The sequence below is a fragment of the Bradyrhizobium sp. Leaf396 genome (assembly GCF_001424605.1).
Classification (GTDB): Bacteria; Pseudomonadota; Alphaproteobacteria; order Rhizobiales; family Xanthobacteraceae; genus Bradyrhizobium; species Bradyrhizobium japonicum_C.
Window position 1 is genome coordinate 114,301 of the sequence record NZ_LMQJ01000004.1, and the last position, 53,837, is coordinate 168,137.

Sequence of the window (53,837 nt, forward strand, 5' to 3'; positions counted from 1 at the left end):
TCCGAAATCCCGGAGCGGCGGGCCAACTCGCGGCGGGACAGGTCGCAGCGCATGCGGGAGGACCGTAAGCGATCGCCCAACTCGGTCAGAAACGCGGCCTCGGAATAAGGCGGTACGGCGCAGCTCCCCGGCAGCACTTCGCCCGCGAAATCCATGACTTGATTCAGCATTGCTCTTTCCACGTTCGCCTTCGGAAAGGCCATCCTACTCTTCGAACGCCCTGTCTCATTGACGCGGATCAAATTCGTGAGCGATCGGCGGCTGCCGTGGAACGGCCGCGGGCGCGATGCTACAATTTGGAATTCTTCGAGGCAGGGTTTTTCGGGACATGATGCGCAATTTGGGCCGCGGGATTGCGGCTGCGGTGCTGTGGGCTGCATTCACCTCCATGGCCGGCGCCGAGACGCTGGCCGCGACCCTCAAGCAATGGGGCCTGCTCGGCTCGTGGGCCGTCGATTGCGGCGTCCGGCCGGATCGCGAAAAGGGCGCGCTGCTGACCTACGAGATCAGGAAGGATGGCCGGGTGATGTACCGGCGCAATTTCGGCGACGCCAAGGACGAGAACGAGGTGGTGTCAGCCACGGTCAACGGCGAGGGTCTGCTCAAGGTGATGGTGTTCTTTCCCTCGCTGCGTCAGACGCGCGAGTTCGGACTCCTCTTGCTGAAAGACGGCAGCCTGCGCGCGATATACAATCGCAACGAGCGCGGCGAATACACAATCAAGGACGGCAAATACGTTGCGAGCGGCGCGCCGACACCGGTGCAGCAACGCTGCGATTGATCCTTACCTTGCATTCCTGTCGGAAACCATCACGCTCAGCTGAACATCCGTTCAGAATTCTCCTCCCGTTCCTCCGGAACGTTCGCATGCAGGTGCGGTTAGATGTGCATTCGTTTGGAGGAGGACTTCATGAAAAAGCTTGGTTATGTGGCTGCAGCTCTGGGTATGCTCGTCGTTGCGGGGCCAACGCTGGCAAGCGCAGAGACCGTGGTGATCAAGCGCGGGCATCATCACCATCACGGCCCCTACGGCGCTCGCGCCGAATACCGCATGCATCAACATGATCGCAGTTGGCACCGCCACCATCGCGGTGACCGAGTGGTCGTGATCAAGCGCAGCCACCGGCGCCACCATCACCACCACTGATGCGCAATGGAAATGGCCCCTCACGGGGCCGTTTCTTGCCTGTCCGAGGCCAGCCCCAGCCTCGCGCAAAGTCGGTTGAGGCATTTGGCACCCGCGGCGCAGGGCTCTCGGAATCGCAGCGAGACCGTATTGCTTCGAGCCGCCGATACTCAGGAATGTTTCGCCACCACAGCGGGGCGCATCTGCAGTTGCGGCAGAAGGTCGACCGACCAGAGGTCGCGGTTGTCGACGTCTTTAAGGGTGACCGTCATCACCCCGGTCGTTCCATCGATGTCGACCCGTCCGAAAAACTGCAGGCCGAAACACGGCGCGAGGTTCTCGCCCTGCTCAGCGCTGCAGCCATGCTGGTACATCGGGACCGGGCCAAACGTGTCGTCGAGCTCGCCAGGACTCCAACTGCCGGCATGAAGCGGACCGGAGACGAACTCCCAGAACGGCTCGAAATCCTGAAATTGCGCCTTGTTCGGATCGTAATAGTGCGCGGCAGTGTAGTGCATGTCGGCGGTAAGCCAGACGATGTTGCGGATTCCGGCACGTTTGATGGAGGATAGCAGATCGGCGATCTCGTGCTCACGCCGGTCGGGCGGCCCGTCGCCGAGCGCGACCGCGTCCAAGCTGATCAGCCCGATCGGCAGATCGGCTGCGATCACTCTCCAGGTCGCGCCCGAAGCTGAGAGCTCCCGCTTCAGCCACGCCAGCTGCTCGGCGCCGAGGATCCAGCCGCGATGGTCATCTCCCTTGTTCCAGGTGTCATCGCGATAGCTGCGCATGTCGATGATGAACACATCCAGCAGCGGGCCGTAGGCGATCTTGCGGTAGACCCGGCCCTGCCGCGAGCCGATGTCGCGGATCGGCATGAAGTCGAAGAAGGCGCGGCGAGCTCGCGCGACCAGCCGGGGGGTGCCGTCGTCGTCATAGCCGGTGCCGTCGTAGCTGCCAGTCGGCGACCAGTCGTTGGTGACCTCGTGATCATCCCATTGTGCGAACATCGGTACCTCCGCATGGAAGGCGCGGAAATGCTCGTCGAGATGGTTGTATTTGTAGTTGCCACGAAACTGCGCCAGCGTTTGCGCGACTTCCGATTTCTCCTCGGTGACGATGTTGCGCCAGATCTCGCCGTTCGGCAGCTTTTGTTCGGGAAGAATTGCGCAGTCCGCGTAGATGTGGTCGCCGGAGTGGACGAAGAAATCCGGGCGATTGTCGAGCATGGTGCGATAGCTGCGATAGCCGCCGCGCGAGGCATCTATGCCCCAGCCCTGCCCCGCGGTATCGCCGGACCACAGGAACGAGATCGACTGGCTAGCTGCCGGCGCGGTGCGGAAGTGTCCGATGCGGCTTTCACCGCCGAGACCCGTGGCAATGTCGTCGAAGCGCAGGCGGTAGAAGATATCCTGGCCCGGTGGCAAATCCGTCAGCAGCAGCTTTGAGGTGAAATCAGCGTCGGGCAGCGCATCACCGGAGGCTGACGCGATGATCGACTTGAAGCTCTCGACGGTCGACCATTCCACCTGCATCCGCGCCGGCCGGCCGGCACGCCCCCAGATCACAGCGGAGCCGTCAGAGACATCGCCGGACTGGATGCCGCCCAGGATCTGCGGGCGATCAGCAGCGCGGCTGATCGAAGGCGTCGCAAGCGAGGCGATAGGGAGGCTGAAGGCGGAGCGGACCAGGAACTGCCGCCGGGTCCAGGCGCGCGAGGCGCGAGGTGATGCCATTCAGAAGACCTTCGTCGAATTCCGACGGAAGGTGCCTGCGCTGCTTGACTTCCAGCTTACGGTTTCTTGACTCCGCGCCTACGTTTTTACGACGCGGGGATGACGGCTTGGCCGTCGCCGCCTAGCGCTTCCAGTTGCAGATGCCGCCGGAGCGGCAGGGCCAGGTCTGGATCCGGGTATCCATTGCCTGCGCGTCGAGCGGATTGCCGTGGCGCCGTGCAAGCTTCGCCCGGGCCGCGCCGCGTGCCTGTCCGCCCCTGGCTTGGGTGGCCTTCGGCTCGGCCACACGGACGCGCTCGGCCGCAACCTTCTTCGGCACGCCGACGGGCTCAGCGCGAGCCTGTGCTTCGTTGCCGTCGCGCGCTTCTAGCGCGACCGGCGCGAAGCGGGTCTCCGGCCCGAGCCGTTTCGGCGAAAGCACGGCCTTGGAGAGATCGAGGCCGAGATATTCCTCAGGCTTGTAGCCGTCAGCGCGCGCGATGCCGCCCCCTGTGATCACGAGGGCAAAAGCAATTGCAGCAAGAACGCTTTTCAGGACCACGGACGCCTCCTGAAACTGTTGTTAATAGGGTAATTTACCCTTATTTAGGAGGCGTCGCGCGCAATTCCAGCGGCCAGATGCGGCCGTGGTTAAGAAGTTGGCGGTGTCAGGCGACCTTTCGCGCCGCTCCCGTCCCGTCCAGAAACCCCATCAGGCGGCTGCGGATGATGGTTTCCGCCTCGCTCATGATTCGATCGATGAGTTCCTTGCAGGATGGGATATCGTGGATCAGGCCGGCGACCATGCCGCAGCTCCATGCGCCGGCGTCCATCTGCCCGTCCAGCATGATCTTGGGATAGACACCCGCAACCTGGTCGTGGATGTCGTCGATCGTGAGCTTGTCGCCCTTCTCGCGCTCGATCTCGATGAGGCGGTCGACGTTGGCGTTCTTCATGACGCGCTCGGTATTGCGCAAGCTCCGCATGATCAGCCGAGTGTCGAGCTCGGTCGCCGCGACGAGCGCATTCTTCACGTTCTGATGCACCGGCGCTTCCTTGGTGGCGATGAAGCGTGTGCCCATGTTCATCCCGGCGGCACCCAGCGACAGGGCCGCGACCAGGCTGCGTCCGTCGGCCATGCCGCCGGAGGCGACGAACGGGATCTTCAACTCTTCCGCCGCGCGCGGCAGCAGGATCATGTTGGGAATGTCGTCCTCGCCGGGATGGCCGCCGCACTCGAAGCCATCGACGCTGACGGCGTCGCAGCCGATGCGCTCCGCCTTCAGCGAGTGCCGCACCGAGGTGCACTTGTGGATGACCTTGATGCCGGCCGCCTTTAGCGCCGGCATGTATTGTTCAGGACTGCGGCCTGCGGTTTCGACCGCCTTGATGCCACCTTCCACGATGGCCGCGATGTATTCGGGATAGGGCGGCGCCGAGAAGGTCGGCAGGAAGGTGAGGTTCACGCCGAACGGCTTGTCGGTCATGTCGCGGCAGCGTGCGATCTCCTTCGCGAGCAATTCCGGCGTCTTCTGGGTTAGACCGGTGATGATGCCGAGCCCGCCGGCATTGGAGACGGCGGCGGCCAACTCGGCAAAGCCGACGAAATGCATGCCGCCCTGGATGATCGGGTGCTCGATGCCGAACAGTTCGGTGATCGCGGTCTTCACTTAAGTACCTCCCTGGATTTTACCTGGCGTTAGGATCAGTCTAATCGCAGTTATCCACCGCGGTCACCATTTCTCTCCGAACGGACGAATCTCCATCTCGAAGGTCCAGGCACTCTTCGGCTGCTGGTAGAGCTGCCAATAGGCGTCTGCAACGGACGAGGGCGGCATTAGCAGGTCGGGATTATCGAGCGCATTGGGCCCGAGCGCTTCGAGCCGGCGCTGGCGCACCCATTCGGTGTCGACCCCAGAATCGATGATGAGATGGGCGACGTGAATGTTTTTCGGCCCGAGTTCGCGCGCCATCGCTTGCGCCACCGCGCGAAGCCCGAACTTGGCGCTCGCAAAGGCGGCAAAGCCGCTGCCGCCGCGCAAGGAGGCGGTGGCGCCGGTGAAGAAGATATTGCCGCCGCCGCGCGGCAGCATCAGCCGTGCCGCCTCGCGTCCTGCCAGGAAGCCGGAATAGCAGGCCATCTCCCAGACTTTCCGGAAAACGCGCTCGGTGGTGTCGAGGATTGGAAAATTGACGTTGGCGCCGACGTTGAAGATGCAGACGTCCAGCGGTGCGCGCTGATCGGCGTCGTTAAGGAACGCGGTGATCTCCTCCTCCTTTCGCGCATCAAGCGAGCGCGCGTGGATTTCACCGCCGGCAGCTTCGATCGCCTTGACCAGCGGCGCGAGCTTGTCGCCGTTGCGACGCCCCGCATAGATCGAGAAGCCCTCGGCGGCGAATTTCTTGGCGATCTCGGAGCCGATGAAGTCGCCGGCCCCGATCACGGCGGCAGTCGCGTTTCGCTTGGGCAAGGTCGCCTCCCCCGATGAGTCGCGCCGCGGGCGCGCCGCGCGCAGTGTGCCGGAGGCTATAGTTCTAAAATAGAACTGTCAAACTGGTGGGAGCGCTGGTAGCTTCCAAACAGAATTGCGATGGCTGTTCAAGCAGTTCCATTTTTAGACTGACTGCAAGTTTAGACTCACTGCAAGTGGAGACCGCTCGTGAGATGGGACACGCTGGAAGAGGAAACCTGCTCACTCGCCCGCACCGTCGCCGTGATCGGGGACCGCTGGACCCTGCTGATCCTGCGCGAGTGCTTCTTGCGCGTGCGGCGCTTCGAAGCGTTCCAGTCCTCGCTCCAGATCACCCGGCACCTGCTCTCGGAGCGACTCAAGAAGCTTGTCCGCTTCGGCATCCTGCGCCGCGTACCCTATTCCGACGCGCCGAAGCGCTACGAATACATCCTCACGCAGAAAGGGCTCGACCTCTACCCGATCATCATGGCGATGGTGCATTGGGGCGACGCTCATATGGGCGACGAGCGTGGCCGTCCGCTGCTGCACGAGCACAAGACCTGCGGCAAGCTGTTCGATCCGGTGATGGTGTGTTCGGAATGCGGCGAGGCGCTTCACGCGAAGCAGGTGCATGTGCATGCGGGGCCGGCGCGGAGGGAAGCAGGCCGTTGAGGGATCGCGCGCCCTCCAGTCCATCAGGCGCAGCATGGCCACGCCACGGGAGCGCCGTCAGCCCGCCACGGTTGCGACCGGATGCGGATCCCGGTGGTCAGCTATCGGTCCGGCTGTGTGAACCTGGCCGTCCGGCTGCGGGGTCGTGCTACGCGAAGGGCACCCCGTAGTAGGTGTTGATACCTCGCACGGCAGCGTCATCGCCCCAGTTCCATTCGGCCTTCTCGCCATATTTTGGGGCGCTTTCCAGATCCTTGGCGGTGATCGCGGTAATATAGCCGCCAAGCTCTGTATCGTATTTGAGCGATTGCCAGGGCAATGGGTAGTGATCGTTGCCCATTCCCAGGAACCCCCCGAAGCTCAGCACGGCATAAGACACCTTGCCGGTGATCTTGTCGATCATCACGCGTTCGATCGAACCGATCCGGTTGCGATCGGCGCCGTAGACCGACGTTCCTTCGACCTTGTCGCTGCCGATCAAACGTCCTGTCTCGCTGCGATCTAGCTCGTCTTGGTTCAACATCGCAATTCTCCACTCAGCCACGTGCAAAACCAACCGGATCGGCGAGCGATCGTTCCGGCGCACGTCCACTGAGCAGGTCAGGAACATCGCGCCAAGCGAGCGGTTCTCTGGGTCTCACACGCCGCCGACCGAGAGCCGCCGCAATGTCTCAGACCGTCTCGGACTTCATCGTTCAACGCCTGCATCAGTGGGGCGTGCGACACATCTTTGGCTATCCCGGAGACGGCATCAACGGCGTGTTCGGCGCGATGAACCGGGCGGACGGCAAGCTCAATTTTGTGCAGGCGCGTCACGAGGAGATGGCGGCATTCATGGCGACCGCTTACGCCAAATTCTCGGGGGAGATCGGTGTCTGCATCGCGACATCCGGTCCCGGCGCCTCGCATCTCGTCACCGGGCTGTATGACGCGCTGCTCGATCACCAGCCGGTGCTCGCAATAGTCGGCCAGCAATCGCGCAACGCCCTCGGCGGACACTATCAGCAGGAGATCGATCTTCTCTCGATGTTCAAGGACGTCGCCGGCGCCTATGTCATGCAGGCATCCTCACCTGCACAAGTGCGACACCTGATCGATCGTGCGGTGCGGATTGCGCTGGCGCGGCGGGCCCCGACCGTGATCATTCTGCCCAACGACCTTCAGGAAGAGCCTTACGAGGATCCGCCCCGTGCACACGGAACGCTGCATTCCGGTATCGGCTACAGCGCGCCTAGCGTCATGCCCCGCGAGGCCGATCTCGACCGCGCGGCGGATATCCTCAACGGCGGCAAGAAAGTTGCGATGCTCGTGGGTGCAGGCGCGCTTGGCGCCACCGACGAAGTCATCGCGGTGGCCGATCGGCTGTCGGCCGGCTGCGCCAAGGCGCTGCTCGGCAAGGCCGCGCTGCCCGACGATCTGCCATGGGTCACCGGCTCGATCGGCCTGCTGGGTACCGAGCCCAGCTACGACATGATGATGGAGTGCGACACGCTGCTGGTGGTGGGCTCGGCCTTTCCCTACGCCGAGTTCCTGCCAAAGGAAGGCAGCGCGCGGGGCGTGCAGATCGACATCGACGCCAGCATGATGTCGATCCGCTTTCCCATGGAGGTCGGCCTGGTCGGGGACGCCGCCGAAACGCTGCGCGCATTGTTGCCGCGGCTCGAGCCCAAGAGCGACGGGGCCTGGCGCCAACGGATCGAGAACGACGTCGCGAAATGGTGGACGACCCTCGACGACCGCGCGCATCAGCCTGCGACGCCCGTCAATCCGCAGCTCGTCACCTGGGAACTGTCCCCGCGCCTACCCGACCGCGCCATCATCACCAGCGATTCCGGCTCCTGCGCCAACTGGTTCGCGCGCGATCTAAAGATGCGGCGCGGCATGACGGCATCGCTCTCCGGTGGGCTCGCTTCGATGGGCGCCGCAGTGCCTTACGCACTCGCGGCCAAATACGCCCACCCGGAACGGCCGGTGATCGCGCTGGTCGGCGACGGTGCCATGCAGATGAACAACATGGCCGAGCTGATCACGGCTGCGAAGTACTGGCGCTCGTGGCGGGACCCGCGCTTCATCGTTTGCGTCTTCAACAACGAAGACTTGAACCAGGTCACCTGGGAGCAGCGCATCATCAACGGAGATCCGAAATTCGAGGCCTCGCAGCGCATCCCGGATGTCTCCTACTCCCGCTTCGCGGAGCTGGTCGGCCTGCGCGGCATCTTCGTTGACGACCCGCAGCAGATCGGCTCGGCCTGGGACCAGGCTCTGGCGAGCGACATGCCCGTCGTGCTGGAAGTGAAGACCGATCCTGAGGTTCCGCCGCTGCCGCCGCACATCACCCTGCAGCAGGCGAAGAATTTTTCGCTCGCCGTGCTGAAGGGCGATCCGAACGAAAGCGCGATGATCAAGGGCGCGGCGCGGCAGGTCCTCGAGTCGATCCTGCCCGGAAAGCAATGAGGTGAACCATGAGTGATTTCCGCGATATCCAGCACGGCGTGAACGATCCGGTCGGGGGCTTGGACGTCAAGCGCCAGGTTAACGACAATCGCACTCCACATGAGCGGGCGCAGCATCATGCCGACGTCCGCGCCGACGCGACCCCCACACCGACCGAGCCATTCCTTCCCGAACGACTCCGGCGAAAGGCAACTGATCCGATCAACCCCCGAAGCGGCAGGAAGCCGACCGACTGACCGGTTTGGAACCTCGGCCCCGGCCGCGTGTTGGTCGGCGCAAACGTCGCCGGCAGGCGCCGCGCGACTCATCGAAGGGATCTATCATGAAACGCACTATCATCGCCCTTGCCTGCATGATTCTTGCGGGGCCAGCACTTGCCCAATCGCTGGGTGAGAAGACCGGCGTAAACTCCGCGCTGGGCGTCGCGCCAAGCACCCCCGATTTCGTCAAGCAGGTGGCCATCAGCGACATGTTCGAGATCGAGTCGAGCAAGCTCGCCGAGCAGAAGGGCAACGCGCAGGAGAAGAGCTTCGCGAAGCAGATGGTGACTGATCACACCAAGACCAGCACCGAACTCAAGGGCCTCGTCAGCGATGGCAAGGTACAGGCAACCCTGCCGACCACGCTCGACAGCGCGCACCAGAGCAAGCTCGACAAGCTCAAGAACGCGACGGGCAAGGACTTCAGCTCGGACTACGATTCCTACCAGGTCAGCGCCCATGAGGACGCCGTCTCCCTGTTCGAGCGCTACGCCAACGGTGGCGACAATGCCGCGCTGAAGGGCTGGGCGGGCAAGACCCTGCCTGCGCTCAAGCACCATCTCGAGATGGCCAAGGAGCTCGGCAAGGCGCCGAGCGTCGGTCAGTCCAAATAGCCTCAGTCCAGGTAGCGTCAGCCCAAGTCACGCATTGCTGAAGGACGCCGGTACACCCGGCGTCCCCACTCTAGCAACGACGACCGTCTCCGCGCATTGAGTCTCGATCCTCGCGGAGAGCATGATGTCGAACTCCAGCAAAACTTCCTTGTCCCGCCGGCATGTCGTCCACGCCGCGAGCGCAACGCTCGCGGCGGCTTCGCTGGCATCGACAGCGAAAGGAAACACCCCCATGTCCGAGCAGGCCTTGATCGATCCGGTAAGCCGCTTTCCAAAGCCGCCGTTCAAGAAGCAGTCGCAGCCCTGGCCGGGTCTCGCCGGCAAGATGGAGCCGCGGCCGGATCATGGCGAGACCACCTACAAGGGCTCCGGCCGGCTCGCCGGCCGCAAGGCCTTGATCACCGGCGGCGATTCCGGCATGGGCCGCGCTGCCGCGATCGCCTATGCGCGCGAAGGTGCCGATGTCGCCATCAACTATCTGTCCGCAGAAGAACCGGATGCGCAGGAGGTGATCGCACTGATCAAAAAGGAACGGCGCACCGGGCTCGCCATCCCCGGCGACCTGACAGACGAAGCCTTCTGCAAGCAATTGGTCGACCAGGCCGTGCAGGGCCTCGGCGGGATCGACATCGTCGTGTGCAACGCCGCGCGACAACAAGCGCGCGCTTCCATCCTCGACGTCTCGTCAGAGGATTTCGATGCAACCATGAAGACGAATATCTACGCGCCGTTCTGGATCATCAAAGCGGCACTGCCGCACCTCAAGCCTGGCTCCTGCATCATCGGCACGACGTCGGAGCAGGCTTATGATCCCTCACCGGACCTCTACGATTATGCGCAGACCAAGGCGGCGACGATGAACTACGTGAAGTCGCTGGCGAAGCAGCTCGCCTCCAAGGGCATCCGCGTCAATGGCGTTGCGCCGGGGCCGATCTGGACGCCGCTCCAGGTCTCCGGCGGCGCTACCATGGAGAAGCTCGAGAAATTCGGCGGCATGACCCCGCTGGGCCGTCCCGGCCAACCGGTCGAGCTGGCCTCGATCTACGTGCAGCTTGCCGCGGCGGACGCCAGCTATGCGACGGGTCAGGTGTACGGCTCCGCTGGCGGATCCGGGCAACCCTAGTCACGCCGCAGCCGACGAATGTCAGCGCCGGAACTGCTGGGCAGCATTGGCCTTGCCGCCTTGTCGGCCTGTCGGCTCGGGCAGCTTGCGCCCGTCGGAGGTTGCGCCTCCGACTGCCTACAATCGCTTGTTTCGGAATCCGTCTTCAATGCCGGGTGCGACGATACGCATGGAACTCTTCCCAAGTTGGCAGGTTGAGTAATCTACTCAACTTACTCAAATTGCGTGATCACCATGAACGACGTACGGGCCGAGCGCCTTCAGGTCATGCTCTCGCCGGAAGAATTGGCCGCTATTGATGATTTCCGGTTCAGGCACCGCATGCCGACGCGGGCGGCCGCCGTCCGCGAACTGCTCAACCTCGGACTTGCGGCTGTGGGCGTCGATGCCAGCGCCGGCGTGAAGTCAAGCAACTTCGGCGTGCTGGGCCGCGGACCAGACGGACATACCCACAGAGATCCGGAAGACGCAGCGGACTGACCGCAACGGACGCCCTCTGCCAGGCAAACGGCCCTGGCACGGTGGGTGCCAGGGCCGTCCTTGGAGATTGCTTCCGGCGCACCGGGGGCATGACAACCGGAAGCAATCCTTCGACTCCTCGCGCGGGAATTGGTTCCCGTGCGAAATCTAGCCTGTCGCATCGCTCGAGCCGTCCGGCATTGCGCCGGAGCCCGGCGTCTTGCTGTCGTCGCTTAGCTTGGGATCGCGCGTCGCTTCGCGCGAGGGCGAACCTTTCGGATCCGTCTTGTGCACAGATTGTGCACGCTCCTTGTCGCGCGGCTGTTCCTCCCCGCGCTTGTCCTTGACGATACCTTGATCGGAATGGGCCATGGTGGGCTCTCGCTTCTCCTGATGTCTCGGAGCGCCTACGCAATACGGCCAGGAATGTTCCGCCACCGCTAACTTCGCACCGGATGCACCTCCTCGCCAGATGCGTTTTCGAGATGCACCTGCCGCACCGTCGTTACAGTGGCGAACGCGACTGAGACGCCAAAGGCGAGCATGAGGGAAAGAAGCACCAGACGTGGAGCCATCGCCAAACCTCCTTCTGCAACCGGAAACCGAGGCGATCGAATACTCCTGAATGATCCCGGATCTGTTGCTTGTCCTCTGTGAGCGGTCTCACAGCGGATCTACATATCCCGGTTCGGAGCAGGAGCGTGGGCCGGAACGGGCGGGATTTCGCCATCGAGCCAATCCTGCTCGTTGGCGAGCGCCGCCCAGGCATCGGCCATGCGCGAGTAGCGCTTATGGGCAGGTTGTCCGTCCGCTCGCTCGGCAAGCTGAAGACAATTGTCGGCGTTGTCTCTGAAGATGTCAGACTGTTTCATACACAACACGTAAGGGCGGAACTCTCGCGTCGCAACCCACTCACCGGATCGTAACCTGGGGAACTTCGTACGCATTCCGTCATTGATATCGATGCGAGTCCTTGCCGCGATTATCCTGGCATTCATCCACACTGCGACTCTTGCCGAGAGCACCGGCGAGCGAAAGCCTGGCGATCGGCCACCAACCGCGATCGAAGTCATCAGCGGGCTCTACAGCTTCAGCCGATTTCAACAGGGTCTTCTTGAGAACACCGACCTCAAGGGCAATGCGGAGGTCAAGAACCTGGCCGCCCTGCGCGCCGAGGAAGCGGTCAAGCGCGACAAGAGACTGAAAGGCGTCCAGGAGGCGATTGGCGCAGAACTGCACGTCGGCAAGGTAGAGTCGCCGACTGCTAGTCTCGTCGAACCCGAAATGTCGGATGGTCCGACTTACGTCAGAAGCTTCTATGCCGCGCAGATTCCCGAATACGAGTCGATCATCATTCTGCTCGAGCGTTATCTGAAGGCGCCCGACCATGCAGCGCTCGCGGCGTTTGCGCGCGAGCAGCTCCCGATTTTGCGCGTGCAGGCCAGGGACGCCGAGCGTACCATGGCGGACAGGTAGGCGCCGCCTCTACTTGTCGTTCGGATGTCGCTGCGGTTGCGCGGTGCGGTCGCCCTCCAACATCTTGTCCCTGCCGGCATCGCCATTGTCGTCCTTACCACCTGAAGACGAGGTCCCGCTGCCGCTCGGGTTTGATCGGGTCGCCGTGCCGGTGGTTGGGGTATCCGCCCGGGGATTGGCGGAGCTCGCGGCGGGGTCGCCGGTCACGGCCCCACGGCCGCTGGGGCCGCCGCCCTGTGCCAAGGCCGAACCGGCGGCGAACACCATCATAGCCATAGCGGGGAGTCCTGCTTTCATGTTCGTTCTCCTCTCTTCACGGGCTAACAGTCGGGCTCGTGGCTCCGTTCCGCGAGCCGGACGCCAGGTACGGAGAGCAGAGCGCGGGAGCCCGATGGCATTTCTTCCGATTTTGGGCGGAACCAATTCGGCTGATCATCGTTAGTTGGATCGGGCTGAGCAAAGCAGGTTCCATTCCCGCGCCGCACCGTTGGCGCTTGATTTCGAATTTGGCTGACGCTCTATTTTGACCAAACGCGCCACGCCTAGGATTCGGGCGACGCCTGCGGGGGAATCAGTATGAGCGACCTCGATCCCGGAAGTGCATCACGCTCCGGTCGTCGCGGCCCAAAACCGAAAAACAACGGTTCGTCGGAGCAGGATTCCCGGGCTGAATTGCTGCTTGCATTGCAGGCAATGCGCAGTGGCGATTTCTCAGTGCGGATGAGCGGTGACTATCTTGGCATCGACGGCAAGATCGCCGACACTTTTAATGAGATCATCGCGGCCAATCAGCGCATGGCACAGCAGCTCGAGCTGGTCGGCCAGGTGGTGGGCCGCGAGGGCAAGACCCGGCAACGCGTGAAGTTCGGCCTCGCCTCGGGCTCCTGGGCCGACATGGAAGGCTCCGTCAACACGCTGATCGACGATTTGTTGTGGCCGACCCGCGAGGTTACGCGTGCGGTCGCGGCGGTGGCGCAAGGCGACCTGCTCCAGACCGTCAAGCTCGACGTCGACGGTCGGCCGCTGCGCGGCGAATTCCTGCAGTCGGCGAACATCGTCAACACCATGATCAAGCAGCTCGGCGTGTTCACCTCCGAGGTGACGCGCGTCGCGCGCGAGGTCGGCACCGAGGGCAAGCTCGGCGGCCAAGCCCAGGTGCCCGAGGTGACCGGCGTCTGGAAGGACCTCACTGAAAGCGTCAACTCGATGGCGAACAACCTGACCAACCAGGTTCGCAACATCGCGGAGGTGACGATCGCGGTCGCCAATGGCGACCTCTCCAAGAAGATCACGGTCGACGTCCGCGGCGAGATCCTCCAGCTCAAGGAAGCCATCAACACGATGGTGGACCAGCTCCGCTCCTTCGCCTCGGAAGTGACGCGCGTGGCGCGCGAGGTCGGCACCGACGGCAAGCTCGGCGGCCAGGCGATCGTGCCGGGCGTGGCCGGCACCTGGAAGGATTTGACCGACTCCGTCAACGCGATGTGCGGCAATTTGACCGCGCAGGTACGAAATATCGCGAACGTCACCACGGCCGTGGCGCGCGGCGACCTCTCGCGCAAGATCACCGTGGACGTGCGCGGCGAGATCCTGGAGCTGAAGGACACCATCAACACCATGGTGGACCAGCTCAACTCGTTCGCCTCGGAAGTGACGCGCGTGGCGCGCGAGGTCGGCACCGAAGGCAAGCTCGGTGGCCAGGCCCAGGTGCCCGGCGTGGCCGGCACATGGAAGGATCTCACCGACAACGTCAACTTCATGGCCTCGAACCTGACCGCGCAGGTTCGCAACATTGCCGACGTCGCTACCGCCATCGCGAGCGGCGACCTCTCGAAGAAGATCACGGTGAACGTCTCGGGCGAGATCCTTCAGCTGAAGGAGACGCTCAACACCATGGTCGACCAGCTCAACGCCTTCGCCGGCGAAGTCACGCGGGTCGCGCGCGAAGTCGGCACCGAGGGGCGGCTGGGCGGTCAGGCCAACGTGCTCGGCGTTGCCGGCACCTGGAAAGACCTGACCGAGAGCGTCAACTCGATGGCTTCCAACCTGACCGCGCAGGTGCGCAACATCGCGGAGGTGACGACGGCGGTCGCCGGCGGCGACCTCTCGAAGAAGATCACCGTGGACGTGCGCGGCGAGATCCTGGAGCTGAAGGACACCATCAACACCATGGTCGACCAGCTCAACGCCTTCGCCGGCGAAGTCACGCGCGTGGCGCGCGAGGTCGGCACCGAAGGCAAGCTCGGCGGCCAGGCCGTGGTGCGCGGCGTCGGCGGCACGTGGAAAGACTTGACCGACAGCGTCAATTCGATGGCCTCGAACCTGACCGGGCAGGTCCGCAACATCGCAGAGGTCGCGACCGCCGTGGCGAAGGGCGACCTGTCCAAGAAGATCACTGTGAACGTGTCGGGCGAAATCCTTCAGCTGAAGGAAACGCTCAACACCATGGTCGACCAGCTCAACGCCTTCGCCGGCGAGGTCACGCGCGTCGCGCGCGAGGTCGGCACCGACGGCAAGCTTGGCGGCCAGGCCGGCGTGCCCGGCGTTGCCGGCACCTGGAAGGATTTGACCGACTCCGTGAACTCGATGGCGGGCAACCTCACGGCCCAGGTCCGCAACATCGCGGAAGTCGCGACTGCGATCGCTGGCGGCGACCTCTCCCGCAAGATCACCGTGGATGTGCGCGGCGAGATCCTTCAGCTCAAGGATACGCTGAACACGATGGTCGACCAGCTCAACCGGTTCGCCGGCGAGGTGACGCGCGTCGCGCGCGAGGTCGGCACCGAAGGACGCCTCGGCGGCCAGGCCAACGTGCCCGGCGTTGCCGGCACCTGGAAGGATCTCACCGACTCCGTGAACTCGATGGCGGGCAACCTCACGGCCCAGGTCCGCAACATCGCCGAAGTGACGACCGCCGTTGCGCGCGGCGACCTCTCCCGCAAGATCACCGTCGACGTGAAAGGCGAAATCCTCGAGCTCAAGAACACCATCAACACCATGGTGGACCAGCTCAACTCGGCGGACAGGCCGAAGTGCCCGGCGTCGCCGGCACCTGGAAGGACCTCACCGACAACGTCAACTTCATGGCTTCGAATCTGACGGCCCAGGTCCGCAACATCGCCGAGGTCGCAACCGCCATTGCCGGCGGCGACCTTTCGAAGAAGATCACGGTCGACGTGCGCGGCGAGATCCTTCTCTTGAAGGACACCCTGAACACCATGGTCGAGCAGCTCCGCTCCTTCGCCGCCGAAGTGACGCGCGTCGCGCGCGAGGTCGGCACCGAAGGCCGGCTCGGCGGTCAGGCCGTCGTGCCCGGCGTCGGTGGCACGTGGAAGGATCTCACCGACAACGTCAACCTCCTGGCCGCGAACCTGACGACGCAGGTCCGCAACATCGCCGAAGTCACCACGGCGGTTGCGCGCGGCGACCTCTCCCGCAAGATCACCGTCGACGTGAAAGGCGAAATCCTCGAGCTCAAGAACACCATCAACACCATGGTGGACCAGCTCAAGGCACCGAGGGCAAGCTCGGTGGCCAGGCCCAGGTGCCCGGGGTTGCCGGCACATGGAAGGACCTCACCGACACGGTGAACCTCATGGCCGCGAACCTGACCGAGCAGGTGCGCGGCATCGTCAAGGTGGTGACCGCGGTCGCCAACGGCGATCTCAAGCAGAACTTGACGATGAAATCGCGCGGCGAGGTCGCCGCTCTCGCCGACACCATCAACAACATGACCGAGACGCTGGCGACCTTCGCCGACCAGGTAACGTCGGTGGCGCGCGAGGTCGGCGTCGAAGGTCGGCTCGGCGGCCAGGCCAACGTGCCGGGCGCTGCCGGCACCTGGAAGGACCTCACCGGCAACGTGAATCTTCTGGCTGCCAACCTCACCTCGCAGGTGCGCGCGATCGCCGAGGTCGCGACCGCGGTGACAAAGGGCGACCTGACGCGATCGATCCAGGTCGACGCCCGCGGCGAAGTCGCGGAGCTGAAGGACAACATCAACACGATGATCACGAACCTCCGTCTGACGACGGATGTGAACACCGAGCAGGACTGGCTGAAGACCAACCTCGCCAAGTTCACCAACATGCTCCAGGGACAGCGCGATCTCACCACGGTCGGCCGGATGCTGCTCACCGAATTGTCGCCGCTGGTGAACGCCCATACCGGCGTGATCTACCAGGTAGAGAACGAGAACGACCCGCAGCTGCTGTTGCTCGCCTCTTATGCCAGCGACGGCGTCTATCCCTATCAACCCGTGCTGCAGTTCGGCGAAGGCCTGATCGGCCAATGCGCGCTCGACAAGCGGCCGCGCGTCGTCTCCGACATTCCGGCCGACGTGGTGCCGATCAACTCGGCGCTGTTCCGCGTCGCGCCGAAGAACCTCGTGGTGCTGCCGGTCCTGTTCGAAGGCCAGGTCAAGGCCGTGATCGAACTCGCCTCGCTGGTCTCCTTCACGACCTCGCAGATGACGTTCCTGGAGCAGCTCACCGACTCCATCGGAATCGTGCTCAATTCGATCGAGGCGACGATGCAGACCGAAGGCCTGCTCAAACAGTCGCAACAGCTCGCCGGCGAGCTGCAGACCCAACAGCGCGAGCTGCAGCAGACCAACGACCAGCTCGAGCAGAAGGCGCAGCAGCTGGCCGAGCGTAACGTCGAGGTCGAGCGCAAGAATCAGGAAATCGAGCAGGCTCGCCGCGCGCTTGAGGAAAAGGCCACCGAGCTCGCTCTGACCTCGAAGTACAAGTCCGAATTCCTCGCCAATATGAGCCACGAGCTCCGTACGCCGCTGAATTCGATCCTGATCCTGGGTCAGCAGCTCACAGACAACCCGGACGGCAACCTCTCGGCCAAGCAGGTCGAATTCGCCCGCACCATCCACGGCGCGGGCACCGACCTGCTCAATCTTATCAGCGACATTCTCGATCTCTCCAAGATCGAGTCCGGCACGGTGACGGTCGACGCCGAGGAAATTCTCACCGCGAACCTGCTGGAGACCGTGGGCCGGCCGTTCCGGCACGAGGCGGACAACCGCAACCTGTCGTTCAAGATCGACGTCGATCCGAACCTGCCACGCAGCATCGTCACCGACTCCAAGCGCCTGCAGCAGGTCCTGAAGAACCTGCTCTCGAACGCCTTCAAGTTCACCGCCGAAGGCGAGGTGCGCCTCAAGGTCGCCGGCGCGATCGGCGGCTGGGGAACGGATCATCCGGTGCTGAACTCCGCGCCGGCCGTGATCGCATTCGAAGTGTCCGATACCGGCATCGGAATCCCGTTGGAGAAGCAGAAACTGATCTTCGAGGCCTTCCAGCAGGCGGATGCAGGCACGAGCCGAAAGTACGGCGGCACCGGACTTGGGCTCGCGATCAGCCGCGAGCTCGCGAGCCTGCTCGGCGGCGAGATCCATCTGCGCAGCACGCCTGGCAAGGGCTCGTCCTTCACGCTATATCTGCCGCTGAAATATTCCGGCCCGACCCTTGCGCCGCGGTCCGCGCCGGCGCCGCAGCAATACAGCCAGACTCCGGCTCTGCAACCGCCCGCGCCCGAGCAGCGCGTGATCGAGCAGCTTCCCGACGACCGGTTGAACCTCGAGCCTGGCGACAGCATCCTCCTGATCGTCGAGGATGACCCGCATTACGCCCGGGTGCTGGTGGATCTGGCCCGCGACAAAGGCTTCCGGGTCCTGGTCGCGGCCCGCGGCGGGGAAGCGCTGGAGCTCGCCAAGCAGTACCAGCCGACCGCCGTCTCCCTCGACGTGTTCCTGCCTGATATGCTCGGCTGGACCGTGCTGAGCCAGCTCAAGCACAATCCGCTCACCCGCCACATCCCGGTGCAGATCATCACGCTCGACGAGGACCGCCAGCATGCGCTGGCGCGCGGCGCATTCTCGTTCGTCAACAAGCCGACGACGCCCGAAGGCATCTCTGCCGCGCTGACGCAGATCAAGGAGTATGCGCGGCCGCGGCGCAAGCGGCTGCTGATCGTCGAGGACAACGAGGCCGAGCAGCTTTCGATCCGCGAGCTGCTGCATCATGACGATATCGAGATCGTGACGACGGACACCGGCGCTGGCGCGCTTTCGACGCTCCGCATGCACCCCTGCGACTGCGTGGTGCTCGACCTCAGGCTGCCGGACATGAGTGGTTTCGAGGTGCTGGATCAGATCCGCAACGACGAGACACTGTCGAACATCCCGGTCGTGGTGTTCACCGGACGCGAGCTTTCCGCAGAGGAGGACGCCGAACTGCACACCATGGCGCGCAGCATCGTGGTCAAGGGGGTGGAATCGCCCGAGCGCCTGCTCGACGAGACCGCGCTGTTCCTGCACCGCGTGATCACGGAATTGCCGGTCGAGAAGCAGCGTATGCTGGAGAAGCTGAATAGTTCCGACGAGGACCTGATCGGCAAGACCGCCCTGCTCGTCGACGACGACGCCCGCAACATCTTCGCCCTCTCGAGTGTGCTCGAACGCCGTGGCATGAAAGTGCTGACGGCGACGACCGGCAGCGAGGCGGTGACACTGGTCGAATCCAATCCGGAGATCGCGATCGTGCTGATGGACATCATGATGCCGCAGATGGATGGCTATCAGACCATCGGCGTGATCCGCGAGAACCCGGCCTTCGCCCGTCTTCCGATCATCGCCTTGACCGCCAAGGCGATGAAGGGCGACCGTGAGAAGTGCCTCGAAGCCGGCGCGTCCGATTACCTCGCCAAGCCGGTCAACACCGACCAATTGCTGCTTGCGATCCGCATGTGGCTGCATCGCTGAGTTGGGCCCCGTATGGACCAGGACAAGGTCAATATCCTTCTCGTCGACGATCAGCCCGCCAAGCTGCTTGCCTATGAGGTGATCCTGAAGGATCTCGGCGAGAACCTCGTGATCGCCTCGTCGGGACGCGAGGCGCTCGAGGTGCTGCTCAAGACTGAGATCGCGGTGATCTTGGTCGACGTCTGCATGCCCGAACTCGACGGCTTCGAGCTCGCCGCCATGATCCGCGAGCATCCGCGGTTCCAGAAGACCGCGATGATCTTCATCTCAGCCATCCAGGTCAGCGACATGGACCGATTGCGCGGCTACGAGATGGGCGCGGTCGATTATGTGCCGGTTCCGGTCGTGCCGGAGGTGCTGCGCGCCAAGATAAAGGTGTTTGCCGAGCTTTACCGCAAGACCCGCGAACTCGAACGGCTGAACCACGATCTCGAAGACCGCGTCCGCGCTCGCACCGCGGAACTGGAGCGTTCCACCGCGAAGCTGCGCGAAAGCGAGCAGCGGCGCAGCATGGCGATCGCTGCCGGCAAGATGGGGTCCTGGGACTGGGACTGGGTCAGCGGCGATTGGATGTGGGATGAGGGGCAGTACCGCATCTTTGGCGTCGACGCGGAGAGCTTCGAGGTCAACCCGGCGAATGTTCAGGCGCTGTTGCATCCCGATGACGTCGATCAGTTGCGCAGGGCGATCGCCGAATTCAGCAAAGGCACGCGTGCCTATGAGACAGAGTTCCGCATCGTGCGGCCCGACGGCGAGGTTCGCTGGTGCGTCGGCACGGCGGCTGCAACGGTCGACGAGAGCGGGCGCGTGGTGCGCGTCAGCGGCGTCACCGTCGACATCACCGAACGCAAGCGCGCCGAGGAGCGGCAGAATCTGCTGGCGCGGGAAGTTGATCATCGCGCTAAGAATGCGCTGGCGCTGGCGCAGTCGATCGTGCGTCTCACCCGGGCCGACGAGGTCAAGGCCTATGTCAACGCCGTCGAGGGACGCATCAATGCGCTGGCGCGCGTGCACACCATCCTGTCGCTGTCGAGCTGGCAGGGTGCCGAACTCTCTAAGCTGATCGACGAGGAGCTTGCGCCCTACTCGCTCGGCGGCCAGATCAGATTGGCCGGGCCCGAAGTCCAGCTGCTGCCGACAACGGCGCAGACACTTGCGCTCGCGCTGCACGAGCTCTTCACCAACTCGGCGAAGTATGGCGCGCTCTCCACGCGATCGGGGCGGCTTTCGATCGCCTGGCAGATTGAGGACGAACTCCTCACCCTGAGCTGGGAGGAATCCGGCGGTCCGTTGGTCATGACACCGAAATCCCGCGGCTTCGGCACGCGGAGCCTGCTTGCGAGCGTCGAGTCGCAGCTTGGCGGACAGGCGCAGTTCGATTGGCGCGCCGAGGGCCTGTTGTGCCGCCTGGAGGTCCCGTTGACGCGCAAGGCCTCGGCGACGACAGCACCCGGCAAGTTCGACGCCGCCGGCGCCGCCGAATTGCAACGCGCGTCCGGTTAACCGGACGCAGCGCTCGTCATGCGCCGGACCGTCCGCGGTTCGCGTGCGACCCGCCCTTCCAGCCAGGCTTCCGTTCGCGCGAGATCGCGCAATGCCCTGGCGTAGCGGCGTGCCGCGCTTCGCTCCGCCCCGTTCGGGAGCTTGCGCGCCTTGCGCAGGATGTCCGCGGCCGCGTTGCGATAGGCCAGCGAGCGGTAGAGAAAGACTACCTTACCCATATTGATGTTCCCGTTTTGCTGGGCTCCATCCTCGCAGGCCCGGCATGAACGTCGCATGAAAGCCGGCGACAACGATTCCTCCACTCGAAAGGAACCTGGTAATCACGCTGGCGTTTGCATGCCACAATTCGGGATGCGGTCCATGCGCAGAAGGCATCAGCTGATCTCAGCCACCGGCCTCATCAAGCTGTTGACGCATACAATGATGGGCGCAGCCCTCGGCCTCACCTTCACCCTCACGCTTGTCCTGTCCAACCCGGCCGTGGCCAACTTGCTAAACAACGGCGGAAGCCAGGCGATCGTGGTCGTCGCTCTCACCTTGGTGATGACGTTCGCGATCGGCGCCACCCTTACGGGCGTCGTGTTCATCCTTACAGAGGACAAGGAACCATGAAGGGTGCGTGACGCACTATGCGACGACCCGTTTAGGGTTTGTGCGCGAACGAGGGTTGCCTGCGTCAATTTAGCCGTGATTCTCCCGCATGTCCGATCACGCGTGCGGGATCACCAGCGGTCGTCATGCGCGACCGCGCACCCGGTCCCGAATGTCGGGCAGAACGTCGGTGCCACCAGCCGCCTTCCATTCCCCGATCAGGAGGTTGATCCTCCGGCGCAAATCCATCTGCGCCAGGGCCTTTTCAGTGCAGTCGCGATCGCGCTCGACGAGGTCGCGCACCGACACCTCGACGTCGGCCATCTCAAGCCTCAAGGCTCTGATTTTGCGTCGAATTTCGCTAATTCTGTTGTCCATGGCTTGTTAGAACAAAATAGGAACATATAGTCAAGTCACGATTTCGGAACGGAGAAGTCAGATGCCGGTGCAAGGTAAATACGACGCGCGGGTTTTCCTGAGCGAGCAGATGACGCGAGCGCAGGGGCTCAAGCTGAAACGGCTGAGCGAGGAAGCTTATCAGCCTGCTCAGTATTCGCGTGATCTCTCCTTCAGCGAGGCCGCACAGCGCATCCGAGCGTTGGAAGCGGAGATCGAGCTGGCGAATTCCTTCTAGACTGCATCGCGCCTTCCGGAGTGTTGCACACGCGCTCCCGGAACCATGCCTGTACCGAAGGGTTCTTCTCGGCCAAGGGAGAACATGCATGGCACGCAAGGCAAAGAAACGCTACTCACGCAGCTCGGGCAGCGATGTCGCGAGCGAGATGCGGCGCTACAAGAAGGGGACCGCGAAGAGCGGCCGTGGAGGACGCGGCGGCCGCGTCAAGAGCCGCAAACAGGCGATCGCGATCGGACTGTCGAAGGCGCGCAAGAAAGGCAAGAAGGTCCCGAAGAAGGCATCGAAGCGAACGAGCGCCAAGAAGACCTCCAAGAATACGTCCAGGAAAACATCCAAGAAGTCGTCCAGGAAGTCCTCGAGGAAATCATCGAAGCGTAAATCCTCCACACGGTCGCGCTGACCTGTTCACATCATGCTGCCTGGCATGAAGCAGCGGATCGAAACCCCGAACGCCGTCTTCACCGGCCACACCATGGTGCGGCCGGCCCGGTTCGGCTCGGTGATCACGGCGTCGTCCGGCACCTCGATCCACTGCCCGTCGAGACGCACACGGTAACGTCCGTTGTGCGATTCCCAGTCGGGATCGGCAACGGCGAAACCATCCGCGTCCGAGCAGCATGGACCGAGGCGACTGCGCAGGCTGTCGAACCAGGGCTTCAGGGGAGAATTCGCGTAACGGCCATCGTCGCGCCCGAACGCGTTTCCGCCTGAAAGAACCAATGGCGCCACGAGCAGCGTGCTCCACAGCGAGAACTTCAATCGATCCATGTCGGCACCGATCAACTGCGTACCACCGGCCCGTTCCACAAAGCGGTGGCAGGTTGGAAGTTCCAAGATTGCAACCACATTTGGCGGCGCCCATTGCCGTCTGCAACGGGAATTGGAACTGTGATGAGCCAAGAGGCTCTTTCAGACGACCTGCGTCGCTGCGGCTAACAAGAATGTTATCCGGACGTCCACGGGACTTCTGAGGATGAACAGGAAAGGCGGCCCGAAGGGCCGCCTTTTTTCTAACCGATGTTGCGCGCTCGGCTTAGGCGAGCGGAACCGCGACGAATCTTGTCGCCTCCGCGCTTCTGACCTGCAACAGCACGCTGCGCTTGCCGGACGACTTGGCCTGCGCCAGCTCCGAACGGACGTCGCCGACACTGGCAACGGCCTTGCCGCCGACATTGAGGATGACGTCGCCGGTCTGAATGCCCCGCTGAGCTGCCGGCCCCTGCGGATCGACCTCGGTGACGACGACACCGCTCTGACCTGCACCCTGGACGTCGCCAGCCGGTGCCAGGCTGAGACCCAGGCGCGGCGTGCCGGCATTCGGCTGCCCCCTACGCTCGTCGGAATTGCGATTTTCTTTGGCTTGCCGCTCGTTCGGCAGCTCGCCGAGCGCCAAAGTCACCGTTTTGCTGTCGCCCTTGCGGAACACCTCGAGCTTCACCGACGTACCCGGTGCCAGGGTGGCAATGGTGCGGGCAAGATCGCGGGAGTCCTTGATCGCGGTGCCGTTGACGGCGGTGATGACGTCACCGGCCTCGATGCCGGCCTTCGCCGCCGGGCTGCCATCTTGCGGATTGTCGACGATTGCGCCGCGCGCCTCCTTGAGGCCGAGGCTGTCCGCAATATCCGATGTCACGGGTTGCACCTGCACGCCGAGCCAACCGCGGGTGACCGCCCCCTTGTCCTTCAATTGCGCGACGACGAGCTTGGCGGTCGAGGCCGGAATATCAAAGCCGATGCCGACGGAGCCGCCCGAGGGCGAGAAGATCGCCGTGTTCACGCCGATCACGTTGCCGTTCATATCGAAGGCCGGGCCGCCTGAATTGCCCTTGTTGATGGGCGCATCGATCTGGATGAAGTCGTCATAGGGACCATTCCCGATGTCACGACCGCTGGCCGAGACGATGCCGGCGGTCACGGTGCCGCCAAGACCAAAGGGATTGCCGACCGCGACCACCCAGTCGCCGATGCGCGGCTTCTGGTCGGAGAATTTGACGAACGGAAAATCCCTCCTGCCATCGACCTTGATCAGCGCCAGATCGGTCTTCGGGTCGGTGCCGACGACCTTCGCCTTGTAGGTCGTGCCGTCGTCCATGGTGACCTGAACGGATTCGGCGTGATCGACGACATGGTTGTTGGTCACTGCATAGCCGTCGGCGGAGATGAAGAAGCCGGACCCTTCACCGGTGATCATCTGGTGACGCTGGCGCGGCATGCCGTTCATGCCGCCCGGAAAGCGGAAACCGAATTGCCGCGAGAACTGGTCGAACGGCGTGTCCTCGTCCGAGTCCATACGGTTCTGCTGCAGCATTGCGCTCTTGTCGTTGTCCCGGTCGATCCTGACCCGCACGGAGATAACCGCGGGTTTGACCTTGCTGACCAGATCGCCGAAGCTCGGTGGCGTCGCCGCGGCCTCCGCAGCCTGAGCCGGCGCAATGAAGGAATTCATGCCGAACGGCGAAGTGCCCGGCGCAATTGACAGGGCGGCTACGCCCAGCGCGGCCACGGTGCCGAGCAGCGCGAGGCGGCGCGGCCGCAAGATCTTGCGAGACGTGGTGGTGTCGGAATTGACGCGATCGTTCATGTCGAAATGTCCATGTTGAGCTGGTGTCGCCTTGACCCCAACATGGTCGTTGCCACCTTACGGGGTCCCGTCCGTCCGATTAAATCTCGGCAAAGAATGAGGCAGCGGGCGCGGCAGGAAAATCACCCCTGCCCGTTTGATACAGCTCAACATGGGTCCTTCGCGCCGTGAAAAACTGCGATCATCGGATGACGACCGGAGGCGCGCCATGTACAAAGATATTCTCGTCCACATTCCCACCGAACGTCCCATGCGACCCGCAATCGAGGGCTCGATCTCGCTCGCGGCGCACCTCAACGCCCATCTCGACGCGGTCGCGGTGGGCTATGTCACAACCAGTGTAGCCTACGTGATGGAGGGGGGCGCGGCCGTGGCGGCCGTGTTCGAGCTGGAACGCGAGCGCGCCGTGGAACGGGCCGAGGCAGCGCTGGCCGTGTTCAAGACCGAAGCGGCGAACGCCGGCATCTCCTACGCCTGCCACCCGCTCGGCGCGATCCCGGCGGACGCAGCCGAATCGCTCGGCGAGATGGCCCGGCTGCACGACCTCAGCATCGTGCTCCAGCCTGATCCGGCGCAAGGCTCGTTCGACAACGACGTGCCAAGCGAGATCCTGTTCCAGGCGGGCGGCCCGGTGCTCTTCCTGCCTTACACCTTCCGTGGAGCCTTCAAGGCAAACCGGATCGGCATCTGCTGGGACGGCAGCCGTCTCGCCGCCCGAGCAGTGCGCGACGCAGCGCCGTTCCTGGCGCGCGCCACAGAAATCGTGGTCATCACCATCAACGAACCCGACGCCGGCTCCGGCGAAGCTTCAGCAAGCGGTCTGGCAAGACATCTCGGCCGGCGCGGTCTGTCGACCCGCATCGTCGGCCTGTCGGCGACGCGCGCCGACATTCAGCCGACCATCCTGTCGCTCGCGGCCGATGAGAGCCTCGACCTCCTTGTGATGGGTGGCTACGGCCATTCCCGGTTGCAGGAGCGCATTCTCGGGGGCGTCACGCGTGCCATGCTGGAGGCCATGACGGTCCCGACACTGATGACCCACTGAGCCGCGCCGGCTTGGCGCCATCACGCCGCGACGGGAGCTTCCCATGTCGCGGCTGCGGGGGTGTCCTCGTCCTGAGACACATTGCAGGCGTCGAAATATGCCTTGAGCTCGATGTCGGCGAGATGTTCGAAATGTTCGGCTTGGCCGAGGAGTTCCCAGTTCTGCAGCGGCCGGTAGGCCGCCTGCTGTCGACAGAGGGATGCCAGCGCCCGGTAGCGACGTACGTTCTCCATGAGACCCTCCCTCGCATTTGCTGGGGGTTATCGCCCCAGTTTGCGTCAGGCCGATGGCGGTTGCGCGAAAGATTTGCTGCGCCCCGCACCCGATTTCGGCTCGCTCCTGGGAAATGCGTATTCGGCTCAAAGTTCCAAACGCGCCGGCGGACGCTCGGCCTCACGCGGGTCTACCGGATCGGCCCCCATCGCTGACGCGCATCCGCTGCGCAGCATTGTCTTGCCGCTTCGGGATCCGGCCCCTCTCAGCGGCGAGGCGAATGGCCTGGATGTTTGCACCATACTCGGCAACGCCCTTGCCGCGAAACACGGCGGAACCCGCGACCAGCACATCAGCTCCCGCCGCCGCCACGACAGCGGCATTGTCGGGCGTGATACCGCCGTCGACCTCGAGCCGGATCGGCCGATCGCCAATCATGGTCTTGATCCGTTCGATCTTTTCAAGCTGGGGCTCGAGGAAGGACTGGCCGCCGAATCCCGGATTGACCGTCATCACCAGCACCAGATCGACGCGATCGAGCGCATAGGCGATCGCACTCTCGGGCGTGGCGGGACAGAGGCTGACACCGGCCTTCTTGCCGAGCGCGCGGATCGCCTGGAGCGAGCGGTCCAGATGCGGGCCGGCCTCGGCGTGCACCGTGATGATATCCGCTCCAGCTTGCGCGAACGCTTCGAGATAGGGATCAGTCGGCGCGATCATCAAATGCACGTCGAAGATCTTCTCCGTATGCGGCCGGATCGCCTTGATGACGTTGGCACCGAAGCTGATGTTCGGTACGAAATGTCCGTCCATGACATCGCAATGGATCCAATCGGCGCCGGCCGCGTCGATTGCCGAAATCTCCTCGCCGAGCCGCGAGAAATCCGCAGCCAGGATCGAGGGAGCAATGATGATCTCTCCGGTCATGGCTCTGCACTCCGCGCATCGGCGCCGCCGCTGAAGACCCGGCTCGCCAACACGTCCATGGCATCGATGGTTTCGAGATCGGCGACATCGAGCATGCGGTCGAGATCCGACACCAGACGATCGGCCTGCCGCAGGCGAATGCGGTCGACCGCGTTACGGATCGAGCGCGCATTGGAGAAGAACGGCTGGGTGCGGCGTAGCGCGATGTATTTCTCGAAGGCTTCCCGCGCTGCTGCCGAGAAGCGATAGCCGCGCTCTTTCAGCATCAGCTCGGCGATGACGAGCAGCTCGGCCCCGGCATAGTCTGGGAATTCGATGTGGTGGGCGATGCGCGAGCGGAAGCCGGGATTCGAGGCGAAAAAACTGGTCATCCGCTCGCCATAGCCGGCGAGAATCACGACGAGGTCCTCGCGCTGGTTCTCCATCACCTGGAGCAGGATCTCGATCGCCTCCTGCCCATAGTCACGCTCATTGTCGGGGCGATGCAGGTAATAGGCCTCGTCAATGAACAGCACGCCGCCCATCGCCTTCTTCAATATCTCCTTCGTCTTCGGCGCGGTGTGGCCGATATACTGGCCGACGAGATCGTCGCGTGTCACCGAGATCACCTGGCCGCGCCGCACGAACCCAAGTCCGTGCAGGATCTTCGCCATGCGCAGCGCCACGGTGGTCTTGCCGGTGCCGGGATTGCCGGTGAACGACATGTGCAGCGTCGGCGGCGCGGAAGCGAGGCCCGCCCGCTGCCGGACACGTTCGATCAGCAGCAGTGAGGCGATCTGGCGCACGCGGCTCTTCACCGGCTTGAGCCCGATCAGTTCCTGATCGAGCTGTTGCAGCGTATCCGTGATCCCGGCCGCTTCGGCCTCCTTGCGGAGATCGAAATGGGTCTCGCCGGGTTCGGTCGTCGTTGCATCGGGCACGTCGAGCATCGGCTCCTCGAAGAAAGGAGCTTCGCCGCGGGGGAAGCGGCGAAGCAGTGGTCCGCCAAGGATACGGAGCAGGGAGAGCCCCGTGCGGAGGTGAACAGCTCAGGTTGCGGCCTGCGCGGCCGGCTTGCGCACCGTGGTGTAGCGAACGGCGCGGCCACCGACTTCCTGGCGCACCAGTTCGAATTCGGCCTCCTGCTTCGGCCGGTTGACGAGGAAGGAGATCCGCACCGATTCCCAGCCATGGCTGGAATCGAAGCCGCTGATGCGGATGTAGCGGTCGCTGTACACCTTTCGGCACTCGGCCAGCTCCATCATCACACCTGCGGCATCCTGGAGATCGAACATCGGCAGCCCCCACATCTCCCAATAGGTGTTGCGGGGATGCGGATCGTCGGTGAACTCGATGTTCACCGCCCAGCCGTTGGCGAGGCAATACTGCACCTGGCTTGTTATCTGCTGGTCGGTCAGATCGGGCAGGAACGAGAAGCAGCCCTGGGTCATCTTCATGTCAGATCTCCTCAGACGGTTTCCAGCGCGGTCGGCACGAAGTCCGGCGTGTCGGTGGATTGATAGTTGAAGGTGACGTCCTTCCAGACCTCGAGCGCGGCCTTCAGCGGCGTGCAGGTCTGAGCCGCCTTGGCGAGGATCTCTGGCCCTTCGTGGACATAGTCGCGTCCCTCATTGCGGGCGAGGATCATCGCTTCCAGCGCGACGCGATTGGCGGTCGCCCCGGCCGCAATGCCCATGGGATGACCGATGGTGCCGCCGCCGAACTGCAGCACCACGTCCTCACCCAGCAGATCGAGCAGCTGGTGCATCTGCCCGGCATGGATGCCGCCGGAGGCAACCGGCATCATCTTGTTGAGGCTGGCCCATGACTGGTCGAAGAACAGGCCATGTTCCAGCTTGGTCGGGTTGAAGTCCTCGCGGCAGACGTCGTAGTAGCCGCGCGTGGTGTTCGGATCGCCTTCGAGCTTGCCGACCACCGTGCCGGCGTGGATGTGGTCGACGCCCGCAAGCCGCATCCATTTCGCGATGACGCGAAATGACACTCCGTGGCTCTTCTGCCGCGTATAGGTCGAGTGGCCAGCGCGATGCAGATGCAGGATCATATCATTGCGCCGCGCCCATCTGGCCATCGACTGGATCGCGGTGTAGCCGATCACGAGATCGATCATGACGATGACCGAGCCGAGCTCTTTCGCGAACTCCGCGCGCTCGTACATGTCCTCCATCGTGCCCGCGGTGACGTTCAGGTAGGTGCCTTTCACCTCGCCTGAGGCCGCCTGCGCGCGGTTCACCGCCTCCATGCAGTAAAGGAAACGGTCGCGCCAGTGCATGAAGGGCTGCGAGTTGATGTTCTCGTCGTCCTTGGTGAAATCGAGCCCGCCCTTCAGCGCCTCGTAGACCACGCGGCCGTAGTTGCGGCCGGAAAGTCCGAGCTTCGGCTTCACGGTGGCCCCCAGCAACGGCCGACCGAACTTGTCGAGGCGCTCGCGCTCGACCACGATGCCGGTCGCGGGCCCCTGGAACGTCTTCACATAGGCGACGGGGAAGCGCATATCTTCCAGCCGCAACGCCTTGAGCGGCTTGAACCCGAACACGTTGCCGATGATGGACGCCGAGAGGTTGGCGATCGAGCCCGGCTCGAACAGGTCGAGATCATAGGCGATGTAGGCGAAGTACGAGCCGGGCGAGCCCGGGACCGGATCGACGCGATAGCATTTGGCGCGATATTTCTCCGCGGCGGTCAGGCGATCGGTCCACACCACCGTCCAGGTCGCGGTCGAGGATTCGCCGGCTACCGCAGCCGATGCCTCGATCGGATCGACGCCCTCCTGTGGCGTGACGCGAAACAGCGCGATCACGTCCGTATCCTTTGGCGTGTAGTCGGGCTCCCAATAACCCATGCGCTTGTATTCCATCACGCCGGATCGATAGCGCTCTTTGCCGCGGACTGTGCCTGCATGTGCGTTCATGTCTCTCTCCTGCTCTTTTCTCTGGTCTTTCGGATTGGCTAGGCCGCCACGGACTCGCGGGCGTCGCCGCGCGGATCGAGTTCGCCGGCGCGATATCGACGCGCCATCTCGCTCATCGGGACCACCTTGATCCTGCTCGCATGGCCCGCGGTGCCGAATTGCTCGAAGCGCTCGCGGCAAAGCTCGCGCATCGCATCCATTGCCGGCTTGAGAAACTTGCGCGGATCGAACTCGGAGCGCGCCTCGGACGCGACCTTACGGAACACCGCGGTCATCGCGAGGCGGCAGTCCGTGTCGATATTGACCTTGCGCACGCCGCTCCTGATGCCCCGGACGATCTCCTCGACAGGCACCCCCCAGGTCTGGGGCATCTCGCCGCCGAACTGGTTGAACATGTCCTGGAGCGGCTGCGGCACGGAGGAGGAGCCGTGCATGACCAGATGCGTATTCGGCAGTCGCCGATGGATCTCCTCGACCACGCGCATCGCGAGGATGTCCCCGTCCGGTTTGCGGCTGAACTTATAGGCACCGTGCGAGGTGCCCATCGCGATCGCGAGTGCATCGACCTTCGTCGCGCGCACGAAATCGACGGCTTGATCCGGATCGGTCAGTAGCTGGTCGTGACCGACTGTGCCCTCGACGCCGTGCCCATCCTCCTGCTCCCCGCCGCCCTGCTCGAGCGAGCCAAGCACGCCGAGCTCGCCTTCGACTGACGCGCCGACCCAGTGCGCGAGATCGACGACGCGGCGGGTGATCGCAACGTTGTAATCGTAGTCCGCCGCCGTTTTGGCATCGGCCTTGAGCGAGCCGTCCATCATCACCGAGGTGAAGCCATGGGCGATGGCCGAGGCGCACGTCGCCTCATCATTGCCGTGGTCCTGGTGCATGCAGAGCGGGATGTCCGGATAGGTTCGCTCCAGCGCGTCGATCATATGCGAAAGCATGAGGTCGCCGGCATAGCTGCGCGCGCCGCGCGAGGCCTGCATGATCACGGGCGCATCGACCTCGGCCGCCGCCTGCATGATCGCGATGCCCTGCTCCATGTTGTTGATGTTGAACGCCGGCACGGCATAACCGTGGCTGGCGGCATGATCGAGCAGTTGCCGAAGTGTGATACGGGCCACGAGACGTCCTCCTTGTTGGTCATTGGCTCTTGCGCGCAATCGCCCGGCGGGCGGCTTCCGCAATGCTTTGCGGCGTGATGCCGAATTCGCGGTACAGCACGGCTGCGGGCGCCGAGGCGCCGAAGCCACGCATGCCGACGAATTCGCCCTCCATCCCGATCCAGCGTGACCAATCGCCCTGCACGGCCGCCTCGATACCGACGCGCGGCGCTGTGCCGAGCACCGTGGCGCGGTAATCTTCCGGCTGTTCCTCGAACAGCGCGAAGCACGGCGCCGAGACGACGGCCGCACGGATGTGCTCGGTCGCTAGCAGGCGGGCAGCATCCAGCGCGATCGAGACCTCCGAGCCGGTTGCCATCAACGTCACGTCGCGGCCGCCGTCCGGGGAGACGACGAGGTAGGCACCGCGCGCGACGCGATTTTTGCCGCGCGCATCGCTGCGGAAAGTCGGCAATGCCTGCCGCGACAGGCACAACACGGATGGACGATGCTCCGCGCTCAATGCGCAATCCCAGGCCTCGAGCGTCTCCACCGCATCAGCCGGCCGGAACACGAGCAGGTTGGGAATCACGCGCAGCGCCGCGAGATGCTCGACCGGCTGGTGCGTCGGGCCGTCCTCGCCGAGGCCGATCGAATCGTGCGTCATCACGTGGATGACGCGCAGCCGCATCAGGGCCGCGAGCCGGATCGCCGGCCGGCTGTAGTCGGAAAACGCGAGGAACGTGCCGCCGTAGGGGATGAAGCCCCCATGCAGCGCGAGGCCGTTCATCGCAGCGGCCATGCCATGCTCGCGAATGCCGTAATGAATGTAGTCGCCCGCGAACGCACCGCTATTGACCGGCGCCTGCGCCCTGGCGTGCGTCAGATTCGAATGTGTCAGGTCCGCGGAGCCGCCGACAAGGCCGGGAATCGTCCCGGCGATGCCATCAAGCACCTGTTGCGAGGCCTGCCGCGTCGCGAGCTTCGGACGCTCGGATGCAAAGCGCTCGCGCAACTTCGCCGCGGCCAGTGCATAGGCGGCGGGCAAGGCAACGGCTCTGCCCTCGACGAACAGGTCGCGCTGCTCGGGCGTTGCGCATTCATAGCGATCAAGCCAGGCGAGGCGATCGACCTGCCCGCGTTGCCCGATCATCCGCCAGGCTTTGAGGATCGGGATCGGCACGACGAAGGGCTGATAGTCCCAGCCCAGCGCCCGGCGCGCTGCTGCGGTCTGCTCGGTACCAAGCGGCGCGCCGTGCGCCTTCTCGGTGCCCTGCCGATCAGGCGCACCATAGCCGATGATGGTGCGGCAGGCGATCAACGACGGCTTCTCGGTTTCGCGCTCTTCGGCGATTGCCTGCGCAATGGCTTCGGGATCGTGGCCGTCGATTCGACGCACCGACCAGCCGGAGGCTGCAAAGCGTGCCAGCTGGTCGTCGGAGGTCGCCAGCGAGGTCGGCCCGTCGATGGAGATGCCGTTATCGTCGAACAGCACGATCAACCGGCCGAGTTGGAGATGACCGGCAAGCGAGATCGCCTCCTGGCTGATGCCTTCCATCAGGCAGCCGTCGCCGGCGATGACATACGTAAAGTGATCGACGAGGCCGTCGCCATGGCGCGCATTGGCCATACGCTCGGCGAGCGCCATGCCGACCGCGGTGGCGATCCCTTGCCCCAACGGGCCGGTCGTGGTCTCGACGCCGGCCGTGTGGCCGTATTCGGGATGGCCCGGCGTTTTGGAGCCCCACTGCCGGAAGGCCTTGATGTCGTCCAGGCTGACATCGCCGCCGGTCAGATGCAGCAGCGCATAGAGCAGCATCGAGCCGTGACCTGCCGACAGCACAAAGCGGTCGCGGTCCGGCCAGTTCGGATGCGCCGAGTCGAATTTCAGGAAGCGCGAGAACAGCACGGTCGCGACGTCGGCCATGCCCATCGGCAGGCCGGGATGCCCCGACTGCGAGGTCTCGATGGCGTCGATCGCGAGGAAGCGGACGGCGTTTGCGAGGTCGTTATGTGCGACGGCATAGAGGTCGGCTTCGGCATGTACCGAGATGTTCATAAGATCCTCCCGTTGTTGGTGTCGCGGATCATTTCAGGCTTCGCTTGCGCTCGATGAGTTGCATGATCAGCGGCGTCAGGATCAGCTGCATCGCGAGATCGAGCTTGGCGCCGGGGCACACGATCGAGTTGGCGCGGGACATCCAGCTTTGCGGCAGCATCGAGAGCAGATAGGGGAAATCGATGCCGCGCGGGTTCTTGAAGCGGATCACGACCATCGATTCGTCCGGCGTCGGGATCCAGCGCGCCACGAAGGGATTGGAGGTGTCCACCGTCGGCACGCGCTGGAAGTTGATGTCGGTCTCGGTGAACTGCGGGCAGATGTAGTGAATGTAATCCGGCATCCGCCGCAGGATGGTGTCCGTGACGGCCTCGGTCGAATAGCCGCGCGCGCTGCGGTCGCGGTGCAGCTTCTGGATCCATTCGAGATTGATGACAGGCACGACGCCGATCTTGAGGTCGGCGTAGCGCGCGACATTGACCTTGTCCGTGACCACCGCGCCGTGCAGGCCCTCATAGAACAGCAGGTCGGAGTTCTCCGGCAGCCGCTTCCACTCGGTGAAGGTGCCGGGCGCGGCGCCGTGCAGCGCGGACTCCTCGGCGTCGTGGACGTAGTGCCGCGTCACCGCAGTCCCGGTCTCGCCGTAATCCCGGAAGGCACGCTCGAGCTCTTCGAACAGATTGGTTTCGGGGCTGAAATGGCTGAAATGCTTGTTGCCGCGCTCGGCCTCCTTGGCCATCTGCGCGCGCATCTCGGCGCGGTCGTAGCGATGAAAGGCGTCGCCCTCAATGTAGGCAGCGTTGACCTTCTCACGGAAGAATATCTGCTCGAAGGTTTTCTTGACCGAGGTGGTGCCGGCGCCGGAGGAGCCCGTGATGGAGATGATCGGATGCTTCCTGGACATGGGATCGCCTCGCTCAGAGCCGGAAGAATCCGCGCCGCGCGAATAGCGGCGCCGAGACGCTCGCGACCAGCAGCGGATCGCAATGCAATTCCTCGACGCGCCGCACCCCGTTGCTCGAGCCCATGATCAGCGGGACGCGCTGGTGCAGACTCTGTGCCGACAGCTCCAGGATGCGCTCGCGTCCGGTGGTTGCGGAGCCGCCGGCCTGCTCGATGATCATCGCCATCGGATGCGCCTCGTAAGTCAGGCGCAGGCGGCCGTCGCCGTAGCCGGCGCGCGCGTCCGCGGGATAGAGAAACACGCCGCCGCGGGTGAGGATGCGATAGGCCTCGGCGACCAACGAGCCGATCCAGCGCATGTTGAAATCGTGGTTGGCGGGGCCTTCGACACCGGCGAGGCATTCGTCGATGAAGGCGCGCACCGGCGGATCCCAGTGCCGGCGATTGGACGCGTTGATCGCGAACTCGTCACAGGCCTCGGAGATCTGCACGCCGCTGCGCGCGAGGCGGAAGCAGCCCGCCTTGCGGTCGAGCGTGAAGATGTCGACGCCCTCGCCGAGCGTCAGCACCAGCGAGGTCTGGGGGCCGTAGGTGACGAAGCCAGCGGCGAGCTGCGCCGAACCGCGCTGGTGGAAGGCGAGCGAGAGATCATCGGGTGCCGGCAGGATCGAGAAGATGGTGCCGACGGTCATGTTGATGTCGATGTTGGAGGAGCCATCGAGCGGATCGATCGCGATGCAGATGCGGCCCTGACGATCGACGATCTGAGCCTCACGCATCTCCTCCGACGCCAGCGCCGCGATCGGCAGCCTGCCGAGGCGGCGGCGCAGGATCGCATCCGCCTGCACGTCGAGATCGCGCTGGAGATCGCCGTCGCTGTTGCGGCCGGTGGTCAGGCCCGAAGCATCCGCTAGATCGCCCGAGGCGATGAGATCCGCGATTTCGATAGCGGCGGCTGCGATGGCGTCGACGGCGCCCGCCACCGCTAGCGCGTGCGGCACGGTCTCCGAATACCGTTGAAGGTGGTCGTCCAGCCTGAGTTGCCCAATCATCTGCGTCCATCCCCTTGCCGGCGCCGCACCTATTGTCCCTCCCCGCTGGAGGTTTGGTGCGCCCAGTCCCGGCATCAGGAGATTGACAGGGGCAGCTTAATAAGGAAAATTTCTATTCATAATGAGCCTCAAAGAATTTTCTTATAATGGTCCCGGCCATGCGGCCGCTCAGCTCCGGCATCTGACGATCCGGCAGTTGCGCTCGCTTGCGGCGCTCTCGCTCAAGGGCAGCGTCACGGCCGCGTCCAGCCATCTCGGGCTGACCCAGCCGGCCGTGACCCAGCAGCTTCGGCAGCTTCAGGACCTCGCCGGCCTGCCGCTGGTGCAGCGGACCGGTGACGGCATGCTGCTGACGGACGCAGGCAAGGAGGTGCTGGCGCTGGCCGAGCGCGTCGAAGCTGCCATCGCGGACTGCCAAGGTGCGCTCGACCTGCTTGCGGGGCGGACCGGCGGCACCGTGCATCTCGGCGCGGTCTCGACCGCGAAATACTTCGTGCCGCACGCGATCGCGGCGTTCTCCAAGCGATACCCGAAGATCGAGATCAAGCTCACCATCGGCAATCGCGAAGAGATCCGCGAGGCCATGCACGGCTACGACCTCGATTTCGCGGTCATGGGTCGGCCACCGGCCGACGTCACCGTCGACGTCCGCCAGCTCGGGCGCAATCCGCACATCATCGTCGCGCGCAAGGGGCACTGGCTGGAGAAGGATTCCGGTCTCAGCCTGACCGACCTCGTGCACGAGACCTTCCTCACCCGCGAGCCCGGCTCGGGCACGCGGACGCTGATGGAAGGCATGTTCCAGAAGTCGGATCTCGAGCCGGTCATCGGCATGGAGATGAGCAGCAACGAGACCATCAAGCAGGCGGTGATCGCCGGACTCGGCATCGCCTTCATCTCGGCCCACACCGTGGCGCATGAGCTCGCCGAGGGCCGGCTCGTCGTGCTCGATGTTGCGGGCCTGCCGATCGTCCGGCAATGGTACGTGATCCGCCGCAGCGACAAGGTGCTGCTGCCGCCCGCACAGGCGATGTTCGACTTCCTGGGCTCGGAAGGCTCGAACTATCTGCCCGACGTACCCGAGCTCGGCGGGCGATAGGGCGGAGGCGCTCAGCTCATCAGCTTCATGGCCAAGGTCGCCATCAGCACCACGATGATCTGGAGCAGACGCTCGGTCGTAAAGATGCGGTTGAAGGTGGTCATCGCGTGCCCCGGCCGACGTGAAGAAGATGTCGATCCGCGCGTTGCTAGCACAGTAGGACGCGCAGGCAACTCCGTAGTCGCCCCGTGGGCGGCGGCGCCTCCCCGGCGCCGGTTCGCGGCCGGGCCGATGGCTTGAGATCAGGCCGCGAGCGAGGCGGCGCAGTCGCTGCGCGTCGCGAAATAGGCTTCGAGCTCCGACAACGCCCGCGCTTCCCAATCCCTGGCCTGCTCCAGCAGCGACCAGCTCTGGCCCGGGCGGAATGCAGCAGTCTGGCGATAGAGCGATGCGATGCCACGGTAGCGGCGCACGTTCTCCAGGATGGCGTGACCGTTCATGATTGAAGACTCCCTCGTCATTCCCGCGGGAGAAACTGCGGCCAAATCTTTTTCGAAAAGTTAGCGGCGCCCGGCAAGTTCGCGTATGGTTGCCGGACTGTTGCGCGGGCGCAACGTGCGCGAGAAGGTCTATTGCGGATTCGTTACCGCGCTCTCGGCCGAAGGCTTCAGTCCGCCGCTTCTGACGCCGAGCGCGACGCAAATGCCCTGAAGCAGGACGGACATTACGACGACCACCAGCCCAAGCAGAAACGCCTGGCACGACCATGGCCGCCCCCGCTGAACGCCGAACAGCCCCGCACGCTTCATCAGCCTTCCCCCTGCCGCCCGTTAACCAGGAGGGTCTGCGATCAAAGTGCTACGGTGCCGCAGTGACCGCGAGACGGAATTGCATCCTTGCGCCGTTGGTGAATGGGCCACATCCGGGCATGCTGGCGGTCATTCAGTCGCCGCATAGAGCAGGCCGGCGACGGGCAGCGCGAGGCCAATGGCCGATGCAAGCATCCAGCCGCCCTGCGCGAAGGCGAAGGCTCCGACCCCAGAGCCCGCCGCACCGGCCGCGAAGAACGTCGCCATGTAGAGGCCGTTGAGGCGGCTGCGGTGCTCGTGCCCAAGCGCGAAGATGGCGCGGAAGCCGAGCACGACGTTGCCCTGGACGCCGATGTCGATGGCAATCGCAGCCACGACCAGACAGGCGAGGTTCAGCATCGAGCCGGGGACGCCGATATAGGTCGCGAGGAAGCCGGCCGCCGCGAGCAGCATCGCGACCAGTGTCGCGATGCGGCTGTGGCCGCTGTCGGCGAGCCGTCCGGCGATCGGTGCGGCGAATACGCCGGCAACGCCGGCGAGCGCGAACAGCGCGATGCCGCGCTGGGTGAAACCGAATTCGCCGGCCAACTGGAGCGGAGCCACCGTCCAGAACAAAGTGAAGGCGCCGAACAGGCTCGCCTGATAGAGCGCGCGGCGCCGCAGCAGCGGCGTGGCCCGCACCAGCTGCGGCATCGACAGCAACAATTCGCCATAGTGCATCCGCGCGAGCGGCCTGCGCTTCGGCAACGTCATCCAGAGCACGGCGGCGAGTACGATCATCAGCGCGGCCGAGCAGAAGAACACCGCGTGCCAGGACAGCGCTGCAGTGATGAAGCTCGACACCGGACGCGCCAGCATGATGCCGAGCATCAGCCCGGTCGAGACGTTGCCGACGACGCGGCCGCGGATGGCTTCGGGTGCCAGATGCGCGGCATAGGGAATGATAATCTGCACGGCGACCGAGCCGACCCCGATGAACAATGCGGCAAGCAGGAACGGCAGCGCATGGGTCGCGAAGGCGGCAGCGAGCAACGCCGCAGCGCCGAGCATGATCACCGCGCAGATCAGGGCACGGTTCTCGACGAGATCGCCGAGCGGCACGATGAGCAGCAGCCCGGTGCCGTAGCCGATCTGCGTCATGGTGACGATCAGCCCCGCCGCCGCATGCGACAGGCCGAGCGCGGCGCTGATCGGGGCGATCAGCGGCTGGGCATAGTAGATGTTGGCGGCGACCATGCCGCAAGCCGCAGCGAGCACGACGGTCAGGCGCTGGGACAGCGTATCCGGGCCGGGCGTGCTCTCGATCGTGGCATTCATCGTCATTCTCTTGGACTCAAGATAGGTATAGGGAATGACTATTCCCCATTCTGACAAAAAATTCAGGCGAGCAGCTTCATCGCGACCTAGCAGCGTGTCCTCACGGGGACGCTGCGGTGCGTCCGGGGCAAGAAGGTGGAGTCTTGCGCACGCCCTCTCCGCCTCGTCATTGCGAGGAGCTTCTGCGACGAAGCAATCCACACTGTCGCCGAGGACGAATTCTGGATTGCTTCGCTGCGCTCGCAACGACAGAGCAAGGGCGGCATCGCCGCCGTTCTCAAATGCGCGTGTCGGCTCGCAGACATGCCTTCCCGTTCTCGCGGCTGCTTCACCCGAGCTTTGCTTGATCTCTCCGCCCTCTCGTCCAAGAGGGCGCAGGGAAGGCCGGGTGCCGGCGGCACCCGCGGTCTGCTGCGCAAAAGGTGCACGCAGGAAACCGCACAGCAGCATACAGGTGAAGCCCAACACACGGCCTTCCCTGCGCGATGGTCGGACGGCTTATGCCGCGCTCTCCCGGGAGCCGAGTTCCTTCTGGCCTCCCTCGCCCCAGCGAAATTCACCGGCGCCGCGCCGGTTGACGCGACTGCCGCATTCGCCAACGCTTGACCGTAGCAACGACGGTCCGAGTTCCTTCTGGCCTCCCTCGCCCCAGCGAAATTCACCGGCGCCGCGCCGGTTGACGCGACTGCCGCATTCGCCAACGCTTGACCGTAGCAACGACGGYCAGGACCACACGGTTTTGCCGTACGCGCGGTTCGCTTGACCCCACCGGCTCCGACGGCCTTGTGCACGTTGCCATCGAGYACCGGCRGGACGAACCTGTCAGCGCCGCTCGTCCGCACGCGGTCGCRGGCTCACGGAGAGCAATCCGCCCTGCCCCTGACCTCTCGTGCACGACGCTGCCGCGTCCACCGCAAGCCCGGCTCGCGAACATGACGACCACACGATCGAGCAATCCGCCCTGCCCCTGACCTCTCGTGCACGACGCTGCCGCGTCCACCGCAAGCCCGGCTCGCGAACATGACGACCACACGATCGCCCCTCAAGGATGAGCCGGGATGGGCSACACATACGCCGTTTCCGAATTTCGGTAAATCGGAATATTTGTGTGCCGTGGGATTGACACGGGAGCGAAACACCGAGCGCCCGGCGGCGTGATGGATTCCGAGTTCGATGCTGAGCATCGCCCCGGAATGACGAAAGAGAGAATGTTCACCCCTTCCGCGGCACCGGCTTCCCATCCGCCATCGTCGTCACGCCCTTGCGCCCCACGATCATCCCGTAGGCCTGCGGCTGCCGGTGCACGTCGAAATTGAAGGTGGTGCGCTTGTAGGAATTGCAGAGATCGAGATCGCAGCGCGCCAGCGCGAGCTCGTCGCCCTTGGTCGTGCATCGCGCGATGATCTCGCCGGAGGGCGCGATGATGCAGCTGCCGCCGATGTGGTCGACGCCCTCCTCCACGCCGGCCTTGGCGACGCCGACCACGAAGGTGCCGTTCTGGTAGGCGCCGGCCTGCATCACCAGCTGGTTGTGAAACAGCGAAAGATCGTCATGCTCGGGCGCGGGGGGATTGTGCACCGGCGTGTTGTAGCCGATCATCACCATCTCGACGCCCTGCAGGCCCATCACCCGATAGGTCTCGCTCCAGCGCCGGTCATTGCAGATCGCCATGCCCATCACGCCACCGAAGGCATCGACGACGCCGAAGCGGCTCCCCGGCTCGAAATAGCGCTTCTCCAGATGCTGAAATTTGCGCCACGGCTCGTGCTCGGCATGACCGGGCAGATGGACCTTGCGATACTTCAGGACGATCGCACCGCTCTTGTCGACGAGAATGGAGGTGTTGTAGCGCCTGACAATTCCAGCTTCGGCGGTCAGCTCGGCATAGCCGATGCAGAAGCCGACCCCGAGCTCGCGTGCGAGATCGAACAGCACCTGCGTTTCAGAACCCGGCATCTCGCGCTCGAAGAAGCTGTCGATCTCGGCCTGGTCCTCGAAGTACCAGCGCGGAAAGAACGTGGTCAGCGCCAGCTCGGGATAGACGATCAGGTCGCAGCCATTTGTGTGCGCCTGGCGCATCAACGCCATCAGCCGCGCCACCACTGCGGTTCTGGTGTCGCTTCTCGCGATCGGCCCGAGCTGGCCGGCTGCAACGGTCACAAATCTCGCCACGCCTCATTCCCCCAATTTTCCGAGTGCGCCGGGCCTCTCCTACCGAACGGCGCACCGCGCGCACAGGCCGCCGGCCCTCGGTGCCGAGAGCACAATCAAATTCCGTGCCGGCGGGTATCATCTTGCGGCGCTGGGACTTCTTGCGGCGCTGGGACTTCGTTGTCGATCTGCAACGGTTCCCCACGATCTGAAGCCGGACAAAACAAACCCCCATTCCGGCCACGAACCGCTTTCACAAGGCCGTGAGACGATCAGGGGAACGACGATGCGTGCACAACGCGTTTGGAAAGTGAATGGAGCTGCCAGCATCGGGCAGCTTCAATCGAGACTGGATGATCTGAACAAGCGGCTCGGCCAGCTGGAAAGCCAGCATCCGGACAGCTGGAAGGTCGAAGAGCTGAAATCGAGCGCGCTCAGCCTGTCGCGCGAGATCGACGACATCCGCTGCGCCGAGGCGACGGCGGCCCTGAGCGAGCTGCTAAGGAAGTAATCCGCGCCGGCCCCTTCCCAAGGCGCGCAAGGAACCAAGCTCCGCCGCCGCCATTTTCCATTGGCGCGGGGCCTTCGCCACCGCGCGTCTCTTCGCGTGAGGATTTGGCATGACGTCCGACCCTGAGGAATCAGTCAGGCTCCAAGGTTTTGGCGAGATGACGTTGCGCACGGCCGTCGAGACCTTGATGCTGCTGGCGCCGCGCGAACGATCCGAGGCCGCGATCTTCCGCGTCCGCGACGGCGTGCGTCTGGCGCAAAGCGAGATCGCCGAGCTCGCCTCGAGCTGGGGCTTGACACCGGCGCCTCACGTGCGATCGCCGCGGCTGGTCCCCGAGCACCACTGGCCGGACCTCGTCCGCGGCATGGTGCGCGAGGCGCCGCTGCCGTCACTGATGGTGGCGTTTCTGGTGGGCGTGCTGGTGGCGCGGCGGTAAACGCTCTGGGAGCACAGAGTAGATCCGTCCCCACAGCAGCAGGCCGTCAGCACGATACCCGGCCGCTACGGCGGCCAGGTACGCGCGCGTTGGCGCTCTCTCAGTGATGCATCTTCTTTGCACGCGCCGGCGGCAGCAGCACCGTATCGATGACGTGGATGACACCATTCGACGCCTCGATGTCCGGCTGAATGACGTGCGCGTCATTGACGCGGACACCGAAACGCCCGTCGACGCTGACGGGCTGACCTTGAACGGTTGCGACGTTCAGCGACTTGCCGGCGACATCGGCAGCCTTCACGCGACCCGGAATGACATGATACTTCAGAACGGCCGCAAGCTTGGCCTTGTTCTTCAAGAGCGATTCGACCGTTCCGGGCGGCAGCTTGGCGAAGGCGGCATCGTTTGGCGCAAACACCGTAAACGGTCCCTTGCTCTTGAGGGTCTTCACCAGACCGGCGGCCTTCACGGCCGTCACCAGCGTCGTGAACGAGCCGGCGGAAACCGCGGTGTCCACGATGTCGGCAGCACGCGCGACGGAAGGGCCAACCAGGCCAGCGAGCATGGCCGCACCGGCCACAAACGAACGAATTGCGGGTGTCATCAGGTTCTCCAGATGTGATTCAAATGCATGCCGATGCGGTGGATGCGTCCGAGACGGCGCATCCATCGCCCGATCACTTGCGATCGACCCGTACGAAACGATGCGTCGCGAATGTTGGATCACCGCCCTGTCAAAAGTACCCGCTGCGTCGGTTCGTCAGAATGTTGCAAGCGCGCGCTCACCCAGCTCGTGCTCCCGTCTAACGGCCACATGATCGCGGGGGCAGCCGCGATGGGGACGCCGGCATTCGCGTGGGCTGTCTCACAGGCGAACACGGCATGACCTCGCTCAAGCCTTTTCTCCTCGGTGCATTCCCCGGCTTCCGGTCCGTCTTCCTGCTCGATATGGCTTGATCGCCGGGCGCGGCCTCCGCGATGGATGGCGATCGCTCTCTCCTGCCGTCGCAGGCTTTGCCTGGGTGATGCCGCTGATCGGCGCGGCGCTCGCGGCGCGCTTCGCCTGGCTCATCGGCCTATCGGCAGGCAGCACCGCCACCCTGATGACGTTAGGGCATCCGCCTCGCCTGACCGAGGAGTTCGAACGCACGGGCGAGGCCGATCCGGGCGATGGGAAGCGGACGACGAGGTCGGCGAACCGCCGGGATGTTCGTCCTGTGGTGCATCGTCGCCCGGCAGATGGGTCTCGTCTCCGTCAGTGACGCGCAGGTGGTGCGGTCCGAGCGGTTCTGAGGGCGGCCATCGGCGCGTGTCGCGCCCTCGCCTTCGTCGCCGGAACAAGCGGCCCTGCCCCGCCAAATCGGCCGTGGACCCGATCCCGAAATCGTTGCAAAAAGGCGGCCTGAGGCGTTGGCGCCGGTCTGCCAAGCCTCTGCAAAACGTCGACTTTTGGAAGAATGGTCGGAGTGGCAGGATTCGAACCTGCGACCCCTGCGTCCCGAACGCAGTGCTCTACCGGGCTGAGCCACACTCCGACAAGAAGGCGGCTTATAGCGTCGGGTTTGGCGCACCGCAAGCGGCCGGGCTGAGGAATTTTATCCCTGTGAAAACGGGTCTTGAAACGCTGATTTTGCCGGCCGGCGCGGCCGGCGCGGAGGCCGCCGCCCGGACCCTGGCGGCCGGCGGGCTGGTCGCGTTTCCGACCGAGACGGTCTATGGACTGGGGGCCGACGCCGCCAATGCCACCGCGATCGCCCACCTTTACGCCGCCAAGGGGCGGCCGGCGTTCAATCCGCTCATCGCGCATGTCGCAGATCTCAACGCCGCGCGGCGGATCGGGCGATTCGACGCGCGCGCCTTGAGCCTTGCCGAGGCGTTCTGGCCGGGGCCGCTGACGCTGGTGGTGCCGAAGACGGAAGGCTGCCCGGTGGCGGACCTCGCCACCGCGGGCCTCGACACCGTCGCCATCCGCATCCCCGCCCACCCGGTCGCGCAGGCGATCCTGCGCGCGTTCGGAGGGGCCGTGGTGGCGCCGTCCGCCAACATCTCCGGCCACGTCTCGCCGACGCTGGCCGCCCATGTCGAGAGCGACCTGTCGGGGCGGATCGACCTGATCGTGGACGGCGGGCCTGTTACGGTCGGCGTCGAATCCACCATTGTCGGCTGCTTCGACATGCCGATGTTGCTGCGGCCCGGCGGGCTGTCGCGGGAGCGGATCGAGGCGGTGCTCGGCCTGCCGCTGGCGCGGCCGCCCGTGGAGGCCGAAAGCGACGACAGCCAGCCGCTGGCTCCGGGCATGCTGGCCTCGCATTACGCGCCGCGCGCCCATGTGCGGCTCGATGCGCGCGATGTCGCCCCGGACGAAGCGCTGCTCGCGTTCGGCCCCGCGCGGCTGCCGGGCGTCGATGCGGCTGCCGCCGTCATGAATTTGTCGCCCACCGGTGATCTCGATGAAGCCGCCGCCAACCTGTTCGGCTATCTTCGCAGCCTGGATGCGCGAAGGCCGCGAGCGATCGCCGTAATGGCAATTCCCGAGGAGGGCCTGGGCGAAGCGATCAACGACCGGCTGCGCCGGGCGGCGGTGGCGCGCTAGAACGCGAAAGAAAGAAGACGACGAGATGAACATCGAAAAGCCTGCCATCCCGCCGCTTGCGCCCGAGCTGATCGAGCAATTCCGCAAGATCGTCGGCGAGCGCCACGCGATTACCGACGCGAACGACATCGCGCCCTACGTCACCGAGGAGCGCAATCTGTTCCACGGCCGCTCGCCGCTGGTGCTGCGCCCGGGCTCGACGGCGGAGGTCTCGGCTATCTGCAAGCTCGCCTCCGCGCACAACATCGCGCTGGTGCCGCAGGGCGGCAACACCGGGCTCGTCGGGGGACAGACGCCGCACAACGGCGAGGTGGTGGTGTCGTTGCGCCGCCTCGACAAGATCCGCGAGGTCGATACCGCCTCCAACACCATGACCTGCGAGGCCGGCGTGGTGCTGCAGATCGCGCAACAGAAGGCGGCCGAGGCCGACAGGCTGTTTCCGCTGTCGCTGGGCGCCGAAGGCAGTTGCACCATCGGCGGCAATCTCTCGACCAATGCCGGCGGCACCGCCGCGCTGGCCTATGGCGTCGCCCGCGAGATGGCGTTGGGCCTTGAGGTGGTGCTGGCCGACGGCCGCGTGCTCAACACGCTGTCGAAGCTCAAGAAGGACAACACCGGCTACAATCTGCACAATCTCTTCATCGGCGCGGAAGGCACGCTCGGCATCGTCACGGCGGCGACGCTGAAGCTGTTTCCGAAGCCGCGCGCGATCGAGACCGCGTTCGTCGGCCTGAAGTCGCCGGACGCGGCGTTGAAGCTGCTGACGATCGCGCAAGGCGAAGCCGCCAATGCGCTGACGAGCTTCGAGCTGCTGTCGGAGATGGCGGTGGATTTCTCGGTGCGCCACGGCATCGACGTGCGCGATCCGCTTCAAGCGAAGCATCCCTGGTACGTGCTGATGGAATTGTCTTCTCCGGGCGAGGACGCCCGCACGCCGCTGGAGACGATCCTCGCCCGCGCCATGGAGGAGGAGATCGTCGACGACGCGGTGATCGCCGCAAGCCTCGCCCAGCGCGGTGCGTTCTGGAAGCTGCGCGACGAGATGTCCGCGGCGCAGAAGCCGGAAGGCGGCTCGATCAAGCACGACATCTCCGTGCCCGTCGCCGCCGTGCCTGCCTTCATCGCCGAGGCCGATGCCGCCGTGGTGAAGCTGATCCCCGGCGCGCGGCCGGTGCCGTTCGGCCATCTCGGCGACGGCAATCTGCACTACAATGTCAGCCAGCCGATCGGTGCCGACACCGCGGATTATCTGGCGCGCTGGCACGAGGTGAACGCGGTGGTGTTCGAGATCGTGCTGCGCATGGGCGGCTCGATCTCGGCCGAGCACGGCATCGGCGTGCTCAAGCGCGACGAATTGCCGGAGGTGAAGGACAAGACCGCGATCGAGCTGATGCGCTCGATCAAGGCCATGCTCGATCCGAAGGGCATCATGAATCCGGGGAAGGTGCTGTGAGCGCATCGCTTGCGATCGAAGCGATCACCGATGCCGATGTCGAGGGCGTCGTCGCGCTGTGGCAGCGCTGCGGCCTGACGCGGCCCTGGAACGATCCGCATACCGACATCGCGCTGGCGCGGCGATGCGACAATTCCACCGTGCTGGTCGGCCGCGCCAATGGCGCAGTCGTCGCGACAATCATGGTCGGCCATGACGGCCATCGCGGCTGGGTCTATTACGTCGCGGTCGATCCCAACTGCCAGAAGCGCGGGTTCGGCCGCCTCATCATGGCGGCCGCCGAGGACTGGCTGCGGCGTGAGGGCATCGCCAAGCTCCAGCTCCTGGTCCGGCGCGAGAACGCGCAGGCCAATGCGTTCTATGGCTCGCTGGGCTTCGAGCTATCGACGTCCGTGATGTTCCAGAAGTGGCTCGACGGCCGCGCGACCACGCCAAGCAACTGAGATCCAGCCATGACCATTTCCGATCGCGTCCGCATCAAGGACGTCCGCGTGCTCTCGGACAATTGGACGCCGCTGAAGACCACCACGTTCGAGTACCGCCGCGCCAATGGCGAGTGGCAGACGCAGCACCGCGAGACCTACGAGCGCGACAATGCCGCCGCGGTGCTGCCCTATAATCTCGCCCGGCGCACGGTAATCCTGGTACGCCAATTCCGCCTGCCGGCCTTCATCCGCGGCTACGACGACCTCCTGATCGAGGCCGCCGCCGGCGTGCTCGACGATGCCGCCCCCGAGGTGCGCATCCGCGCCGAGGCCGAGGAGGAGACCGGCTATCGCCTGCACGACGTCCACAAGGTGTTCGAGGCCTTCATGAGCCCCGGCGCCATCACCGAGAAGCTGCATTTCTTCGTCGCCGAATACGAGCCTGAGATGCGCGTCAGCGACGGCGGCGGACTCGAACACGAGGGCGAGGACATCGAGGTGCTGGAGCTTTCGATCGACGAGGCGCTGGCGATGATCGCCGACGGCCGCATCATCGACGCCAAGGCGATCATGCTGCTGCAATATGCGGCGCTGCATGTTTTCAGGTAGGTGATGCTGGCTTGTTCCCTTCTCCCCTTGTGGGAGGTGGCGCGAAGCACCCGGATGAGGGGTCTGTCTCCGCGACTACAAGCGATCGGACTCGCGGAGACAGACCCCTCATCCGTCTCGCCGCTAACGCGGCGAGCCCCCCTCTTCCACAAGGGGAGAGGGAAAGCGCAGCGCTGGCCCCAGCTTGATTGCAATCCTGTCCTGCGTTCTTCCGCCCCCGTTGAGCAACCCCGAAACTATCTCTAGTCTGGGCCCAACCAAGAACCAGGAGACGCGTCCATGTCCGCTCCGCGCGACGACGAATTCGGCTTTGCACCCGATTACGACTCCCCCGTTCCCTACATGCAGCGCACGCGCGATTATTATGCGGCGATCGGCTACACCACGCCGTATCGCTGGGCGCATTACACCGAGGCGCCGTTCGAGCCGCTGAAGAAGCCGCTGGCAAAGTCGCGCGTCACCATCATCACCACGGCCGCGCCGTTCGATCCGGCCAGGGGCGACCAGGGGCCTGGCGCGGCGTATAACGGCAGCGCGAAATTCTACCAGGTCTATGACGGCGACACGTCGAAAGAGCACGATTTGCGCATCTCGCACATCGGCTACGACCGCAAGCACACCTCGGCGACCGACAGCGGCACCTGGTTTCCGCTACCGCAGCTGTTGAAGGCGAGTGCTGCGGGTCGCATCGGCGAAGTCGCCCCGCGCTTCTTCGGCGCCCCCACGAACCGCAGCCACCGCGTCACGCTCGACACCGACGCGCCGGAGATTTTTTCGCGTTGCCTCGCGGACGCGGTGGACGTCGCGGTGCTGGTGCCGAACTGCCCGGTCTGTCACCAGACCACGGCGCTGGTGGCGCGGCATCTTGAGCGCAACGGCATCCCGACCGTGATCATGGGCTGCGCCAAGGACATCGTCGAGCACGCGGCCGTGCCGCGCTTCTTGTTCAGCGATTTCCCGCTCGGCAATTCCGCCGGCAAGCCGCAGGATGTCGCCTCGCAGGCGCAGACGCTGGAGCTCGCGCTCACGCTGCTGGAGACGGCGAGCGGTCCGCAAACCACGATGCAGTCGCCGCTGCGCTGGAGCGAGGACGCCTCCTGGAAGCTCGACTACAACAACGTCGCGCAGCTCAGCCCCGAGGAGCTGGCGCGCCGCCGCGCCGAATTCGACAAGCAGAAGGAGATCGCGCGCGGCAACCGCGCCGCCTGACGTCCTCCAATGATCTAGACGAAAAGGGAGAGCGACGTGACGCGACCGTTCGAGGGCGTGAAGATCCTGGACTTTACCCAAGTGCTTGCCGGCCCCTATGCGAGCTACCAGCTCGCGCTGCTCGGCGCCGACGTCATCAAGGTCGAGCGGCGCGAGGGCGAGGACATGCGCCGCACGCCGCTCAGCCGCGAATGGGCCGAGCGCGGGCTCGCGCCGGCGTTCCAGGCCGTCAACGGCAACAAGCGCAGCCTGACGCTCGATCTGCAGAAGCCGGAGGCAATCGCGATCGTGAAGAAGCTTGCCGCGCAGGTCGACGTCGTCATGGAGAATTTCCGTCCGGGCGTGATGGACAAGCTCGGCATCGGCTACGAGGCGCTCTCGGCGATCAATCCCAAGCTGATCTATTGCGCGGTCTCCGGCTTCGGCCAGACCGGCCCGGACCGCCTGCGGCCCGGCTATGACGGCAAGATGCAGGCACTGTCGGGCATCATGGCGATCACGGGCCATCCCGAGACGGGACCGACGCGCGCCGGCTTTGCGGTCTGCGACGTGCTGTCGGGCGCCACCGCCGCCTTCGGCGTGTCGAGCGCGCTCTATCAGCGCGACCGCACCGGCCAGGGACAGCTCATCGACGTCTCCATGCTGGAGGCGACGCTGGCGTTTCTGTCCGGACAGATCGCGGACTGGTCCGTGGCCGGCCATCGGCAAGAGCTCTCGGGCAACCAGGCGGTGAGCCGCAGGACCACGGCGAACTTGTTCAAGTGCGGCGACGGCCACATCCTGCTCGCGGTCAACAACGAGAAGCAATACCGCGCGCTGATGAGCGCGCTCGGCCGCGAGGACACGCTAACCGATCCGCGGTTTACCGACTGGTTCGCCCGCAACGAGAACGAGCCGGCGCTTCGCGCGATCATCGAGGAGGCATTGGCGCAACGCCCGGCACGTGAATGGGAGACGATCCTCGAAGACGCCGGCGCGCCCTGCGCCAGCATCTGGAAGGTCGAGGAGGTCATCGATCATCCGCAAATTGCCGCGCGAGGTGCCATTCAAGAACTGGACACGCCCTACGGCCCGCTCCGCTTCGCCGGCAGCGGCTTCAGGCTCGCGCATGGCGGCGGCAGGCTGGACCGGATGGCGCCGGAACTGGGCGCGGATACCGATACCGTGCTGGGCGAGCTCGGATTCGATGCGGCGGCGATTGCGGGGCTTCGGGCAAGAGAGATCGTGTGAGGTTTGACGCCTCACTCGCATCGTCGACGGGGCAGCGGAGTGAGGGGCGGCACCGCGGCTAGAACAACGACCCCTGCCCGTCGTCCGATGACACAGCCGCCACCTTCCGCGCCTTCTTCGGCTTGGCCGCCTCTGCTTCCGCCTCGATCTCCTCGGCGCTGATCGGCAACACGAGCTGCTCGTCGTCATTGGCGACACGGTTGACGCGGGTGGAGACGGCGTGCCAGGCGAATTCGCCGACGCGCGGAGCGGTCATCAGCGGCAGGATCGCGTCCACCTCGTCGCCGCTTGTGTCGAGCCAGCGCTCGAAATCGCGCGGACTGATGGTCACGGGCACGCGGTCATGCAGCGCGGCGAGGTCCTCGCTTGCGGCGGCCGTCACGATCGCGACTGTGTCGAGCTCCTCGCCGTTCAGCCCGAGCCAGGTTTCGAACACCGCCGCAAAGCCAAGCGGCTCGCCGTCGGCGCGGTGGATGAAGAAGGGCTGCTTGCGGCCGGCTTCCGTCTTCCACTCGTAATAGCCATCGGCCGGGATCAGGCCGCGCCGGCGGCGAATCGCGGTCTTGAAGGCGGGCTTCTCCAGCACGGTCTCGGAACGCGCGTTGATCAGGAGCGTGAACCCGCGCGGATCCTTGACCCAGCCCGGCAGCAAGCCCCAGCGCATCAGGCGGAAATGGCGCGCGCCGTTCTCGACCAGCACAACCGGAATCGGTTGCGTCGGAGCGACATTGTACCGGGGCGGGAAATTCGGCTGCTCGACATAGCCGAACAGTTGCCGCAAAGCCGCGGGGGCGGAAGTTATGACGAAGCGTCCACACATGACTGGGTGTCTATATAGGGCCCGTTCAGGTCCTTTTAACCCCGAACGTTAACACTGCGGCAGATGAGCTCAACGGCCTCCCAACCCGCGCGGACGCACGTACAGACGGGCCCCGAGGCTGAGGCCTGGGCTGAGCGTCTGCGCGTGGCCAATATCAATCCGCGGACGGGGCTTGCCACCGACTATCTCAACCATTTCAATGAAGCCGTGATGCTGCTCGAGATGGTTCCGGACATGCCGGAATGCGCCGAGGACTTCCTGACCTGGACGCCGCTATCCTATGCCGAGCATTTCACGGCGTCGAATTTCAAGGCGCGGGATTTGGCAATCGAGGCTTATGAGAAGGCCGATCCCAACGTGCGTGCCCAGTTCGACCACATCACCGATACCATGACCTCGATCCTGACCGCCGTCGGCTCGGCCATGCGCGAGGTCGAAAAGGACTCCACCCGTGTCCGCCTCGCCGAGCAGGCGACCCTCTGGGTCAAGCCGCTGATCGCGGCCTGCGGCGGCATCATCAATGGCGGCACGGAAGCCGACGTCGATACCATCATGGCGAACTCGGCCGGATAGGTGAAAGATTGGCCGCGGTCGCCCAACCCACGCACCCCCAGCTTGCAGTCAGCGCGGCGATCTTCCGGGACGGCAAGGTGCTGCTGGTCCGGCGGGCCCGTTCGCCTGCCAAGGGGTTCTATTCGCTGCCGGGCGGGCGGGTCGAATTCGGCGAATCGCTGCATCAGGCCCTGAGCCGCGAGGTCGACGAAGAGACCGGCCTTCGCATCAGGATCATTGGTCTCGCCGGCTGGCGCGAGGTGCTGCCGGCCGCCGCCGGCGCCGGCCATTATCTGATCATGTCGTTTGCCGCCCGCTGGGTTGCCAACGAACCGGCCCTGAACGACGAGCTCGACGATTATCGCTGGGTCGCGCCGGACGCTCTCGGCGGCCTTGGCGACCTCAAGCTGACCGGAGGGCTGGAGGAGGTCATCCAGTCCGCCCACCGGCTGATAGGGACCTGACGGCCCGCCTTGCGTCCACAGGCTCCAGGGGGCATACAGCCGCCGATGACCCCGCGCTTTCTGGCCGTTCTTGCCGTGATTCTTGCCTGCGCCTCCGTGCCCACGAAGGCCCAGGACGGGGCGGCCCCGTTCGACGGCGAATTGCAGCGGCTGGCCGAGATCCTCGGGGGCTTGCACTATCTGCGCGGCATCTGCGGGGCCAATGAGGGCAACAAATGGCGCAACGAGATGCAGGCGCTCATCGATGCCGAGACCCCCTCCGGGGAGCGCCGCACCCGCATGATCGCCGGATTCAATCGCGGCTATAACGGTTTTCAGCAAACCTACCGGAGCTGCACGCCGGCCGCGACGGTGGCGATCCGCCGCTACATCGAGGAAGGCTCGAAGATCTCGCGCGATCTCACGGCGCGCTACGCGAACTGAGCTCTCTCGTGTCATTTCGGGGCGCGACGCAGTCGCGAACCCGGAATGACAGAGGCGATCGACTCGAGGCCCGGCTGGAACCTCGTCACCGAGTTTATTCACAGCCGTTAACCGTTCTTAAAGATGTGGCCTAGCGGTCGTTAACGACCGTGCTACACCTCCTGCACAGCGCATCGCCGTGGATCGCGCCCCAGCCCTGACCGAGTTTCATGAGCCAGCCGATTTCCTACGCACCCGCCCGCGCGCCACTGCCCGACCATGAGCAGAAGCAGGCAGCCCTGAGCTATCTGAACGAGGCCTGGGCCGAGGCGCGCCATGACGGCGTCGACGGCGACTGCCTGGCGCAGGCGAGCCTGTTCGCGGCCTTTGCCGAGCTCGTCGGCACCTATGGGGAGGACGCGGTGGCGAAATTCGTCGAGGGCTTTCCCGGCCGCATTCGCAACGGCGAGTTCTCGGTCGGCATCTCCAGGCAGTAAGCCCACCGAAAATGACCCCGCCACGCGGGCGGGGCCAGTCGACGGATGAATGACTTTGCGAAAGTCGTCGCGAAGCCCACGGCGATTTATCGCACGGAAACCGTTTCCAGCGGACAAGCATTAGTCTCGCGATGGCCGGGAGATATTCCCGCTGCGATCGGGAACGCGCTCCCTTATGGCTCGACCTTGAGGGTCGCTTTCATGTTGGGATGATAGCGGCAGTAATAGTCGATCGTTCCCGCCTTCTTCAAAACGAAGGTCGCCGATTTCTGCGGCGGTAGCATCACATCGAAATCGCCGTTCTTCGCCGTAGCAGTGTGGGCGAAGACATCCTTGTTGATCCATTCGATGGTGTCACCGACCTTCGCCGACATATCGGCAGGTGAGATCACGAGATCCTCCATCGTGATCCGAATGGTCGCGGCATGCGCCGGGACGACCATCGACAGGAAGACGACCGCAAGCGCGGTCGAAGCGAGGCGTCCCGGCTTCATCTCTCGCTCCCTATTTCAGCTCGGCCGCAACATGCTCGGCGTGCTGCTGATGGCCCCGGAAAATCTTCAGGCCGGTCTGCAGCAGGCTCTTCAGCTCCGCGTTGTTCGCTGAGGGAATGAGCTGCGTCTCCAGCGCGCCATTGACCGCCTTGTGGTAGGCAACCTCGTTCGCGACATAAGCCTTGTCGAACGCTGTACCGTCGAGCTTGTCGAGCTCGGCCAGCTTGTCGCTCGCCTGCCTGGACAGCGCCTTGCTGGCCTCGTTGTCTTCAGGCGTGACGTTCAGCTTCTTGACGAGTGCGAGCGCCTGCTTGTTGACCGCCTCGTGGTCGCGGAGCATGTCTTCGGCGAACGCCTTCACGTTCTTGCTTTTGGCCTTCTTTTGCGCCTGCTTGGCGGCATTGATATCGATGACGCCCGCGGTGTAGGCGATATGTGCAATCTGCGGATCGGTGGGCTTGTCGGCTGCGCTCGCCTTTTGCAGCAGGACGGGACTCGACAACATGATCGCTGCGGCGGCTGCCGCGCTCCATCGGATCAACATGGCTTGACACTCCTGTGAGGCCGGAGATTTCCGGCGGTGCTTGCACAGGTTGGATGCCAAATACGAGCGAACGTTCCCGGAAAAGTTACGCGCCGACGCCAAGGCGCCTGAGCACGGCCTCGGTCAGGCGCTCGCAGCGCCGGCCGGCGAACGGAAACGCATCCATGATCACCGGCCCGATCTTCTTCTCGACGTTCTCGCGCAGCAGCGTGCGCGCGCGGTGCAACCGTGTCTTAACGGTCTCCGGTTTGATACCGAGCAGCTCGGCCGTCTCCTCCATGCTCATGCCCTCCATTATTCGCGCGGTGAAGACCATACGATAGGCCTCGGGCAATTCGTCGACCGCCTGTTCGACGACGCGCTGGATCTCGCGTTGGGCCATGGACTTTTCCGGATCGGCTGCGGCGGAAGAAAGGGGGAACTGGATGATTTCCGCTTCGAGCGTTGCCTCCGGCACCGACTCCAGTTCGACCTGCGGCTTTCGATTGCGTAAGCGGCCGAGCGCCTCGTTGATCGCAATGCGCGACAACCACGTCGATAGCGCCGACTCGCCAAGAAAGCCGTCGAGACGGGTGAAGGCGCGAACATAGGTTTCCTGCACCACGTCTTCGGCTTCGCTGTCGCTGCGCAGGATTCCGCGCGCCAGGCGATAAAGCCTCCGGTTGTTGGCCTGCATGATCTCCCGCAAGGCGGTCTCGTCCCGGCGCCGCGCGCGGTCGATCAGTGCGGCCTCCATTGTCCTGGCGCCGGCGGACGGGCCGGCTGCGGTCCCTGGCATGGCGGCTACCTATCTCCATTCGTTCCCGACATTGGATGCAGGCTGGCCGAAAAGGTTCCGGGTTTTCTTTCGCCCTGATGGATCAGGGTAAGCAAACCTAATCCGTCTCGATCGGCAGTGTCGGATCTCTCGCCCATTCGCCCATCGAGGCGTCGTAGAGCGTCAGCTCGTGGAAGCCGAGTTGGGCCAGCAGGAACAGATCGATCGTCGCCGAGATGCCGCCGCCGCAATAGCAGATCACGCTCTTGTCGCGCGTGACGCCCTGGGCCGCGAATTTGGCCTCGGCATCTGCAAGCGTCGTCAGCGTCTTGTCGGCGTTCACGAGCGTTGCGGCAGGAACGTTGACGCTGCCGGGCACGCGACCCGGCCGGCCATAGCGGCTCGGTTCGAGGCCGCGGTGAAACTGCGGCCCGAGCGCGTTGACGATGACAGCCGCGGGATCGCCGATCCGCGCCAGCACGGTGGTCTTGTCGATGAAGAAGCCGGCGCGCGGCGTTGCCTTGAAGGTCGTCGCCGGATAGCCCTTCGGGGCACCTGTTTCGACCGGCCGCCCCTCCTCCTTCCATTTGTCGAATCCGCCATCGAGCACGAGCGCATCGATGCCGAGCGCGCGCAACATCCACCAGAACCGCGTCGCCCACATCATGGTGCCGATGCTGTATAGTACGATGGTCTTGGACGCGTCGACCCCATGACGGCCGAAGGCGGCTTCCAGCTGGGCGACGTCGGGCATCATGTAGAAGTGTTGCGACGAGGCGTCCGAGAACTCGCCTTGCAGGTCGAGGAAATCGGCACCGGGGATGTGGCCGGCTGCGAAGGTCTTGTCGCCGGGCACTGCGCGATAGGGCACGTCGC

At 64.6% G+C, this 53,837-nt stretch carries 62 protein-coding genes, 1 tRNA gene and 3 pseudogenes (2 of these 66 only partly in view); 32 read left to right on the forward strand and 34 right to left on the reverse strand.

Annotated features, from left to right (window positions below; translation table 11 throughout):
* Positions 1 to 170, reverse strand: partial view of a helix-turn-helix domain-containing protein gene (locus ASG57_RS05395; RefSeq protein WP_024340303.1) — the 5' portion only. The gene continues 100 nt to the left of window position 1, outside the view; 170 of the gene's 270 nt are visible here — the first part of the coding sequence; its start codon is at positions 168 to 170; its stop codon lies off the left edge, out of view.
* A 158-nt stretch (positions 171 to 328) separates the two neighbouring features.
* Between ASG57_RS05395 and ASG57_RS05400 the strand changes: the two genes are divergently transcribed.
* Together ASG57_RS05400 and ASG57_RS36510 are read left to right on the forward strand one after the other, a co-directional pair.
* Positions 329 to 781 (forward strand): hypothetical protein, encoded by a 453-nt coding sequence (locus tag ASG57_RS05400; protein ID WP_057195814.1) that lies wholly within the window; start codon positions 329 to 331, stop codon positions 779 to 781.
* A 129-nt stretch (positions 782 to 910) separates the two neighbouring features.
* Complete coding sequence (locus ASG57_RS36510) at positions 911 to 1,147, forward strand: hypothetical protein (protein ID WP_082528902.1); 237 nt, start codon at positions 911 to 913, stop codon at positions 1,145 to 1,147.
* A gap of 149 nt (positions 1,148 to 1,296) precedes the next feature.
* Here ASG57_RS36510 and ASG57_RS05410 read toward each other — a convergent pair whose 3' ends face one another.
* The 4 genes from ASG57_RS05410 to ASG57_RS05425 all read right to left on the reverse strand — a co-directional run bounded on the left by ASG57_RS05410 (position 1,297) and on the right by ASG57_RS05425 (position 5,312).
* Entirely contained in the window at positions 1,297 to 2,862 is a 1,566-nt protein-coding gene (locus tag ASG57_RS05410; protein ID WP_057195816.1) for an alkaline phosphatase D family protein, read from the reverse strand.
* 121 nt (positions 2,863 to 2,983) lie between these two features.
* Entirely contained in the window at positions 2,984 to 3,403 is a 420-nt protein-coding gene (locus tag ASG57_RS05415) for a hypothetical protein (protein ID WP_024340307.1), read from the reverse strand.
* 106 nt (positions 3,404 to 3,509) lie between these two features.
* Positions 3,510 to 4,511 carry an NAD(P)H-dependent flavin oxidoreductase gene (locus ASG57_RS05420; protein WP_024340308.1) on the reverse strand — a complete coding sequence of 334 codons (1,002 nt, stop codon included), beginning with the start codon at positions 4,509 to 4,511 and terminating at the stop codon, positions 3,510 to 3,512.
* A 63-nt stretch (positions 4,512 to 4,574) separates the two neighbouring features.
* Complete coding sequence (locus ASG57_RS05425; RefSeq protein ID WP_024340309.1) at positions 4,575 to 5,312, reverse strand: SDR family oxidoreductase; 738 nt, start codon at positions 5,310 to 5,312, stop codon at positions 4,575 to 4,577.
* A gap of 189 nt (positions 5,313 to 5,501) precedes the next feature.
* On the opposite strand from ASG57_RS05425, the gene ASG57_RS05430 reads away from it, so the two are divergent.
* Positions 5,502 to 5,966 (forward strand): winged helix-turn-helix transcriptional regulator, encoded by a 465-nt coding sequence (locus ASG57_RS05430; RefSeq protein WP_024340310.1) that lies wholly within the window; start codon positions 5,502 to 5,504, stop codon positions 5,964 to 5,966.
* 148 nt (positions 5,967 to 6,114) lie between these two features.
* On the opposite strand, the gene ASG57_RS05435 is transcribed toward ASG57_RS05430, so the two are convergent.
* The gene (locus ASG57_RS05435) at positions 6,115 to 6,489 is read right to left on the reverse strand and encodes a PRC-barrel domain-containing protein (protein WP_057195817.1); all 375 of its coding nucleotides are present in this window, start codon (positions 6,487 to 6,489) and stop codon (positions 6,115 to 6,117) included.
* 143 nt (positions 6,490 to 6,632) lie between these two features.
* On the opposite strand from ASG57_RS05435, the gene ASG57_RS05440 reads away from it, so the two are divergent.
* From ASG57_RS05440 to ASG57_RS05460, 5 genes are all read left to right on the forward strand, one after another.
* Positions 6,633 to 8,420 (forward strand): thiamine pyrophosphate-requiring protein, encoded by a 1,788-nt coding sequence (locus ASG57_RS05440; RefSeq protein WP_057195818.1) that lies wholly within the window; start codon positions 6,633 to 6,635, stop codon positions 8,418 to 8,420.
* 8 nt (positions 8,421 to 8,428) lie between these two features.
* A complete protein-coding gene (locus ASG57_RS05445) occupies positions 8,429 to 8,656 on the forward strand; it encodes a hypothetical protein (protein WP_024340313.1) in 228 nt (75 codons plus the stop codon).
* An 86-nt stretch (positions 8,657 to 8,742) separates the two neighbouring features.
* A complete protein-coding gene (locus ASG57_RS05450) occupies positions 8,743 to 9,294 on the forward strand; it encodes a DUF4142 domain-containing protein (protein WP_024340314.1) in 552 nt (183 codons plus the stop codon).
* 232 nt (positions 9,295 to 9,526) lie between these two features.
* Positions 9,527 to 10,417, forward strand: a complete 891-nt coding sequence (locus tag ASG57_RS05455; protein WP_028145925.1) for an SDR family oxidoreductase — start codon at positions 9,527 to 9,529, stop codon at positions 10,415 to 10,417.
* Between the two features lie 234 nt (positions 10,418 to 10,651).
* Positions 10,652 to 10,897, forward strand: a complete 246-nt coding sequence (locus ASG57_RS05460; RefSeq protein ID WP_024340316.1) for a hypothetical protein — start codon at positions 10,652 to 10,654, stop codon at positions 10,895 to 10,897.
* Positions 10,898 to 11,044: 147 nt separating this feature from the next.
* Here ASG57_RS05460 and ASG57_RS05465 read toward each other — a convergent pair whose 3' ends face one another.
* The 3 genes from ASG57_RS05465 to ASG57_RS05470 all read right to left on the reverse strand — a co-directional run bounded on the left by ASG57_RS05465 (position 11,045) and on the right by ASG57_RS05470 (position 11,748).
* Positions 11,045 to 11,248, reverse strand: coding sequence for a hypothetical protein (locus ASG57_RS05465; protein WP_024340317.1), 204 nt, complete (start codon positions 11,246 to 11,248; stop codon positions 11,045 to 11,047).
* A 68-nt stretch (positions 11,249 to 11,316) separates the two neighbouring features.
* Complete coding sequence (locus tag ASG57_RS39620) at positions 11,317 to 11,451, reverse strand: hypothetical protein (RefSeq protein ID WP_283805278.1); 135 nt, start codon at positions 11,449 to 11,451, stop codon at positions 11,317 to 11,319.
* A gap of 99 nt (positions 11,452 to 11,550) precedes the next feature.
* Entirely contained in the window at positions 11,551 to 11,748 is a 198-nt protein-coding gene (locus tag ASG57_RS05470) for a hypothetical protein (RefSeq protein ID WP_024340318.1), read from the reverse strand.
* Between the two features lie 91 nt (positions 11,749 to 11,839).
* Between ASG57_RS05470 and ASG57_RS05475 the strand changes: the two genes are divergently transcribed.
* Positions 11,840 to 12,352 (forward strand): hypothetical protein, encoded by a 513-nt coding sequence (locus ASG57_RS05475; RefSeq protein WP_057195819.1) that lies wholly within the window; start codon positions 11,840 to 11,842, stop codon positions 12,350 to 12,352.
* A 9-nt stretch (positions 12,353 to 12,361) separates the two neighbouring features.
* On the opposite strand, the gene ASG57_RS05480 is transcribed toward ASG57_RS05475, so the two are convergent.
* Entirely contained in the window at positions 12,362 to 12,649 is a 288-nt protein-coding gene (locus tag ASG57_RS05480; protein WP_057195820.1) for a hypothetical protein, read from the reverse strand.
* 423 nt (positions 12,650 to 13,072) lie between these two features.
* Between ASG57_RS05480 and ASG57_RS39915 the strand changes: the two genes are divergently transcribed.
* The 5 genes and pseudogenes from ASG57_RS39915 (at position 13,073) to ASG57_RS05490 (ending at position 20,630) form a co-directional block, all read left to right on the forward strand.
* Positions 13,073 to 15,451, forward strand: a complete 2,379-nt coding sequence (locus ASG57_RS39915) for a HAMP domain-containing protein (protein WP_502690750.1) — start codon at positions 13,073 to 13,075, stop codon at positions 15,449 to 15,451.
* Positions 15,385 to 15,942: a HAMP domain-containing protein gene (locus ASG57_RS39920; protein WP_502690751.1), complete on the forward strand. Its 558-nt coding sequence runs from the start codon at positions 15,385 to 15,387 to the stop codon at positions 15,940 to 15,942. Before ASG57_RS39915 ends, ASG57_RS39920 begins: the two co-directional genes overlap by 67 nt.
* Positions 15,943 to 15,947: 5 nt before the next feature.
* Positions 15,948 to 17,243, forward strand: a pseudogene (locus ASG57_RS39925) (HAMP domain-containing protein); the annotation flags it as partial.
* Positions 17,244 to 17,504: 261 nt separating this feature from the next.
* Positions 17,505 to 19,127, forward strand: a pseudogene (locus ASG57_RS39930) (response regulator); the annotation flags it as partial.
* A 12-nt stretch (positions 19,128 to 19,139) separates the two neighbouring features.
* Positions 19,140 to 20,630 carry an HWE histidine kinase domain-containing protein gene (locus ASG57_RS05490; protein WP_057195821.1) on the forward strand — a complete coding sequence of 497 codons (1,491 nt, stop codon included), beginning with the start codon at positions 19,140 to 19,142 and terminating at the stop codon, positions 20,628 to 20,630.
* Here ASG57_RS05490 and ASG57_RS05495 read toward each other — a convergent pair.
* Positions 20,627 to 20,848: a hypothetical protein gene (locus ASG57_RS05495; RefSeq protein WP_024340323.1), complete on the reverse strand. Its 222-nt coding sequence runs from the start codon at positions 20,846 to 20,848 to the stop codon at positions 20,627 to 20,629. The genes ASG57_RS05490 and ASG57_RS05495 overlap by 4 nt on opposite strands.
* 142 nt (positions 20,849 to 20,990) lie before the next feature.
* Here ASG57_RS05495 and ASG57_RS05500 point away from each other — a divergent pair, with 142 nt between their 5' ends.
* A complete protein-coding gene (locus ASG57_RS05500; RefSeq protein ID WP_502690752.1) occupies positions 20,991 to 21,242 on the forward strand; it encodes a hypothetical protein in 252 nt (83 codons plus the stop codon).
* A gap of 64 nt (positions 21,243 to 21,306) precedes the next feature.
* On the opposite strand, the pseudogene ASG57_RS05505 reads toward ASG57_RS05500, so the two are convergent.
* Positions 21,307 to 21,545: pseudogene (locus tag ASG57_RS05505) on the reverse strand (hypothetical protein).
* Positions 21,546 to 21,660: 115 nt separating this feature from the next.
* On the opposite strand from ASG57_RS05505, the gene ASG57_RS05510 reads away from it, so the two are divergent.
* Positions 21,661 to 21,855 carry a DUF3072 domain-containing protein gene (locus ASG57_RS05510; RefSeq protein ID WP_024340325.1) on the forward strand — a complete coding sequence of 65 codons (195 nt, stop codon included), beginning with the start codon at positions 21,661 to 21,663 and terminating at the stop codon, positions 21,853 to 21,855.
* Between the two features lie 88 nt (positions 21,856 to 21,943).
* Positions 21,944 to 22,258, forward strand: coding sequence for a DUF6496 domain-containing protein (locus ASG57_RS05515; protein WP_057195823.1), 315 nt, complete (start codon positions 21,944 to 21,946; stop codon positions 22,256 to 22,258).
* A 5-nt stretch (positions 22,259 to 22,263) separates the two neighbouring features.
* Here ASG57_RS05515 and ASG57_RS05520 read toward each other — a convergent pair whose 3' ends face one another.
* Together ASG57_RS05520 and ASG57_RS05525 are read right to left on the reverse strand one after the other, a co-directional pair.
* The gene (locus ASG57_RS05520; RefSeq protein ID WP_024340327.1) at positions 22,264 to 22,626 is read right to left on the reverse strand and encodes a hypothetical protein; all 363 of its coding nucleotides are present in this window, start codon (positions 22,624 to 22,626) and stop codon (positions 22,264 to 22,266) included.
* 265 nt (positions 22,627 to 22,891) lie between these two features.
* Entirely contained in the window at positions 22,892 to 24,439 is a 1,548-nt protein-coding gene (locus ASG57_RS05525; RefSeq protein ID WP_024340328.1) for a Do family serine endopeptidase, read from the reverse strand.
* Between the two features lie 208 nt (positions 24,440 to 24,647).
* On the opposite strand from ASG57_RS05525, the gene ASG57_RS05530 reads away from it, so the two are divergent.
* The gene (locus ASG57_RS05530) at positions 24,648 to 25,484 is read left to right on the forward strand and encodes a universal stress protein (RefSeq protein WP_024340329.1); all 837 of its coding nucleotides are present in this window, start codon (positions 24,648 to 24,650) and stop codon (positions 25,482 to 25,484) included.
* 20 nt (positions 25,485 to 25,504) lie between these two features.
* Here ASG57_RS05530 and ASG57_RS05535 read toward each other — a convergent pair whose 3' ends face one another.
* The 9 genes from ASG57_RS05535 to ASG57_RS05575 all read right to left on the reverse strand — a co-directional run bounded on the left by ASG57_RS05535 (position 25,505) and on the right by ASG57_RS05575 (position 34,649).
* On the reverse strand, positions 25,505 to 25,717 hold the full coding sequence (locus tag ASG57_RS05535) for a hypothetical protein (protein ID WP_024340330.1): 213 nt from the start codon (positions 25,715 to 25,717) through the stop codon (positions 25,505 to 25,507).
* 160 nt (positions 25,718 to 25,877) lie between these two features.
* Positions 25,878 to 26,624 (reverse strand): ribulose-phosphate 3-epimerase, encoded by a 747-nt coding sequence (gene rpe, locus ASG57_RS05540; protein WP_057195824.1) that lies wholly within the window; start codon positions 26,622 to 26,624, stop codon positions 25,878 to 25,880.
* Entirely contained in the window at positions 26,621 to 27,553 is a 933-nt protein-coding gene (gene cbbX, locus ASG57_RS05545; protein ID WP_057195825.1) for a CbbX protein, read from the reverse strand. Before cbbX ends, rpe begins: the two co-directional genes overlap by 4 nt.
* A gap of 99 nt (positions 27,554 to 27,652) precedes the next feature.
* Complete coding sequence (locus tag ASG57_RS05550) at positions 27,653 to 28,060, reverse strand: ribulose bisphosphate carboxylase small subunit (protein ID WP_024340333.1); 408 nt, start codon at positions 28,058 to 28,060, stop codon at positions 27,653 to 27,655.
* A gap of 11 nt (positions 28,061 to 28,071) precedes the next feature.
* Complete coding sequence (locus tag ASG57_RS05555) at positions 28,072 to 29,532, reverse strand: form I ribulose bisphosphate carboxylase large subunit (RefSeq protein ID WP_024340334.1); 1,461 nt, start codon at positions 29,530 to 29,532, stop codon at positions 28,072 to 28,074.
* Positions 29,533 to 29,570: 38 nt separating this feature from the next.
* A complete protein-coding gene (fba, locus tag ASG57_RS05560) occupies positions 29,571 to 30,656 on the reverse strand; it encodes a class II fructose-bisphosphate aldolase (protein WP_024340335.1) in 1,086 nt (361 codons plus the stop codon).
* A 19-nt stretch (positions 30,657 to 30,675) separates the two neighbouring features.
* Positions 30,676 to 32,694, reverse strand: coding sequence for a transketolase (gene tkt / locus ASG57_RS05565; protein WP_057195826.1), 2,019 nt, complete (start codon positions 32,692 to 32,694; stop codon positions 30,676 to 30,678).
* 28 nt (positions 32,695 to 32,722) lie between these two features.
* Entirely contained in the window at positions 32,723 to 33,598 is an 876-nt protein-coding gene (locus ASG57_RS05570; RefSeq protein WP_024340337.1) for a phosphoribulokinase, read from the reverse strand.
* Between the two features lie 13 nt (positions 33,599 to 33,611).
* On the reverse strand, positions 33,612 to 34,649 hold the full coding sequence (locus ASG57_RS05575; protein WP_057195827.1) for a class 1 fructose-bisphosphatase: 1,038 nt from the start codon (positions 34,647 to 34,649) through the stop codon (positions 33,612 to 33,614).
* Between the two features lie 121 nt (positions 34,650 to 34,770).
* On the opposite strand from ASG57_RS05575, the gene ASG57_RS05580 reads away from it, so the two are divergent.
* Positions 34,771 to 35,748: a LysR family transcriptional regulator gene (locus ASG57_RS05580; RefSeq protein WP_024340339.1), complete on the forward strand. Its 978-nt coding sequence runs from the start codon at positions 34,771 to 34,773 to the stop codon at positions 35,746 to 35,748.
* A 242-nt stretch (positions 35,749 to 35,990) separates the two neighbouring features.
* On the opposite strand, the gene ASG57_RS05585 is transcribed toward ASG57_RS05580, so the two are convergent.
* The 4 genes from ASG57_RS05585 to ASG57_RS05600 form a co-directional block, all read right to left on the reverse strand.
* Entirely contained in the window at positions 35,991 to 36,188 is a 198-nt protein-coding gene (locus ASG57_RS05585; RefSeq protein WP_024340340.1) for a hypothetical protein, read from the reverse strand.
* Between the two features lie 129 nt (positions 36,189 to 36,317).
* Positions 36,318 to 36,497 (reverse strand): hypothetical protein, encoded by a 180-nt coding sequence (locus tag ASG57_RS36515; RefSeq protein WP_230646652.1) that lies wholly within the window; start codon positions 36,495 to 36,497, stop codon positions 36,318 to 36,320.
* Between the two features lie 129 nt (positions 36,498 to 36,626).
* The gene (locus tag ASG57_RS05590) at positions 36,627 to 37,820 is read right to left on the reverse strand and encodes an MFS transporter (protein ID WP_024340341.1); all 1,194 of its coding nucleotides are present in this window, start codon (positions 37,818 to 37,820) and stop codon (positions 36,627 to 36,629) included.
* A gap of 1,206 nt (positions 37,821 to 39,026) precedes the next feature.
* Positions 39,027 to 39,986, reverse strand: a complete 960-nt coding sequence (locus ASG57_RS05600) for an N-carbamoyl-D-amino-acid hydrolase (protein ID WP_057195829.1) — start codon at positions 39,984 to 39,986, stop codon at positions 39,027 to 39,029.
* 265 nt (positions 39,987 to 40,251) lie between these two features.
* Here ASG57_RS05600 and ASG57_RS05605 point away from each other — a divergent pair, with 265 nt between their 5' ends.
* Complete coding sequence (locus ASG57_RS05605; RefSeq protein WP_024341565.1) at positions 40,252 to 40,476, forward strand: hypothetical protein; 225 nt, start codon at positions 40,252 to 40,254, stop codon at positions 40,474 to 40,476.
* A 109-nt stretch (positions 40,477 to 40,585) separates the two neighbouring features.
* On the forward strand, positions 40,586 to 40,912 hold the full coding sequence (locus tag ASG57_RS05610) for a hypothetical protein (protein ID WP_024341564.1): 327 nt from the start codon (positions 40,586 to 40,588) through the stop codon (positions 40,910 to 40,912).
* Between the two features lie 100 nt (positions 40,913 to 41,012).
* Here ASG57_RS05610 and ASG57_RS05615 read toward each other — a convergent pair whose 3' ends face one another.
* The gene (locus ASG57_RS05615; protein ID WP_057195830.1) at positions 41,013 to 41,477 is read right to left on the reverse strand and encodes a fasciclin domain-containing protein; all 465 of its coding nucleotides are present in this window, start codon (positions 41,475 to 41,477) and stop codon (positions 41,013 to 41,015) included.
* A 388-nt stretch (positions 41,478 to 41,865) separates the two neighbouring features.
* On the opposite strand from ASG57_RS05615, the gene ASG57_RS05620 reads away from it, so the two are divergent.
* The gene (locus ASG57_RS05620; protein WP_057195831.1) at positions 41,866 to 42,174 is read left to right on the forward strand and encodes a hypothetical protein; all 309 of its coding nucleotides are present in this window, start codon (positions 41,866 to 41,868) and stop codon (positions 42,172 to 42,174) included.
* Between the two features lie 196 nt (positions 42,175 to 42,370).
* Here the strand turns inward: ASG57_RS05620 and ASG57_RS05625 are convergent.
* Positions 42,371 to 42,447 (reverse strand) — tRNA-Pro (locus ASG57_RS05625).
* Between the two features lie 68 nt (positions 42,448 to 42,515).
* On the opposite strand from ASG57_RS05625, the gene ASG57_RS05630 reads away from it, so the two are divergent.
* From ASG57_RS05630 to ASG57_RS05655, 6 genes are all read left to right on the forward strand, one after another.
* A complete protein-coding gene (locus ASG57_RS05630) occupies positions 42,516 to 43,505 on the forward strand; it encodes an L-threonylcarbamoyladenylate synthase (protein WP_024341562.1) in 990 nt (329 codons plus the stop codon).
* Between the two features lie 25 nt (positions 43,506 to 43,530).
* A complete protein-coding gene (locus tag ASG57_RS05635; RefSeq protein ID WP_057195832.1) occupies positions 43,531 to 44,958 on the forward strand; it encodes an FAD-binding oxidoreductase in 1,428 nt (475 codons plus the stop codon).
* Positions 44,955 to 45,401, forward strand: coding sequence for a GNAT family acetyltransferase (locus ASG57_RS05640; protein WP_057195833.1), 447 nt, complete (start codon positions 44,955 to 44,957; stop codon positions 45,399 to 45,401). The genes ASG57_RS05635 and ASG57_RS05640 overlap by 4 nt, the downstream gene beginning before the upstream one ends.
* Before the next feature lie 9 nt (positions 45,402 to 45,410).
* Complete coding sequence (locus ASG57_RS05645; protein ID WP_057195834.1) at positions 45,411 to 45,992, forward strand: NUDIX hydrolase; 582 nt, start codon at positions 45,411 to 45,413, stop codon at positions 45,990 to 45,992.
* A gap of 279 nt (positions 45,993 to 46,271) precedes the next feature.
* Positions 46,272 to 47,201: a glycine reductase gene (locus tag ASG57_RS05650; RefSeq protein ID WP_057195835.1), complete on the forward strand. Its 930-nt coding sequence runs from the start codon at positions 46,272 to 46,274 to the stop codon at positions 47,199 to 47,201.
* Between the two features lie 36 nt (positions 47,202 to 47,237).
* Complete coding sequence (locus ASG57_RS05655; protein WP_057195836.1) at positions 47,238 to 48,431, forward strand: CaiB/BaiF CoA transferase family protein; 1,194 nt, start codon at positions 47,238 to 47,240, stop codon at positions 48,429 to 48,431.
* A 58-nt stretch (positions 48,432 to 48,489) separates the two neighbouring features.
* Here the strand turns inward: ASG57_RS05655 and ASG57_RS05660 are convergent, their stop codons facing one another.
* On the reverse strand, positions 48,490 to 49,251 hold the full coding sequence (locus ASG57_RS05660; protein ID WP_057195837.1) for an SOS response-associated peptidase: 762 nt from the start codon (positions 49,249 to 49,251) through the stop codon (positions 48,490 to 48,492).
* Positions 49,252 to 49,314: 63 nt separating this feature from the next.
* On the opposite strand from ASG57_RS05660, the gene ASG57_RS05665 reads away from it, so the two are divergent.
* From ASG57_RS05665 to ASG57_RS05680, 4 genes are all read left to right on the forward strand, one after another.
* Positions 49,315 to 49,824 (forward strand): hypothetical protein, encoded by a 510-nt coding sequence (locus ASG57_RS05665; RefSeq protein WP_024341555.1) that lies wholly within the window; start codon positions 49,315 to 49,317, stop codon positions 49,822 to 49,824.
* A gap of 8 nt (positions 49,825 to 49,832) precedes the next feature.
* Positions 49,833 to 50,267 (forward strand): NUDIX hydrolase, encoded by a 435-nt coding sequence (locus ASG57_RS05670; RefSeq protein ID WP_057195838.1) that lies wholly within the window; start codon positions 49,833 to 49,835, stop codon positions 50,265 to 50,267.
* Positions 50,268 to 50,312: 45 nt separating this feature from the next.
* Positions 50,313 to 50,690, forward strand: a complete 378-nt coding sequence (locus tag ASG57_RS05675; RefSeq protein WP_024341553.1) for a TIGR02301 family protein — start codon at positions 50,313 to 50,315, stop codon at positions 50,688 to 50,690.
* Between the two features lie 209 nt (positions 50,691 to 50,899).
* Positions 50,900 to 51,166 carry a hypothetical protein gene (locus tag ASG57_RS05680; RefSeq protein WP_024341552.1) on the forward strand — a complete coding sequence of 89 codons (267 nt, stop codon included), beginning with the start codon at positions 50,900 to 50,902 and terminating at the stop codon, positions 51,164 to 51,166.
* Between the two features lie 173 nt (positions 51,167 to 51,339).
* Here the strand turns inward: ASG57_RS05680 and ASG57_RS05685 are convergent, their stop codons facing one another.
* The 4 genes from ASG57_RS05685 to ASG57_RS05700 all read right to left on the reverse strand — a co-directional run.
* Positions 51,340 to 51,660: a cupredoxin domain-containing protein gene (locus ASG57_RS05685; protein WP_057195839.1), complete on the reverse strand. Its 321-nt coding sequence runs from the start codon at positions 51,658 to 51,660 to the stop codon at positions 51,340 to 51,342.
* Between the two features lie 10 nt (positions 51,661 to 51,670).
* On the reverse strand, positions 51,671 to 52,204 hold the full coding sequence (locus ASG57_RS05690; protein ID WP_057195840.1) for a DUF4142 domain-containing protein: 534 nt from the start codon (positions 52,202 to 52,204) through the stop codon (positions 51,671 to 51,673).
* An 85-nt stretch (positions 52,205 to 52,289) separates the two neighbouring features.
* Positions 52,290 to 52,982, reverse strand: coding sequence for an RNA polymerase sigma factor (locus tag ASG57_RS05695; protein WP_057195841.1), 693 nt, complete (start codon positions 52,980 to 52,982; stop codon positions 52,290 to 52,292).
* Between the two features lie 97 nt (positions 52,983 to 53,079).
* Positions 53,080 to 53,837, reverse strand: the 3' portion of a protein-coding gene (locus tag ASG57_RS05700) for a sulfurtransferase (protein WP_057195842.1). It continues 112 nt past the right edge of the window; 758 of the gene's 870 nt are visible here — the last part of the coding sequence; the start codon falls outside the window, past its right edge; it ends in the stop codon at positions 53,080 to 53,082.

Excerpts from the sequence above, each read along its gene's own strand:
- ASG57_RS05530 (WP_024340329.1), top strand. The coding sequence starts at position 24,648 with ATGTACAAAGATATTCTCGTCCACATTCCCACCGAACGTCCCATGCGA.
- ASG57_RS39915 (WP_502690750.1), top strand. The coding sequence starts at position 13,073 with ATGAGCGGTGACTATCTTGGCATCGACGGCAAGATCGCCGACACTTTT.
- ASG57_RS05535 (WP_024340330.1), bottom strand. The coding sequence starts at position 25,717 with ATGGAGAACGTACGTCGCTACCGGGCGCTGGCATCCCTCTGTCGACAG.
- ASG57_RS05475 (WP_057195819.1), top strand. The coding sequence starts at position 11,840 with ATGCGAGTCCTTGCCGCGATTATCCTGGCATTCATCCACACTGCGACT.
- ASG57_RS05680 (WP_024341552.1), top strand. The coding sequence starts at position 50,900 with ATGAGCCAGCCGATTTCCTACGCACCCGCCCGCGCGCCACTGCCCGAC.
- ASG57_RS05665 (WP_024341555.1), top strand. The coding sequence starts at position 49,315 with ATGAGCTCAACGGCCTCCCAACCCGCGCGGACGCACGTACAGACGGGC.
- ASG57_RS36515 (WP_230646652.1), bottom strand. The coding sequence starts at position 36,497 with ATGAAGCGTGCGGGGCTGTTCGGCGTTCAGCGGGGGCGGCCATGGTCG.
- ASG57_RS05500 (WP_502690752.1), top strand. The coding sequence starts at position 20,991 with ATGCGCAGAAGGCATCAGCTGATCTCAGCCACCGGCCTCATCAAGCTG.
- ASG57_RS05550 (WP_024340333.1), bottom strand. The coding sequence starts at position 28,060 with ATGAAGATGACCCAGGGCTGCTTCTCGTTCCTGCCCGATCTGACCGAC.
- ASG57_RS05510 (WP_024340325.1), top strand. The coding sequence starts at position 21,661 with ATGCCGGTGCAAGGTAAATACGACGCGCGGGTTTTCCTGAGCGAGCAG.
- ASG57_RS05450 (WP_024340314.1), top strand. The coding sequence starts at position 8,743 with ATGAAACGCACTATCATCGCCCTTGCCTGCATGATTCTTGCGGGGCCA.
- ASG57_RS05410 (WP_057195816.1), bottom strand. The coding sequence starts at position 2,862 with ATGGCATCACCTCGCGCCTCGCGCGCCTGGACCCGGCGGCAGTTCCTG.
- ASG57_RS05585 (WP_024340340.1), bottom strand. The coding sequence starts at position 36,188 with ATGAACGGTCACGCCATCCTGGAGAACGTGCGCCGCTACCGTGGCATC.
- ASG57_RS05685 (WP_057195839.1), bottom strand. The coding sequence starts at position 51,660 with ATGAAGCCGGGACGCCTCGCTTCGACCGCGCTTGCGGTCGTCTTCCTG.
- ASG57_RS05635 (WP_057195832.1), top strand. The coding sequence starts at position 43,531 with ATGAACATCGAAAAGCCTGCCATCCCGCCGCTTGCGCCCGAGCTGATC.
- ASG57_RS05495 (WP_024340323.1), bottom strand. The coding sequence starts at position 20,848 with ATGGGTAAGGTAGTCTTTCTCTACCGCTCGCTGGCCTATCGCAACGCG.
- ASG57_RS05660 (WP_057195837.1), bottom strand. The coding sequence starts at position 49,251 with ATGTGTGGACGCTTCGTCATAACTTCCGCCCCCGCGGCTTTGCGGCAA.
- ASG57_RS05470 (WP_024340318.1), bottom strand. The coding sequence starts at position 11,748 with ATGAAACAGTCTGACATCTTCAGAGACAACGCCGACAATTGTCTTCAG.
- ASG57_RS05480 (WP_057195820.1), bottom strand. The coding sequence starts at position 12,649 with ATGAAAGCAGGACTCCCCGCTATGGCTATGATGGTGTTCGCCGCCGGT.
- ASG57_RS05435 (WP_057195817.1), bottom strand. The coding sequence starts at position 6,489 with ATGTTGAACCAAGACGAGCTAGATCGCAGCGAGACAGGACGTTTGATC.
- ASG57_RS05445 (WP_024340313.1), top strand. The coding sequence starts at position 8,429 with ATGAGTGATTTCCGCGATATCCAGCACGGCGTGAACGATCCGGTCGGG.
- cbbX (WP_057195825.1), bottom strand. The coding sequence starts at position 27,553 with ATGCTCGACGTGCCCGATGCAACGACGACCGAACCCGGCGAGACCCAT.
- ASG57_RS05515 (WP_057195823.1), top strand. The coding sequence starts at position 21,944 with ATGGCACGCAAGGCAAAGAAACGCTACTCACGCAGCTCGGGCAGCGAT.
- ASG57_RS05645 (WP_057195834.1), top strand. The coding sequence starts at position 45,411 with ATGACCATTTCCGATCGCGTCCGCATCAAGGACGTCCGCGTGCTCTCG.
- rpe (WP_057195824.1), bottom strand. The coding sequence starts at position 26,624 with ATGACCGGAGAGATCATCATTGCTCCCTCGATCCTGGCTGCGGATTTC.
- ASG57_RS05440 (WP_057195818.1), top strand. The coding sequence starts at position 6,633 with ATGTCTCAGACCGTCTCGGACTTCATCGTTCAACGCCTGCATCAGTGG.
- ASG57_RS05695 (WP_057195841.1), bottom strand. The coding sequence starts at position 52,982 with ATGCCAGGGACCGCAGCCGGCCCGTCCGCCGGCGCCAGGACAATGGAG.
- ASG57_RS05690 (WP_057195840.1), bottom strand. The coding sequence starts at position 52,204 with ATGTTGATCCGATGGAGCGCGGCAGCCGCCGCAGCGATCATGTTGTCG.
- ASG57_RS05650 (WP_057195835.1), top strand. The coding sequence starts at position 46,272 with ATGTCCGCTCCGCGCGACGACGAATTCGGCTTTGCACCCGATTACGAC.
- ASG57_RS39620 (WP_283805278.1), bottom strand. The coding sequence starts at position 11,451 with ATGGCTCCACGTCTGGTGCTTCTTTCCCTCATGCTCGCCTTTGGCGTC.
- ASG57_RS05520 (WP_024340327.1), bottom strand. The coding sequence starts at position 22,626 with ATGGATCGATTGAAGTTCTCGCTGTGGAGCACGCTGCTCGTGGCGCCA.
- ASG57_RS05575 (WP_057195827.1), bottom strand. The coding sequence starts at position 34,649 with ATGATTGGGCAACTCAGGCTGGACGACCACCTTCAACGGTATTCGGAG.
- ASG57_RS05490 (WP_057195821.1), top strand. The coding sequence starts at position 19,140 with ATGGACCAGGACAAGGTCAATATCCTTCTCGTCGACGATCAGCCCGCC.
- ASG57_RS05605 (WP_024341565.1), top strand. The coding sequence starts at position 40,252 with ATGCGTGCACAACGCGTTTGGAAAGTGAATGGAGCTGCCAGCATCGGG.
- ASG57_RS05590 (WP_024340341.1), bottom strand. The coding sequence starts at position 37,820 with ATGACGATGAATGCCACGATCGAGAGCACGCCCGGCCCGGATACGCTG.
- ASG57_RS05570 (WP_024340337.1), bottom strand. The coding sequence starts at position 33,598 with ATGTCCAGGAAGCATCCGATCATCTCCATCACGGGCTCCTCCGGCGCC.
- ASG57_RS05610 (WP_024341564.1), top strand. The coding sequence starts at position 40,586 with ATGACGTCCGACCCTGAGGAATCAGTCAGGCTCCAAGGTTTTGGCGAG.
- ASG57_RS05675 (WP_024341553.1), top strand. The coding sequence starts at position 50,313 with ATGACCCCGCGCTTTCTGGCCGTTCTTGCCGTGATTCTTGCCTGCGCC.
- ASG57_RS05465 (WP_024340317.1), bottom strand. The coding sequence starts at position 11,248 with ATGGCCCATTCCGATCAAGGTATCGTCAAGGACAAGCGCGGGGAGGAA.
- ASG57_RS05615 (WP_057195830.1), bottom strand. The coding sequence starts at position 41,477 with ATGCTCGCTGGCCTGGTTGGCCCTTCCGTCGCGCGTGCTGCCGACATC.
- ASG57_RS05400 (WP_057195814.1), top strand. The coding sequence starts at position 329 with ATGATGCGCAATTTGGGCCGCGGGATTGCGGCTGCGGTGCTGTGGGCT.
- ASG57_RS05525 (WP_024340328.1), bottom strand. The coding sequence starts at position 24,439 with ATGAACGATCGCGTCAATTCCGACACCACCACGTCTCGCAAGATCTTG.
- ASG57_RS36510 (WP_082528902.1), top strand. The coding sequence starts at position 911 with ATGAAAAAGCTTGGTTATGTGGCTGCAGCTCTGGGTATGCTCGTCGTT.
- ASG57_RS05580 (WP_024340339.1), top strand. The coding sequence starts at position 34,771 with ATGAGCCTCAAAGAATTTTCTTATAATGGTCCCGGCCATGCGGCCGCT.
- ASG57_RS05460 (WP_024340316.1), top strand. The coding sequence starts at position 10,652 with ATGAACGACGTACGGGCCGAGCGCCTTCAGGTCATGCTCTCGCCGGAA.
- tkt (WP_057195826.1), bottom strand. The coding sequence starts at position 32,694 with ATGAACATCTCGGTACATGCCGAAGCCGACCTCTATGCCGTCGCACAT.
- ASG57_RS05555 (WP_024340334.1), bottom strand. The coding sequence starts at position 29,532 with ATGAACGCACATGCAGGCACAGTCCGCGGCAAAGAGCGCTATCGATCC.
- ASG57_RS05455 (WP_028145925.1), top strand. The coding sequence starts at position 9,527 with ATGTCCGAGCAGGCCTTGATCGATCCGGTAAGCCGCTTTCCAAAGCCG.